The following is a 50,246-nucleotide window of genomic DNA, read 5'->3' as shown; positions in this document are numbered from 1 at the left end:
CTGATCCGTGCTGGTCTGGCCAGTGCCGACAGCCGCTTTACCTATGCATTGGGGCGTCTGGCCCTGTGGATAACCTCACCCGATGTGGACGTGCGCGCACAGCTGCACAGCGGCCAGTTCCGTAAACTGGCGTTGGCTAACCCGCGCCTGGCGCCTTACGGTACCGCTGCACAGCAGACGCTGGCAGCTCTGGCACTGACCGACAGCGTGGCGNNTCACAATGGCGCGCCCTTTGAGGTGTTTCTGTCGGCCGATCAGGCCAAGCCCGAAGCTCTTATCCGCGCCGGTTTTGCCAGTGCCGACAGCCGCTTTACTTATGCGTTAGGGCGTCTGGCCCTGTGGACAACTACCCCCGATGTGGACGTGCGCGCACNNATCGCCGCACGCTTTCAGCAGCACAGCGGCCATCGGCTGATAATGGCCTTTGGTTCATCCGGTAAATTCACCGCCCAGATTCACAATGGCGCGCCCTTTGAGGTCTTTCTGTCGGCCGATCAGGCTAAGCCCGAAGCGCTGATCCGTGCTGGTCTGGCCAGTNNCTGGCACTGACCGACAGCGTGGCGGCCCGGCAGGTGATGGGGGAAAACATCGCCCAGACCTGGCAGTTTGTTGCCAGCGGTAATGCCCAGCTTGGCTTTGTTGCGCTGTCGCAGGTGATGAGCGGCGGCCATATCAATAACGGCAGCGTCTGGATTGTACCCGACACTCTGTATCAGCCGATCCGTCAGGAGGCGGTGCTGCTGAAAAAAGGCGAGCCGAATCCGGCGGCCAGAGCATTTCTGGCTTTTCTGCAATCGGCGGAAGTAACGGAGCTGATCCGTGGTTATGGCTATCACCGGGAGTAACGCATGTTGTTAACCGCAGCAGACTGGCAGGCGGTCTGGCTGACGCTGAAGCTGGCGACACTGGTCACCATGTTGCTGTTGTTAATCGGCACGCCGCTGGCGTGGTGGCTGGCGCGTACCCGCTCTGTCTGGCGCGGCCCGGTATCGGCACTGGTGGCCTTGCCGCTGGTGCTGCCGCCGACCGTGCTGGGGTTTTATCTGTTGCTGGCGCTGGGACCAAACGGTCCGCTTGGCCAGCTGACGCAGACACTGGGGCTGGGGCTGCTGCCGTTCAGCTTCAGCGGACTGGTGCTGGCCTCGCTGCTGTATTCACTGCCCTTTGTGGTGCAGCCGGTGCAGAACGCCATAGAAGCCATGGGCGAGCGGCCGCTGGAAGTCGCCGCGACACTGGGCGCAGGACCCTGGGATCGCTTCTTTACTGTGGTTCTGCCGCAGGCCAAACCGGGTCTGCTTACTGCCGCAGTGCTTGGTTTTGCCCATACCGTCGGCGAGTTTGGCGTGGTTCTGATGATTGGTGGCAATATTCCCGGTGAAACGCGGGTGATCTCGGTACAGATTTACGATCATGTTGAAGCCCTGAGTTACGCTCAGGCGCACAGTCTGTCGCTGATGATGCTGTTGTTTTCGTTTGTGGTGCTGCTGCTGATGTACAGCCTGAACCGCCACAGCCGCCTGAATTTTTCCATGAGCCGCCCATGACCGATTTGCACCTGAATCTTGATCTTCGCCGTGGCGACTTTCGCCTGCAACTCAATACGGCACTGGCCGGGCAGGGCGTGACGGCGGTATTTGGCCCCTCCGGCTGTGGCAAAACCACGCTGCTGCGTTGCATTGCCGGACTGGAGCAGGGTGGCGAGATTCGTCTGGGAGAAGAACTCTGGAGCAGTGCGCGGCAAAGCCTGCCGGCGCATAAACGTCCGCTGGCACTGGTGTTTCAGGATGCCGGTCTGCTGCGTCATCTGAATGTGCAGGGCAATCTTGATTACGGGGTTAAGCGTGCGCGCAAACGAGGGCTGACACCATTACCCGCAGAGCAGGCCCGGCAGGTGCTGGAGTTGCTCGATCTGCTGCCACTGCTGCAGCGGCCGGTGCAGCGTTTGTCCGGCGGCGAGCAGCAGCGTGTGGCGCTGGCGCGGGCACTGCTGATTAATCCGCGGCTGTTATTACTCGATGAACCGCTGTCGGCACTGGACAGCGCACGTAAGCAGGAGGTGTTGCCCTATCTGCGCCGCCTGCATCAGGTCTATCAGGGGCCGATACTCTATGTCAGTCATGCGCTGGAAGAGGTGGTGCAACTGGCCGATCAGCTGCTGGTGCTGGAAAAGGGTACGCTGAAAGATCAGGGCAGGCTGGGCGATGTTCTGGCACGGCTCAGCCTGGGCGATGAAACCGGCGTGGTGCTCGAAGGTACCGTGGCTGCTCAGGAAACGGACGGGCTGGCGCGGCTGGCTCTGACTGCAAATGGAACAGCCGCTGGCAGCGCAGAGCTTTTACTGAGCGCGCCTGAGGCGCGTGTGGGTGATCACTTACGTGCGCGGGTGCTGGCGCGGGATGTGAGTATCAGCCTCAGCCGTGCGGACGACAGCAGTATCCTCAATATTCTGCCGGTCAGGGTTGAAAGCCTCAGCCAGAGTGGCGCCTCGGTACTGCTGAATCTGCGCTTGCCGGATGGTGAATTACTGCGTGCCCGGTTGACGCAGCGTTCGGTGACTCAGTTGGGTTTACAGGCGGGCATGTCCGTCTGGGCGCAGGTTAAGTCGGTCGCGCTGGCCGGTTAAATTGTGCTCCATAAAAAACGCCGCTGCGGGAAACCACAGCGGCGTTTTCAGTTAAATGACCCTGATTCAGTGAATCAGGCCAGAGGCTCGTCCACCCGTTGCAGGCGGTTATCGCCGCTCAGGGTGCGGTAGCTGCGGGCATGGTAAGTGTCGGCAGAACGCTTAAGGATCTGTGGCACGTAGTACCAGTCGGCCTGAACCTGTTCGCGGTTAGCGCTCAGCAGGATAAAACCGTGCTGGCGCAGTTCGGCAAACTTGATGTGCGGGCTGGCATCCATAATGGTCTGTGCTCCGGCTTCGGCAATCACCGGCGGGAAACCCGGGGAGGTGACCGATGGGCAGACAAATTCCACCGCCAGAGAGCCTTCACCGCTGTAGCGGTTGTAGTTGTTGCGGTCGTAAGGGTTGTCGCTCAGATCGGCAGCAAAAGAGCTGTGTACATCGCCGGTAAGAATCACCACGTTATCAATCTGCCCGTTGCGCAGCAGCGCCAGCAGACGGTCGCGGGTGGCGCTGTAGCCGTCCCAGCTGTCGAGCCAGAGAGACGCGCCGCCGCCAAAATGATCCGGCAGATTAATAAAGTAGCGCTGCGCCATCATCACCTGCTGACCTACGATCTTCCAGCGTGCGCTGCTGCTCTGTAATTGCTGATGCAGCCAGGCTTCCTGTTCAAAACCAAGCAGGGTGCGGTTTTCGTCTTTGGCTTCGCGCTGTTTATCGGTGCCGGATGGTGCTTCGTCACGGCCTTCAATACGGGTATCGAGCATCAGCAGGTCGAGCAGATCGCCGTAGCGCAGGTTACGGCTGATACTGCCGTTGCTGTTTTCGCGGATCGGCATCCACTCGAAATAGGCTTGCTTGGCGGCGGCTTTACGCTCGTTCCAGTCACCTTCGCCGGCGTTATGGTTTTCGGCGCCGTAGGCGTTGGAGTCGTTGGCAAATTCGTGGTCATCCCAGACGGTGATAAACGGATGACGCTGGTGGGCGGCTTTTAAATCTTCATCCAGTTTGTACATGGCGTGGCGGCGGCGGTAATCGGACAGGCTGACAATTTCATGAGCAGGAGCCAGCGCACGTTTTTCGCGCAGCAGCAGTTCGCCGTATTCGTCCTGAGCGTATTCGTAGATGTAGTCGCCGAGGTGGATGACGGCATCCAGATCGTTGCGGTTGGCCAATGCGCGGTACACGTTAAAGTAACCGTGCGGGTAGCTGGAGCAGGACACCACGGCAAAACGGGCGCTGTCGATATCGCCTTCCGGGGCGGTGCGGGTGCGGCCGATTTCGGAATCTTTGCCCAGGGCACTGAACTGGTAGAAATAGGTGGTGCCGGGCTGCAGGCCGTCGGCATCGACTTTAACTGTGTAGTCGCGGCTGGCGTCGGTGCGGAAGTCGCCGCTGCGTACCACCTGAGTCATGCCTTCATCCAGCGCGACTTTCCAGCTGACGGTCAGTGGCATATTCACTTCCGGCAGAAAGTGGGTCCAGAGGATGACGCGGTCGGCGCGTGGGTCGCCGCTGGCAACGCCGTAGTTAAAATGGCCGGGATCATTGGCTTCAATTGGCGTCGGGCTGCTCATCGCCATGCTCAGGCCGGACTGGCTCAGGGCTCCCATACCGGCAACGCCGGCGCCGGTGCGGGATAAAAATTTACGGCGGCTGATATCCATGTCGGACTCCTTTTTTATAGGTGGATCGGCATACAATCCACGCGACGGGTGAGTGTGGTGCGTGCTAAAGAATGCGCGAGTCTAGGCAGGCTCTGTGTCAGCGCGGTGACAGTTTTTTGAAACTTTGGTACTTACGTTTTACAACCTTGGCCCGATTGTTCGCATGGCTGGCGTAAGTGGTGTAAACAGTCCCTGGCGGTGCAATGCAGCGGTGCGATGTAGTTGTGCAACGCAGCGTTGTAATGTCATGGGGCAGAACGGAGAAAAGAACGTGGCATTAGAGCTGCTGGCTGAAGAGCAGGTTGAGATTTCCGGTTTTGGCGGCATCCGTGAACGGGTGCTGGTAATGGACCCGCGTCAGTTTGGTCATCATGTGCGCGAGGAATGCTGGCCCGGTTTTGGCGCCTGTGTTTATTTAGCCAATGCCTGGTTTTTACCCGGTGGTTCGACCGGACTGCACAGCCATGAGCAGATTGATATCGTCAGTGTGATGACCCGTGGTGAACTGCATCATCAGGGCAGTATCGGTGATGGTGAAGTTTTGCAGGCCGGACAGGTGCAGTTACAGCGCAGTGGCATCAAAGGTTTTCGTCATAACGAGCAGAATCCGGGCGCGGATTATCCGGCTATGGTTCAGATCTGGCTGGTGCCGCAGAGCCATGAAGGCGAGGCGTGTTATCAGGTTATTGAGCTCAATCCGTCCGGCCTGACCTGTGTGTACGGTGGCGAATTGTTTGCGGCTTCAACCCGGGTGGATGTGCTGCAACTGGCGGCAGGCGATGAGTGGACGCTTGACGATGATGCGCTGGGTTATGTATTCCGTGGCACGGCCATCAGTGCCGATGGGCAGCGTTTACAGCGCGGGGATTTGTTCAGGCTCAGCGGACAGTCACTGAGCCTGACGGCGGAAAGCGGTTTTGCGCTGGTGATGATCCGCGAGGCCTGATTGCGGAATTACCACTCAATACCGGCCTGAGCTTTAACGCCGGCTTTAAAGGCGTGTTTTTCCATTTTCATATCGGTGACGGTATCGGCCAGATCGCGCAGTGCCGTTGGTGCACCACGGCCGGTCAGAATCACATTCTGTTCTGGCGGACGGTTTTCCAGTGCAGTTTTTAATTCATCAAAATCCAGCAGGTCGTAGGCCAGCATATAGGTGATTTCATCCAGCATCACGGTGCGCAGCTCAGGATTGCTGAGCATGGCTTTGGCTTTTGGCCAGACCGCATCAAAGGCGCGCTGATCCTGTTCTTTATTCTGTGTTTCCCAGGTAAAACCTGAGCCCATCACTTCGTGGGTAAGACCCGGCAGGGTGGCAAGAATTTTGGCTTCGCCGCAGTCCCAGGTGCCTTTGATAAATTGCACCAGACCGGCTTTGTAGCCGTGGCCCAGCGTGCGGATAACGGTGCCGAAGCCGGAGCTGCTTTTTCCTTTACCATTTCCGGTGAGCACGATGATAACGCCACGTTCTTCCTGAGCGCGGGCGATGGCGGCATCGACCTTCTCTTTATGCTTCTGCATTTTCTGCTGGTGGCGATCGGTATTGGCTGTTTGCTCGCTGTTACTCATACTTTTTTGTGATTCCTGAAAGGTGGGATTTCCGCTGGCTAACGGGTGTTCACTCAGTCCTTAACTATACTGGATTACAACCATCGCCTGAACCGGGAATGCACAATGGATGAACGCAAGTTAAATCAGGATGTTACGGCCGATCCTGATCCGCAGGAAACCAAAGAATGGGTCGATGCCATTCATTCTGTTATCCGTGCCGAAGGGGTCGAACGCGCCCATTTTCTGATTGAGCGCATCGCCGAACGCGCCACCCGCGATGGTATGCCACTGCCTTACGCGCTGAATACGCCTTATCGCAATACCATCGCTCCGGAAAATGAAGCGCCGATGCCCGGCGATCTGTTTATGGAACGCCGCATCCGCTCGCTGGTGCGCTGGAATGCACTGGCCATGGTTTTGCGCGCCAACAAAGAGGGCGCCGGCGATTTAGGTGGCCATATCTCCAGTTTTGCTTCCAGTGCCACACTCTATGATGTGGCCTTTAACCATTTTTTCCGTGCGCCTAATGCCAACAGCGACGAATCACCACTGGGTGACCTGATTTATTATCAGGGCCATGTAGCGCCGGGCATTTATGCGCGTTCTTATCTGGAAGGCCGTTTTCAGGAGTCCGATCTGGAACGCTTCCGCCGTGAAGCGTTAGCGCCGGGTTTATCCTCTTATCCGCACCCGAAACTGATGCCGGATTACTGGCAGTTCCCGACCGTATCTATGGGGCTTGGGCCGTTGCAGGCGATATATCAGGCGCATTTTATGCGCTATATGTCCGCGCGCGGACTGGTTCCGCGTAAAGGCCGTAAGGTCTGGGCTTTCCTTGGTGATGGTGAGTGTGACGAACCGGAAACCCTGGGAGCTATTGGTCTGGCCGGACGGGAAAAATTAGAGAATTTAATCTTCGTTGTTAACTGCAACCTGCAGCGTCTCGATGGCCCGGTTCGCGGCAACGGTAAAATTATTCAGGAGCTGGAGAGTCAGTTTCGCGGTGCCGGCTGGAATGTCATTAAAGTGGTGTGGGGACGGCATTGGGACCCACTGCTGGCAAAAGACCGTAAAGGCCTGCTGCAGAAGCGCATGGATGAAACGGTCGACGGTGAATATCAGAATTACAAAGCCAAGGGGGGAAAATACACCCGCGAGCATTTCTTTGATAAATACCCGGAGCTTACGGAGTTAATTAAAGATTTATCCGATGACGATATTTTCCGCCTGAACCGTGGCGGTCATGATCCTTATAAGGTGTATGCCGCCTATCATGCGGCAGTCAATCATAAAGGACAGCCAACGGTTATTCTGGCTCACACCATTAAAGGCTACGGCATGGGAGCCGAAGCCGAAGGACAGAACCAGGCACATTCGGTCAAAAAACTCGATATTGAAAGCATTAAAGCCTTTCGTGATCGTTTTGATATTCCGGTGCGTGACGAAGATCTGCCGCATTTACCGTTTTACCGGCCACCGTCAGACAGTCCGGAGCTGACCTATATGCGTAAACAGCGGGAAAAGCTTGGCGGCTATTTACCGCAGCGTACAGAAAACTGGACGGCATTAACCGCTCCGGATCTGGAATTTTTTAAAGCCCAGACCGAAGGCACAGGTGAGCGTGAAATATCCACCACCATGGCTTTTGTGCGCATTATGTCGCAGCTGGTGAAAGATAAAATCATGGGTGACCGTGTGGTGCCCATCGTACCGGATGAAGCCCGTACCTTTGGTATGGAAGGTTTATTCCGCCAGTTAGGTATTTACTCATCCGAAGGCCAGTTATACGAGCCGGTCGATCAGGGTCAGGTAATGTATTACCGCGAGGATAAAAAGGGCCGTATTCTGGAGGAGGGCATTAACGAAGCCGGTGCCTTTGCGGCCTGGATGTCGGCGGGCAGTTCGTACAGTACCAATGGTCTGGCGATGATTCCGTTTTATATTTATTACTCGATGTTTGGCTTCCAGCGCATCGGCGATTTAGCCTGGGCCGCTGGCGATATGCAGTGCCAGGGATTTCTGATTGGCGCAACTTCGGGGCGGACAACCCTGAACGGCGAAGGTTTACAGCATCAGGATGGCCACAGCCATATTCTTGCATCCACCATTCCCAACTGTGTCAGCTACGATCCGACTTATGCTTATGAGCTGGCCGTGATTATTCAGGATGGCCTGAAACGCATGTATGAGAAGAAAGAGAAAGTCTTCTATTACATCACCAGTCTGAATGAAAACTACGTGCATCCGCCGATGCCGGAAGGTGTGGAGGAAGGCATTAAACGCGGGCTGTATCGCCTGAAAATGTCAGCAATTAAAGGCGCAAAAAACAAGAAACCGGCACGCATTCAGTTGCTGGGCAGCGGTTCTATTTTGCGTCAGGTGGAACAGGCCGCCTTGTGGCTGGAAGGTAAAGGCATTGCCGCCGATGTCTGGAGCGTAACGTCCTTTAATGAATTACGCCGCGATGGTCTGGCCTGTGAGCGCACAGCGTTATTGTCCGCGACTGAGCAGCCTCCGGTTTCCTGGGTTACCCGTCAGCTGGCAGACAGCGAAGGCCCAATCGTTGCCACAACCGACCATATGAAAACCTATGCCGAACAAATCCGTGCCTTTATTCCGGAAGGGCGGCGTTACCGCACACTGGGCACCGATGGTTTTGGCCGCAGCGACTCGCGTGAAAATTTACGCCGCTTCTTTGAGGTGGATTGGCAACACGTAGCCTGGGCTGCGGCAAGCGAACTGGTCAGGAGCGGTGCGTTAAAAGCCGCCGATCTCGAACAGTGGCGCAGCGAACTGAATATCGATGCCGCCAAACCTGACCCACTGTACAGCTGAGGATGGATGCATGACGACTTTAAAAATCCCGGATCTCGGTGGGGCCAGTCAGGTTGAAGTGATCGAAATTCTGGTCAGCCCCGGCGATACGGTCGACATGGAACAGGCATTAATTGTTCTGGAAACCGATAAAGCAACGATGGAAATTCCGGCCGAAGCCGCCGGCGTGATTAAAAGCCTGAGTGTTAAAGTGGGCGATAAGGTCAGCAGCGGTGATGTATTCGGCGAGCTGGATGGTGATGCCTCAGGTGCTGAGGAAAAAGTCACTGAAGAAAAAAACGCTGAAAGCGCTCCCGCTGTAGAACAGAAAACGACGGAAGCTTCGGTAAAAAATGCTGTAGAAAGTGCGCCAGCACAGAACGCTGAACCTGTTGATATTGTTATCCCGGATCTTGGTGGCTCTGAACAGGTGGAGGTGATTGAGGTTCAGGTCAGTGCCGGTGATGTTATTGATGCCGAACAAACCGTGCTGGTGCTGGAATCGGATAAAGCGTCGATGGAAATTCCGGCCGGTCAGGCGGGTTCTGTAATCAGTGTCGCCGTTAAAACCGGTGACAAAGTCAGTGCCGGTAATGTGATGCTTAAATTGCAGCCGGTGGCTGGTAGTGCAGTATCTGCGGAAAATAACGCTGCTGAATCTGCAGCGGCTGAAGTGGTACCGGCAGAAAAAACAGCAGTACAGGTAACAACGCCAAAAACAACGCCAACAACAACCGTTGCAACAGCGACAGCAATGACTCCTGCTGCCGAAGTGCATGCCGGCCCGGCGGTGCGTAAGCTGGCACGCGAATTTGGTGTCGATCTGGCGCAGGTCAGCGGCAGTGGGCCAAAACAGCGTATTACCAAAGACGATATCCAGCGTTATGTAAAACAACGGCTGAGCAGCGCACCAGCTCCGGTATCGGCTGGTAGCGGAATACCAGCAGTGCCCGTGGTGGACTTTGCCAGATTCGGTGCGGTCAGTGAAACACCACTGAACAATATTAAACGGGCAACGGCGCGGGCCATGACAACGGCCTGGCTGAATGTGCCACAAGTCACGCAATTTGATCAGGCCGATATCACCGGTCTGGAGCAATACCGTAAACAACAGAACGAACGCTATGCCCGCCAGGGAATAAAATTTTCAATCGTTCCTTTTGTGCTGAAAGCCATTGCCAAAGCGCTGGAGGATTTTCCGTCCTTTAATGCTTCTCTCAGTGCCGATGGTGAAAAGCTGATTCTGAAGCACTACGTTCATATCGGCGTGGCGGTTGATACACCGAAAGGATTACTGGTGCCTGTCATTCGTGACGTTAACCAGAAATCGGTTACACAAATCACACAAGAGCTTACCGATAAGGCCGAATTGGCCCGACTGGGTAAGCTACCATTAGCTGATATGCAGGGTGGCTGTTTCAGTCTGTCCAGTCTCGGTGGTATTGGTGGTACAGCGTTTACCCCTATTGTGAATCCACCGGAAGTTGCCATCCTTGGATTATCGAAAGCGTCAATGCAGCCGGTATGGGATGGTTCGGCTTTTGTGCCGCGTCTGATGCTGCCGTTATCACTGTCTTACGACCACCGGGTTATTGATGGTGCAGAGGCTGCCCGTTTCAGTCAGCGTCTGGTGATGTACCTGCAGGATTTACGTGATGTGCTGATGTAGCTGTACACATCCGGGCAGTGCCTGTAAGTCGGATGCATGTGTTTTAAGGCAATAAGTTGGGCAATAAAAGCCAATAAAGAGTACCCAGAGAACCGTCGGTTGAAAGGTCTGTCCTGCACCAAAGGTCTCCTGATAACAAGCATAAGTAAGGGTGTGAGGAGTCTATGCTGAAAGCGCTAATGTGGCCGGCAATCAAATTTATGGGGCAGCTGAGTTATGCTGCCAAATTCGGCCTGATCAGTTTTCTGTTTATGGTGCCGCTGGTGGTTCTGAGCGGTCAGGTGTTTCTGGCTGCCTTTGATTCCATGAAAAAAACAGAGCTGGAACTGAGTGGTTTGCAGACCACCCGGCATCTGTTCGAATTTGCCCACGAACTGGAGGCGTTCCGTGATCTGGCGGCGGTGGTTCCACACCAGAATAATGACGAACTCCGCACCCGCGCCGAACAGCGTATGAACGATATTCCACAGCAGATTCAGAAACTGCTGCAAAGCACCGACGATGAAGATTTACTGGCATTATTAAAAGGCTGGGAAAAGAAATATGCCCATCGCCTGAAAATGACCGGTGAGCATCGTCAGCCGACCTTCCGTGATCAGTATAAGTATTATCAGATTGTAATTGACGAGCTGTATCTGGTTATTCGTCAGTACACTCAGTCTTCCGGTATATCCCTGGATTCTGATGGCGACATTCAGCGTCTGGTGGGAATTCTGATGACCCTGCCGGAAACACATCTTGTCGGCGGTATGGGACATGCGGCCGGTGTCTATGCCTTTGTTGAGCAATATTTACAGTCAGCCACTTACGACCTGATGAACGTTGTTTACGATCAGCTGCTGGCGGCACAGCCTAATATGCAGCTGATGGTCAGCAGTGCTGAAGCGGTTGGCGATGCCGACCTGCTGACAGCAGCGCAGGGGGCTGTTAAAGCGCTTGATAATGTCCGTATTAAAATCGATGAAGAAATTATTGCAGCGGCCACCATTGAATCCAGCTGGCAGGACTTTGATCAGTTCTATCAGACTCAGCTGCAGGTGTTAAAAACGATTGAAGATAAAGTCTTTCCGTTAATCGGACGGAAATTGCAGGCACGCCTTGATGGTCAGCAAAAACGCATCGGTATTCTGGCTCTGGTTCTGCTGTCAGCACTGACCATTATTGTGTACCTGTATCTCGCCTTCTTTATGTCTATCCGTTACACCATTAAGCGCTTTTCCGGTACCGCCCGCGATATTGCCAATGGTGATCTGACCCATGAGATTAACTTTCATGGCCGTGACGAAATGGGGCAGTTACGCGATGCCTTTAATGAAATGATCGGCAATATCCGTAACACCCTGACCGCGGTAAAAGACAGTGCCGGTTCGGTCAGCGCTAACGTAAACGAAGTGGAAAGCATTGCTAACCGCAGCCGTCAGGCGGTGCAGATACAGCTTGAACAAACCAATCAGGTTTCGCAGATTATCAGCGACATGGCAGACCGTGCCGTGACCGTAACCCATCTGGCAGAAGAGGCAGAAGAAGCGGCGCACAGCGGTCATAAAAAATCCGATGAAGCCGGACAGGTTGTTACCCGGGTGATGGATCAGGTGCGCAGTCTGGCCGATGAAATGGCCAACTCCATGGAAGCGGTCAATCGTCTGGCAGAGAATTCCTCCAGCATCAGCAGTATTCTGGCGACCATTAAAGGCATTGCTGAACAAACCAATTTACTGGCACTGAATGCGGCTATTGAGGCAGCGCGTGCCGGTGAACAGGGCCGGGGCTTTGCCGTGGTTGCCGATGAAGTACGTACGCTGGCGAGCCGCACTCAGGGATCGGCACAGGAAATTGAAGGCCTGATCAGTGAAGTGCAGAAAAATATCGTTAGTGCGGTCGACACCATGGAAGTGAACCGCAAAATGGTGGAAAGCACAGTCTCTCACTCTGAACAGGTCAGCACCACACTGCATGAAATTCAGGTCAGCATGGGCGATATTCAGAAGAAGACGACGGATATTGTCGTGACCGCCAACGAGCAAAAACGCAGCGCAGCTGATCTCGAACATAACCTGGAAGCAATCCGTAACAGTGGCCAGCAGACGTCCAGCAACGCCGAAGGAACCGTGCAGGCCGTACGTCAGACTCAGGCCATTACTGATTCACTTGCGCAGCGGGTTGAACAATTTAAGGTCCGATAAATACCAGCGATATGTCATAAAAACGCCCACGATACAGTGGGCGTTTTTTATGGTGCGTCAGACTACGGTATCAGGAATTATCGTCGTTACGCTTATGCCGGCTTTGCCAGATAACCTCCTGACCATTATCGCGCCGCGCAAGAACCCGGGCGAGAATAAACAACAGATCAGATAAACGGTTGAGATAACGCAGTGCCAGCGGGCTGACAGTTTCAGTGCGGGCCATTTCAACCAGAGAGCGCTCAGCACGGCGACAAACGGTACGTGCCATATGCGCGCAGGCGGCGCAACGGTTGCCGCCGGGAAGAATAAAATCTTTCAGCGCTGGCAGGGTATCGTTCAGTGCTTCGAGATTATCTTCAATATCCTGCAGTAACTCTTCACTGAGGGCATAAAATCCCGGTACTGAAAGTTCACCGCCAAGGTCGAACAGATCATGCTGAATCTGATGCAGCAATGGCTGCAGGTCGTCATCAGCACTCAGTTCGGCGCGCAGTAATCCCATCCAGGAATTCAGCTCGTCCACATCACCGATGGCATGGATACGCTCGCTGCTTTTACTGACACGGGAACCGTCGCCCAGACCGGTTTCACCACCGTCGCCGGTTTTGGTTACGATTTTGGATAAACGGTTGCCCATATAATCACCATGTTAGTTGTTGTCGTACCCGGAGGCTCAGAAGTCACCGATATTCTGTTCAACGGTCAGAAACTCGATCTGAACCGGTTTTAATGCTGTTTCAACGGAACTTAATTGTATTTCGTTCAGAGGCTTCGGTGCTGAAAAATCAGCGGCCGCATCAATGCGGATAATCTTATTTGCGGAGCCGGGAAGGCCCAGCCACAGTACTTCGCCTTTGCTGGCCAGTGCTGAGATATTACCGGAAGCAAGATCATTGCTGACTAATGAGACAGAGTTGTCCGCATTCAGTGAGTAAAGCGTGTCAACCGAAGAACCTAAATCACCGTTCCAGCCTTCGTAGGTCGTGAAAAAAATCTTGCCGCTTTCCGTTGTAGTGATGCGATTAACGGCATATTCATCAGTCAGAACTTCTGTTGAAAAGTCATTCAGGTTAACGGCTTCAATACCACCGGAGAGCGGATAGTAAACGAGCGATCCAAGGTACATTGTATCGCCATAGACCACACCACTCTGGTGGTTGGCAAGACTGAGTTCAATCGCCTGTGTACCAGGGGTTACTGAATCCGTATCAATTTCTTCCCAGCTGGTGGCATCAAAAACAACTACTTTTTCGTTGCCGGATGACGCCCAGGACGTCAGGTTCTGCAGAGTGATATACACTCTGTTGTTATGGGTGAATACCATATCCATTTCAGGTACTTCATCATTTTCACCACTCACATGATGGCTGATATCCAGTTCACGGATAAGAAAATCCCCCGCGTTTTTTGCCGCAAGATTGACGACCCAGGCCTTAGCTTGACCGTAGCGTGTGATCACTGCGGTATCATCGGTAATGAAGCTGACATTATATGGATTGGCGGATGTTGTTTCACCGGCTGAGCGCATGGAGTAGCCTTCACCAGGGTAGTAACCGAGCTGCGGGTTGTCTATGTGATACTTCTGAATGGTATCGATGTCTTTACGGCCAATATGGTAGATGTATTCGCCTCTTGTTGCGATACCGTAATCGGTTTCTGTCTTTGAATTATAGTTGCTGGCAACATCGGTACTGCCATCGGTAAATTCAATCATGCTTTCACTTTTACCTTTTGATTGAACGACGGCAATATCGGTAAACGTGATTTCTTCAGATTTATTGTCTTTATCGTTACATCCGCTTAACAATAACGCGGAAGAAATGATAGCCGCTATTACGGGAGAATTAATTTTAGACATCAGATTTTTCACCATTGGTAGTGGGCACGCAGAAAGAACATGCGGCCAGGTTCAGGATAGTAAGGGTAGTCACGGGCGGAATTACTGGTTGCATCTGTTACGTTCATGCTGACCCGCCAGTTTTTTCTCTGGTAGCCTGCGGATGCATTCCAGCTGTTTTCAGCATCTTTTTCGAGTAAATTCGAATTGTTGTAATAACCATCACTCTGGCGGTAATTTCCGACAGAGAAATCCCAGTTGTTTTTTGTCCAGGATGCACTGAAATAGCCTGAGAACTGACTGTACCCGGCTGCCTGATTCCCTTCGTAATAGGGTATTGGGGTGTATTCGATGATTTTGTTTGATTGCAATGTAATGCTTGCTGAAAGCGATAACGCTGACCAGATATTCCAGCGAATGTCTTGTTCCAGCCCGGTATGGCGTGTTCGTCCAAGGTTGTCAAAATGAATAACGCCCCGGCTGTCGCTTTCGGAAATAATAGCGTCGCTGATATTGCGCAGATACAAACTGGTCGTCAGCGCTATCTTACTGTTCTGGAAGCGCAGGCCTGTTTCATAGTGCTCAGCCTGTTCGGGCAGCAGGGTTGGGTTTCCCATGCTGGTACCACGATCACCGAATAATTCGTTAGTGGTTGGCAGGCGCACCTGATGAGCAATATTGGCGTAGATAATAATGCCGGATGGCAGGCGCTGGTCGATGCCCATAGACCAGGTGTTAACATTATCCTGACGGTTATTTCCCAGTCTCTGAAGATCTTTGTCGGATAGACGTATATGGCTGAATTGCGCAGTTAACTCAAGGCTGTTCAGTGTGTATTGTAAACGACCGCCATTATCCAGCTGTTGTCGCTTATAAGTGGTTTCGCAACCGTTACCATTCAGACATTGCTGTTCTTTCTCGCTTTCATTCAGTAAGCGGAAATCTGTTGCTGTTTCTTCCAGTTGTAACCGGCTGGTAAAAACGGCATTGAAATTGTCGCCACACATATAGTGGTTAATCTGAAATTTCTGGCCATCGGTAATATAGCGATTCAGCTGTGCACCCAGACCGATATTAGAGTCACGATCATCATAAAGCTGATCCTGACGATAAATGTTGCCGGATATTTCTGTTTTTTGCTCTTTGCCCCATATTTTTTGCCAGTTTAATTGCAGGCTGTCGGAATCTGTTTTTAATTGCGCATGGTTGGCTGGAAAGTTGATGCGTGATGTTAATCCACGTTTTCCCCGGCCAGACTGAACAGCAATGTTAAGGTAGCTGTCTCCCAGAGCCTGTCGTCCTTTAATCAGCCACTGATATTGCTGACTTTCGTTGTTGTAACGTTTTTCATATCCCGGTTGTTGCGGGTTATCGACAGGTTGTGGTTCGAGATAGGTAAAATCATTATCTGCCTGCAGTAAATCACCACTGAGCAGCCACTGAGATTCTGCACTGCCAAAATTCTGGCTGAGCGTGTACTGCCGGGTTCCGTAGCTGCCACGGGTTGCGTGAGCTTCTCCCTGATTTATTATTTCTCCGGCAAGACTGCGACTGCGGATATGGATAATTCCGCCGACGGCCGACGATGATAGTTCTACCGGGGCAATGCTACGGTATATATCGACAGTTTCAGCCTGTGACAGTGATATTTTACTTAAATCAGCACCACCGCCGTTGAGTGAGTTAATCTGCAGGCCATCCCAGAATACCAGTACCTGCTGTCCGCTTGAACCGCGGATTACCGGGCTGGAATACTGACCGATACCACCGATGCTCTGAATGTCTATGCCACTTTGCTGCCCGAGCAGTTCAGGTAGCAGAATAAATTTACGGGTAAATTCTTCTCTTTCAATCCGTTGATGGTGGCCACTGAGGAAATCAGGAGAAAAGCCGGAATCGTTGTGCCCGTAAACAGCAACAGTGTTCAGTTCGGTCGTCGAAAAGGCGGGCATAGCAAAGCCACTGAGCAGGCAAGTCAGTGTCATCAGGGAATTCAATCTGCAGCGTTGTAATAAAGCAGTATTCAGAGTGCTCACCCGCAAACCCAAAACAGGGTTGCAGTGGCGGAGGTGCAAAAAGCAAAGTGCGCTGCAGTAAGGCAACGGTTTGCGATCACCCTCCGTCGCCCACCGCAACGTCAGTATCGTTATTCAGGCCGGTATCCGGGCTTACGACCTGAGTATTAACTCGCTGACAACACCTTCCCATGCAGAGCACAGTGGCATTTGTTATCAGTATGGTCGATCACCGTTGCGGGGGCAGCGCTGGATTGGCGGTAAGAACACACGACACCAGACTTCCCGTTTAACCCTCGTCAGTAAAAAGGCTGAGGGCACCTGAAAGCGCGAAGGGTATAGAGCCCTGTGCGATGGGTCAATAGCGCTGGCACAAAAGGCAGTGAATTATCCACATGGTTGGTTTGAAAATAATTCACTTAGGTTTTGAGGTAAGGCGGTTGCATAGCGGATTCAATCGCCGGCAGGCAGGGCAATCTCAAAGCAGGCGCCACCATGTTGTCTGCCAGGCCGGTAACGCAGCTGACCATGGTGATGACTGGTGATAATAAAATAGGAAACAAATAAGCCCAGGCCGGTGCCTTCACCGACGTCTTTGGTGGTGTAAAAAGGCTCGAAAATATGCGCAGCAATGGTTGAGGGTATGCCCGGTCCATTGTCTTCCAGCACAATTACCTGCTGCTGGTCGCGCTGTTCGATGCTGAGGTGAATATTGGGCTGCCACTGAGAATCGTCAGGCTGGTACTCGCTCAGCGCCTGGACCGAGTTTTTCAGTAAATTCAGCAGAACCTGTTCTATTTCACCGGGCAGACATTCGACCCAGGCCGGTGTTTCTGTTGGGGAGAACTGCAGCTGAATATGACGCAAACCAAAATCACCCCGGGCAATACTCAGGGTGTTGTTGATCAGTGCATTAAGGTCGGTACGCTGTTTCTGCTGCTTATCACTGCGCGAGAACTGCAGCATATTGGCAATAATATTGGCGGCACGTTCGCCGGCCTGCTGGATATTATCCATAAATTGCAGGATATCGCGTTGCTGCAGATAGAGCTCAAGATTGTCCAGTGGCAGGCCGGTTTCTGCTGCTACACGTTCATTGGCCGTCAGGCCGGGTTGCAGGCGCCGGCGGATATTCTGCAGGTTCTGCAGAATGGCTCCCAGAGGATTATTAATTTCATGCGCGATGCCGGTTGCCAGGCCGGCAACTGTCATCATCTTTTCGCTGTGTACCATGATTTCTTCCAGCTGCAGACGCTGTGATACGTCATCAATACGCAGCACCAGTTTGGCCTGCTGTTGTTCCGGCAGAGGATAGATCATGGTGTCGGTCATCAGTGGCTGCATAAAGCTGTTGATCGCCAGTCTTTCCAGTTTATGGACAGCACTGTTCTGTTCGGCGGCGTTCAGCAGATCGGCATGGGGAGCAAGCTCCGGAATCAGTTGCAACAGATGGCGGCCGGTTAATTGCTGGCGTTGCTTACCCAGCCAGTCTCCGGCTTGCTGATTGCACTGCACGATGCGCAGCTGGGCATCCAGAGTGAACAGGGCTGACGGCATGGCATTAATAATACCGTCGAGCAGGGTCTGGGTATTTTTAAGCTGGGTTTCGATACCGCGGCGGACCGAAATCTCCTGCGCCAGGTTTTCGTTAATCTGACGGGTTTCAGTCGACAGACGTGTCGCACGCAGACGGGCACTTTCGGCCTGCTGATGAGCATTACGTAAATTCAGGGTGCGTTGATCATACTGCCAGAGCAGATCATTCAGGGCATTGGTCAGCGGCTGTACATCGGGGTCATCGCTGCGGATGGTAATGGCTTCTTCTTTTTCGCCATCGCGGGTGGCACGGCGCACGCTGCTTAACAGTTGCAGGTAAGGGCGTTTCTGCCAGCGCCGGGTCAGGGCATAGAGTGCAAAAATCAGCAGGGCAGAAATACTGACCACAAACAGCGTGGTGGTTAATGTATCGAGGATAAAAAAGCCTGGCAGGGAACGGTCGCTGATCACCAGCAATTGCAGTTCCCCGCGCGGACTGCTGAGCCGGTACTGGTGCAGTTTGTCGATCAGCAGGCTGTCTTCGAGACGTGCCGACAATAGTGGCGAATTGCGATAACTGTGGCTCAGGCGTTCTCCGTGGTTGTTGTATAAAGCGGCTTCACGGATCTGAAAGTGGCGGGTAAAACGCTCCAGCATCGACTGCAGGGTCGGCAGGTCAGTGATGTTATGGGTCAGCTGAATCTGCAGGATATCGGCAAAGGCATCGCTGATTTCGGGGGCCAGTTGTTCACGTCCTACACGGTCAGCGGCGGCAATGTAGGCCAGTGTGGTGAGGATAATAATCAGCGCACAGACTGTCACAGTGGCGAGCATGGTTTTTTGCCGTGCTAATAACATGGTGACTGCAACCTCCTGTGCGGATACATCCTATTACTCCTGTTTCAGACCTGCAGCTGTTGCATCAGCCGGTCGGTCAGCGGTAAAGACAGGCCGAGATTGTGCGCCTGTTGCTGCAGGTAGCCACAAATATAGGGCAGCTCGGTTGTTCTGCCGGCCAGAATATCCTGCAGGGTCGAGGAGCGGTTAGCAGCGGTCGCCAGGGCGACCTGTTCTACCCGGCCGGTCAGATCCTGTGACAATGGCCAGTGCAGCTGCTGATACAGGTTATCCACTTCTGCTGCCAGTGCCTGTAACTGTGGCAGATAAAGCGGGTTGCTGACCAGCTCGCCGTTATGGCAACGCAGGATGGCCGTCAGCGGATTGATCACGGCGTTTACGGCAAGCTTTTCGCGCATTCTGTTGTGGATATCGCTGACGGCTTCGATGTCCGGCGGCAGTTGTGTGTCTTCGCTATCATTTCCGCACCAGCGTCCGGCAATGGTTTGTCCAGCTCCGGCATAGACCACTTCGCTGCCCTGAGCATTATTGGCTGTGCGCCGGTAGCCTCCGGCGGTGGAGATGCCGGCCCAGAGTCTGACCGGCAGCTGCTGCCGTGCCAGCCAGTCGGCGCATTGCTGCTGCTGCCCCATGCCATTCTGCAGTAACAGCAGGTTTTTCACCTGAGGCAGACGGCCAAGCCAGGGTTGCAGAGCGCTCAGGGTATCGGCGGCTTTGGTGGTGACTACCAGCCAGTCGAGGGCCTCTCCCTGCCAGCACGGCAGCGCCCATTGCAGCTGTTGTTCTCCCGCTTCGTTGTTGGGGAGATAAAGGTTGAGGGTTACTGCAGACGCCTTATCGCGCGGCAGGGCAAATACCCTGTGCTGGCGCCAGTGGCTGGCCATCAGTGTGCCAACTGCCCCTGTACCCAGCAGACCAATGCTGAGCGGGGATTGCCGGGATATGTTCTGAGCAGAAGGGGATGAAATCGTCATCGCGCGATTATAGGCAGGCCGGGCGCGGAAAGCAGCCTCAGCCTGCAGGGTTGGAGATTAATGCGGCGTGACGCTGGCGGCTTCGGTTTCGACGGCGTTCAGGTTATCAGGCCCGGCGCTGTTGTCCGCTGCCGCGGGATCAGCAGCTGAGTTATCGGCGCTTTCTGATCCTGATTCTGGCTCAGCTTCAGGTTCTTCAGCTACTGTGCCGGCTGCCGCTATGGCAGCCAGTCCCGGCGCCGAGGGAGACCACAGGCGGGCCAGTTTGTCACGGATATTGCGGGTATGGTCGGCGGGCAGGTTGCGTAACCAGAGCTGCAGCCGCACCTCGTCTTCGTCGACCAGTTTGGTCATGGCATCCAGATGCACGCCGCGCTCACGCAGCAGCCAGATAACCAAAGGCATCAGGTGATGAAAACGGCGACGGTTATGTTTGTCACAAAGCTCGGCGCTGGTCAGATTGAATTGCCGGGCGACCAGCTGGCAGGCATCGTCAAACAGGCGCTGCACATCAGTGCGCGAATAGGCTGACTGGGTTAAGGCTTCTTTCTTCAGATGCTGATCGACCCACTGATCGCGCGCCAGCGCCTGATACATTGGGTGGCTGCCGTGGCTGAGATCGAGTTTAGGGCTGAACGGTGCCTTCATTACGTCAATATAATGCTGGGCGCGGTTGCGGCGGCCATTTACCAGCAGATTGAGCATGGATTCGGTATCCAGCCAGGCCGGTGGAGTCGGTTCGCGATAGTAGCGGTCACTGCTCCAGGGCCAGAGGCTGGCATCGGCCACTTTACCCTTGTGCACCGGAGAGTGATGCAACTGCAGTATCAGTTCGGTCAGTGCGACACGTTCATCGACCAGCAGGACTACGCCCTGATCGGATAACACCTGACGGCGCTTGTGCCAGCAGCGTTCGTGCATGCTGTCGAAGGCGGCCTGGATATCGTCCATCACCTCGGTCCAGTCGCGCTGGCAGCGCAGCACAAACTGCATCTGACGCTCGTCCAGCACGTAGGCAAGCAGACGGGTTCCGGTCACTCTGGACAGAATTCTGAGGCCATATTCGTACTCGAATACCGAGTTGAAGATGGGCTGGTCTTTCGCTCCGGTCACTGCGAAGTAATACACTCCGGCGCCGTGCAGGGTCATTTTGGTTTGCATAGCAAAAATTTTAGCTGACTTTTGTATAGTCGCCAGTGACGACACACCGCCAGCACTGCGCTGCCGAGACTTTGGCTTTATCGGCGGCGGACGGTATACAATGCGGCACTTTCATTATTTCGGCAGTGCTGTTCCGGTTGTGTTGTTGCGCCGGCAGGCATACCGGACACAGATTTATTAGCGGCCGCTGTCAGGCCATAAGCAGGAGAATTTTTTATGCCTTCATTTGACGTCGTATCTGAAGTCGATAAACACGAAGCCCAGAACGCGGTTGATCAGGCCAACCGAGAGCTGAGCACCCGTTTCGATTTCCGTGGCGTAAGCGCCAGTTTCGAGCTGAAAGAACTGGTGGTCACCATGACCGCTGACCATGAGTTTCAGATTGATCAGATGAAATCCATGCTGACCGGTGCCATGACCAAACGTGGCATTAAAGTCACCTGTCTGGAGTTCGGTAAGCTCGAAGGTGCAGGCAAGCAGGTTAAAGTAAAAGCCACCATGCGCCAGGGTATCGACAGCGATCTGGCGCGTAAAATGGTGAAGATGGTTAAAGACAGCAAAATCAAAGTGCAGGCCTCTGTGCAGGGCGAAACCGTGCGCGTACAGGGCAAAGCCCGCGACGATCTGCAGGCCGTGATGGCCATGTTCCGCAGCGACGAAAGCATTGATATGCCATTGGCGTTCAAGAACTTTAAAGACTGATGATCATCCCTTATTTCCGCATTCCGCCGGAGGTAAAGCGCTGGCTGAAAGAGGCCTGGGACATTTACCGGCAAAAGCCGGTTCTGGTCATCGCCTTGCTGGGCTTCAGCGCCGGGATGCCCTATCTGCTGGTGTTTACCACGCTGACGGCCTGGCTGCGGGATGAAGGAATAGAACGTACGACTATTGGTTTTTTTGCCTGGGTCGGTATTACTTATTCGGTCAAAGTGTTCTGGGCGCCGGTGGTCGACCGCCTGCGTCTGCCGTTGTTGCAGCGGCTGGGGCAGCGCCGCAGCTGGATTTTACTCGGCCAGTGCGGCATCGCCGCCGGCCTGATGCTGATGAGCATCGCCCATCCGCAGAATTCCTTATTACTGATTGCCCTGGCCGCCTTGCTGGTGGCGTTTTCGGCAGCCACGCAGGACGTGGCACTGGATGCACTGCGCATTGAATCCGCTGCCGATGAACAACAGGGTGCGATGTCGGCCGCCTATGTCTTTGGCTATCGTCTGGCCTTACTGGTCACCGGCGCCGGAGCTTTGTATATCGCCGAATTTACCAACTGGCATATCACCTATCTGGTTATGGCGTTGCTGATGGTGGTCGGCATGCTGGCCATTCTCTGGGCCGATGAACCGCCGCATCAGAGTGATGCCGAGCGGATGCGTAACGAACTTCTGCTGGTCGATGACATCATGGGCCGGCCGATGCATCTGCAGCAGCGGCCGCGCTGGCAGCGCTGGTTGCTGAGTGCGGTGATCTGCCCGGTGCTGGAGTTCTTCCAGCGTAACGGCCGTTTTGCGCTGTTGATTCTGGGCTTTATTGCGCTGTACCGTCTCAGTGATATCACCATGGGCATTATGGCCAACCCCTTTTATCTGGATCTGGGTTACAGCAAGCCTGAGATCGCCAGCGTGGCCAAAGTGTTCGGCTTCTTTCTGACGATTTTCGGTTCGGTGCTGTGCGGTGTGCTGGTGGTGAAGTACGGTATTTTCCGGCCTTTGCTGCTGGGCGCGGTGATGGTGGCGGTTACCAATCTGCTGTTTGCCACACTGGCCATGGTCGGTGATCTGGGAACGCCGCCACTGCCTGCTCTGGCGCTGGTAATCAGTGCTGACAACCTCAGCGGTGGTATCGCCAGTACGGCCTTTATTGCGTATCTGTCGAGCCTGGCCAATAAAAACTACACCGCCACGCAATATGCGTTATTCAGTTCACTGATGACCTTGCCGGGCAAATTTATCTCCGGCTTTTCCGGCTGGGTGGTGGATGTGGCAGGTTACGCCGAGTTTTTCGTGCTGGCGGCGGCGCTGGGTCTGCCGGCGATTGTGCTGGTGCTGGTGCTGATGCGCCATCATAAACGCGAGCAGCAGAATCCTGACTCAATACCGGAAGCGCCCTGACGCTTCCGGCTCTCTTCATATCAGCTGTCTGAGCTGCTGTTAAACAGCGCGTACATCTCCGCTGCGGTCATGTTTTTGGTGTCGTTGGCGAAGGAGTAATAGTGCGGTTTCTCGTCAATAAACACCTGATGGTCGAAGGTCGCTTCCGGGCCGCTGTCGAATAAGCCCGCCGGCACAATATATTGCTGATTGTGCTTCAGTCGATAAAACAGATGGCTGCCGCATTCTTTGCAGAAACCGCGCTCAGCCCAGTCGGATGACTGGTACACGCCAATATGTTCCTGCCCCTGAAATTCAATATCCTGACCGCAGTCGACCGACATAAACGGGCCGCCGCCCCAGCGCCGGCAGGTAGCGCAATGGCAGGCGCCGATATGTTCACTGGGATTTCTGGCGCTGAAGGTCACGGCCTTGCACAGGCAATGGCCGTGGTGGGTATTGCTTTGAATGGTATCCGGGCTGGTCATGATGGCTTCCTCCTGAAACGGGTGTATGCCTCAGTTCTATCAGCCCGGCGCTGCCGCGACAAGGTCTACATAGAGTGAGCTGCTGTCCGCTTGCTTTCAGATGCGATTTTCCGGCCTTTGCTGGCAGCCTGTTCCAGCCACTGCTGGCGTTGTTTGGCGCTGGATTTGATCACCGGCCCGAACAGCGTGGTGGTGACCGGTTTGAAACCACAGAATCCCAGGGTGGCATGGTTCAGCTGATAAATGGCCGGGGCTTTCTGAAACCAGCGGAAATACCAGGGCGGGGTATCCAGCGTCAGAAAGACTTCGGCACTTTTGCCGCGCAGCAGCTTTTCCTGCAGGGTTTGCCCGGCTTCATAGCGGAAGGCAAAACCGGGCAGTAAGGTGCGGTCAAACAGGCCTTTCAGGCGGGCCGGAACACTGCCCCACCAGACGGGGGCGACCAGCAGCAGATGATCGCAATCACGCAATGCCTGCTGAAAGCTGAGCAGATCGGGCTCCAGCGGAGCTTCTTCAGCATAACCCTGGCTGAGGTTGGCATTAAACTGCATGTCGGCCAGATCAAAGCGCTGAATCTCAGCTCTCTCAGCCCCCTTGGCCGCCGCGTTCTGGTAAGCGTCAGCCAGCGCCCCGCACAGGCGGTTACGATCCGGGTGGCCGTTCAGGATCAGAATGTGTTGTGGCATAAACAGAAAACTCCGGTAGGTATGGTTGGGTTTTCAAGTATCGGGTCTGCCCCTAAGGGCAGAGTCAAGAGTGGGCCGGATTAAGCAGCAGAGTCATATTTTTTCTGCTGGCACCAGCGGACAATCGCTGATGCTGTGCAAACAATGGTCGAGCTGCTGCAGGCGTTGTTGCTGCCGCACCACTTCGGCTTCGACTTCGCCACGGAACTGCAGCAAAAACGTGCGCAGTGTGCTCCAGTCAGGCTGCTGATTCTGATAACGGATGGCGGCTCTCAGCCGTTGCAGCGGAATACCCAGAGCGCGGGCTTCGCGAATCAGCAGCAACAGATCGATATCGGCCGCCGAAAAGTGGCGGTAACGGCCGATCCGTTGCGGCCGGATCAGTCCCTGCTGTTCGTACAGGCGGATGGCTTTCTGGCTCAGCCCGGTCTGTTTTGATGCCGCGCCGATCAGCATGCCGCCGCTCCCAGCCAGGCGGCCCCGCGTACACCGCTGGAATCACCGTGCAGCGCCTGTTTCAGCGGCGTGCTGACGGTATCGGAGAATACATAGTCGGCCCAGAGTCTGGGGACTTCCTGATAAATGCCGGGCAGGTTGGAGACACCACCGCCCAGTACAATCACGTGCGGGTCGATCAGGTTGATGACACCGGCAAGGGCTTTGGCCAGACGGCGGTAGTAGCGTGCAAGCACCGCCTGCGCCTGCGGGTCCTGTTGTTCAGCCAGCGTGTTCCACTCCTGCGCGCTGAGGCTGAGGCCGGTTTCCTGTGCGGCCTGCTGACGCAGTCCGGGGCCGGATAGCAGGGTTTCGAGGCAACCTTTCTGGCCGCAGTAACAGTCAATTTCACTGTCAGAGGCTTCACGCCACAGCAGCGGGTTGTGCCCCCATTCGCCAGCGATGGCATTGGGGCCGCTGAGCAGGCGGCCGTTGATTACCCAGCCACCGCCGCAACCGGTGCCGATAATCACCGCAAACACCGAGGCAAAACCGGCGCCGCTGCCATCGCTGGCTTCGGACAGGGCAAAACAGTCGGCGTCGTTGGCCAGCACCAGTGGGCGTTGCAGCAGAGGGTGCAGTCGCTTTTGCAGATCGCCCTGTAAATCGCGGCCGATCAGGCAGGTGGTGTTGGCGTTCTTGATCAGTCCGCTGGCGGGGCTGACCGCTCCGGGAATACCGATACCCAGGGAAAAGTCATTGCAGTCGAGACGACTGGCCGCACTTTCCACCATGGCCGCGATATTGGCGACTATGGCGTCATAACTTTGTGCCGGAGTCGCGCTGCGCTCACGCAGCAGGCTGTTACCCTGCGGATCGAGAACAATGATTTCGGTTTTGGTGCCACCCAGGTCGATGCCGAATTGCAGCATGGTGAAGGCTCATCAGAAAGAAACTGGCGGCAGTGTAACAGTCTGCAGGCGCAGGCCAACAGACTGTCAGGAGGAAGAATTAAGAGAAGAATTAATCGTGCGCGTGACTGTAGCTTTTCAGCATCACACCGAGAATGTCGTCCTGCTGGCTGATGCGGCAACCGCTGCCATACAGGCTGGGGGTTATTTTATCGCACCAGACAACCTCAGCACTGCACTGTCCGGTACGGCGGGCATTCACATTAGGGGCGATATCCACCAGATCGAGCTGCAGCTGCGTGCCGGGCTGCAGTTGTTCATAAGTTGAAATCATCACCCCTTGCTCTGAGCAATCGACCAGCAGGCCGAGGTATTCCTTACTTTGCCGTTCGAATACACTGACGTTGCTTTTCAGAATCCAGCGTGGATGCATACGTTGTTCGTGGTCAGAGTTCGTACTCATTGATCTTTCTCTGGTAAGTTTCCATTTTTTTAGTGTAGACCCAAGGTTCGTAAACAACATGAACAGGCTTGAACTGATTCTGGGCGGCGCACGTTCGGGCAAAAGCCGTTACGGCGAGGCTCAGGCAGAGCAGCTGGCCGGTGAGGCCGCAGAAGTGGTGTATATTGCCACCGCACAGGCGCTGGACGGCGAAATGCAGCAACGCATTATCCATCATCGTGAGCAGCGCCCGGCGCACTGGCTGACGCTGGAAGAGCCTTTGCAGCTGGCAGCCGCGCTGCAGCGTGTGCGTAAAGAGCATCCGGCGGCGGTGATACTGGTCGACTGCCTGACCCTGTGGCTAACCAACTGCCTGCTCAGTGATCAGAACGATTACTGGGAACGGCAGAAAGCAGCGTTAATGGATGAGCTGCAACAGCTACAGCAGCCGCTGCTGCTGGTGTCCAACGAAGTGGGCTATGGCATTGTGCCGATGGGCGAGCTGAGCCGGCGCTTTGTTGATGAAGCCGGGCGGCTGCATCAGGACATTGCCCGGCTGGCGCATGATGTAACGCTGGTTGTTGCGGGTATTCCCATGGCGGTTAAGCGCAGTTAAGGTACCCCGCTTTTTTTCAGAATGTAATCAATAAGACAGGTGTTATGACCGTTGAATTCTGGTGGCAACAGGCCACCGCTCCTCTTTCTGCTGAAACCCAACAACAGGCGCTGGAGCGTCAGTCACAATTAACCAAGCCACCGGGTTCTCTGGGCCAGCTGGAAGACGTTGCCGTGGCTTTTGCCGCCTGGCAGGGGCAGGTTAAACCGCAGATTAATAACCCGCAGTGCGTGGTGTTTGCCGGTGATCATGGCGTGGTCGCGCAGGGTGTATCGGCGTTTCCGCAGGCGGTTACGGTTGAAATGCTGAAAAACTTTGTTGCCGGCGGTGCTGCGATTTCGGTACTGGCACGCTTCCATGAGATGGGACTGTCAGTGGTGAACTGTGGCACGGCGTTCCCGGCCGATCAGCTCAGCGGCGTGATTCCGCGCGCGGTGATGCCGGGCACCAACGATTTTTCACAGCAGGCCGCGATGAGCAACGCTCAGGCGCTGCAGGCTCTGCAGATTGGTGCCGAGCAGATCGACCGTCTGCATGGCGAAGACTGTGACCTGTTTATTGCCGGTGAAATGGGCATTGGTAACACCTCCGCAGCCAGCTGCCTGAGTGCGCTGTTACTCAAACAGGATGTGAATGCACTGGTTGGCCCGGGCACCGGTGTTCAAGGCGAAGCCCTCAGCCATAAACAACAGATTCTGGCGCAAAGCTGTGAGCGTGCCCGTGCGCTGGCGGATTCGCCACTGGCGGCACTGGAGCAGGTGGGCGGACTGGAAATTGCCGCCATGGCCGGTGCTTATCTGCGTGCTGCGCAGCTCGGTATACCGGTGCTGGTGGACGGGTTTATTGCCAGCTCTGCAGCGTTGCTGGCGGTGCAGCTGAATGCCGGCGCCCGTGACTGGATGCTGTTTGGCCACAGTTCGGCCGAACCGGGTCATCGCGCCTTACTGACTGCGCTGGATGGCAAGCCGCTGGTGCAGCTGGGCCTGCGTCTGGGCGAAGGTTCCGGTGCGGCGGTGGCGGTGGGGCTGGTGCAACAGGCGCTGGCGCTGCATAACCAGATGGCGACCTTTGCCGAAGCCGCGGTACAGTCCGGTAACTGAAATAAGGGAGCCGCTGATGAGCACCACCCGTATCGATCTTATCCGCCACGGCGAACCGGAAGGTGGCAACGTCTTCCGTGGCCGTACCGACCATGCCCTGACAGAGCTTGGCCGCTGGCAGTTTGCCGAACGGGTGCGCCGCTTTGACAGCAGTTGGACACGGATTATCAGCTCGCCGCTAAGCCGCTGCCATAGTGCGGCGGAACAACTGGCCAGTGCCCGTAATCTGCCGCTGTTGTGTGATGAGCGCTGGGCGGAGATTGATTACGGCGACTGGGAAAACCGCGATGTCAGCGAGGTGATGACTGAATATGCCGATGACTCGCGCCGTTTGTGGGCTGATCCGCTGAATTTCTGCGCCCCCAATGGCGAGCCGGTACCGCAATTGCAGCAACGGGTGGTGGCTGCCTGGCAGGAGCTGCTCAATGATCATCGTGGTGAACATCTGCTGCTGGTCAGCCACGGTGGTGTGATGCGGGTGCTGGCGCAGCAGCTGCTGAGCCTGGCGCCGGAAGCCATGAACCGGCTGGCCATTCCTTACGCCGGCTTGCTGCGTTTTAAAATTGATCACAGCGAATATCAGGGTAAAGAACAGGTCTGGGTCAGCCTCGAAGGTATGGACGGCTCGGTCTTACGTCCGGACGATCAGGAGGCTGTGTGAATCTGCACTGGTGGGCATTCTGGTATGCCATGGCGTTTTTAACCCGCCTGCCGACCCCGTATTTAAAACGTGTGGATGAGGCCGTAGCCGCCCGCTCGCTGGTGTTTTATCCATTGGTCGGGGCCCTGCTTGGACTGTGTCTGCTGGCCTTTACCGCCGCCTGCGTTTTTTATAATCCGCAGGTTTCGCTGCTGTTGCTGGCGGCGTTGTTGTTATTTATCTGGGTCGTATTCAGCGGTGCTCTGCATCTGGATGGTCTGGCCGACAGCGCCGACGCCTGGGTGGGTGGGCTGGGCAATAAAGAACGCACGCTGGCAATTATGAAAGATCCGCAAAGCGGGCCGATGGGTGTAACCGTTATTGCTGTTATCCTGCTGGTTAAATTTGCCGCCATTTATGCGCTGCTGGATAAAGCTCAGAGCGGCAGTGGCAGCTGGAATATCTGGCTGTTAATCGCCGGTTTTATGCTGGTGCCAATGCTGGCCCGTGGCGCGGTTCCTGGGTTGCTGGCAACCACCCCTTATGTGCGTAAAAAAGGACTGGCCAGTGCGCTGGTGGCGGGGGCAACGCCGTTAGTGGTCGGCATTACCGGAACGCTGCTGGCGTTGCTGGCCGGTGTGTTTTTACAGACCCAGGCGCTGTTTATTCTCGCCCTGTGGCTGACCATTCTGATGATGGCGCGTGCGGCTATGATAAAACGTCTGGGTGGCTGTACCGGCGATACTTTGGGCGCCACCATTGAAATTCAGGAAGCACTGCTGCTGGCGGCTATTGCGCTTTAACGTCGCCCTTTAACATCGTTTGCGCTGGCAGAAGGCAATGTTATTCTGCTGATTATTATAAAAACGAACTGTCCGGAATATTTTTGTGCGTAATCTATTAATCCCCTTTTTAGCGTTTTGTTTGCTGGGCTGTGGCCCGGAACTCGATGATACAGATGAGCCCGTTGGTACAACCTCGTCGATTTTTATTCAGAATAAAGCCTTTGCTACCCTGAACGGCTTTTATATTTCAGATGGTACTGGTTATGGCCCGAATCAGATTGAGGGTAAGTTAATTTCTACCGGCCAGAGCTATGAAATCAGCGGCATTGAATGTGGAAAAACCTACACACTGAAAGTTGTCCGTATTAATGCGGATGATGTTATTCAGAAAGATGTCCCTATCGATTGCGGTAATGATTATATATGGGGAGTGAAATGATGGTGCATAAGACATATTTGCCGGTAGCGTTATGTTTGCTGCTGTCAGCCGTTGCCTGTGCTGACGGGCAGGATGATATTGTTTACGGCAGCGACAGCGCTGTATCAGCCAATAGCGAACAGGCTGAAGACCCGCATAAAGACGAAGTGGATTCTCTGGCATTCGGAAATTATTACACGATGGATAAGTATTCCTCGGTACAGGAAATTATCCGTAAAGTCGGTGAGCCGGTGGGTTCTTCTGTTTATATCCCGCGTGAAACGCAAAAGTCTGCGCCTGCAGCTGTTACCGCTCAGTGAATGGCTTAACGAGAGTCAGGGTTATTAAGTTACTGGCGGCTGGCCAGTAACTTAATGCCCAGTGCAATCATGGCTCCGCCTAAAATACGGTCAATCCAATGACCGAAGCGTTTAAAACGCGCTGATACCGCCGGGCGGGACAGCATCATCACTACCGCAGAAAACCATGCCATCTGAATCAGCATGATCCATACGCCGTAAATCGCTAACTGATACAGCGGCATATCGGCCGATAAAACCAGCGTAAATAATGAAACAAAATACACCGGTGCTTTAGGATTCAGCGCATTGCATAAAAAACCGCTGCCAATACTGCGCGCGGCTGTTTTTGGTTTTGCCGCTATTGCTTCTGTGGGAGTATCGTCCATGCTGCCGGCTTTACTTTTCAGTCCCTGAATCCCCAGATATACCAGATAACAGCCACCGGCAATTTTCAGTATCAACAGTGCGAATACCGAGTTGGCAATCAGTGCTGCCAGGCCAACGGCCGAATACAGGATATGGACAGATAATCCCAGTGAAATACCCAGACTGCAAAGCAGCCCGGTTTTACGTCCGTGGCGCAGTGTTTGCTGACTGACCAATACAAAGTCAGGGCCGGGAGAGGCGGCCGCCAGCAGATGGATGGAAGTAATCAGTAATAAGCCCTGTAATAAATCCATAATTCCTCAATGAGAAACGTTTTGCCTGGTGATCAGCAGGAACTCGGATATTGAAAAGTAAACATGGGCCCGGCAGGCCAGAACGGGCCCGCTGTCTGTCAGCGCCAGGGTTTATGGGGCTGGCAGATGCCGGGCTGTCGATTAAAACACCAGTTAACTGCGCTGCGGTTCCGGTCTTTTTTGTCGGATCGCAGCTTTTACTGGTCGTACATGCTCTGAATCATTTCAATTGCCGGACGCAGTGTGGCACGCCAGATGCGTTCCAGCTCGGCATCAAACAGCGGGTCGTGTTTGCTCAGCGTTTCCATCAACGCGTCCATCCACAGGCTATAGTGTGCCGGATTAATGTTCATATTTTTGCGGCTGTGGCTTTCACCCAGCGCGCGGATTTTGCTGTCAGACATACCGCGCGCGTGCATCACCAGCCACATAATACCGCCACGTAATAAGCCACGCTGAGATTCCATGTTGGTGTTAATGAACATGGCCCGGATATCGGCGGACTTATTCATAAATGCGTTGTAAAAATCCTCATAAAAAACAGGGTTATTACAGCTGCGCCCATAGCTTTGAAAAACCTTATCGGCATCGCCCATGATTCTGTACCTTGTTGATAGCGCTATTATGGAGTGTGAAAAAGCGGCGCAGGGTACGGATTTTTGGCGCAAATTGCAAAGGCGCTTTAGTCTTAATGCTGTGACATTGTGTTACGCCACTGACGGGTTAAATGCCTGCAGAGCTGCATTAAATTTTTGCCAGTCGATATTCTGTTTTACGCTGAGAGCCAGACGATCGATTTGTTGTTCGCGGATAGCATTGAAATCAATGGTCTGACCATCGGACAATCCGGCCCAGTGCAAAATCTGCTGCAGGGCTTCCGGTGTATCAAATATACCGTGCCAGTAAGTGGCCATAATCTGGTTGTCATCGCTTAGCCAGCCGCAGCCAATATCCTGAATATCGTCGTTGCTGAGTGAAATTCCGGCATGAATTTCATAGCCCTGAGCCGCAACAACGGGCTGATCCGGCAAGCGCAATTCGCCGCTGACCAGACGCAGGGTTTTATCGGCTTTTAATTCGCTGATTAATGGCAGATACCCCAGACCCGCGCTGATGCCGGCTGTTCCTTCAATGCCATGCGGATCGCTGATGCTTTCTCCCAGCATCTGTAAGCCACCGCAGATTCCCAGCAGCTTGCCGCCATAACGCAGGTGACGCTGCAGATACTGTGGCCAGTTACCGGGCTGGGTTTGCAGCCAGTTAAGATCGGCACGGGTATTTTTAGAACCGGGCAAAATAACAAAATCCGCCGGCGGTGGTGTTTGTTCCGGGCCGACCAGAATTAAATTTACCTGCGGATGTACGCGCAATGCGTCGAAATCGGTGTGGTTGCTGGTGCGCGGGTAAACCGGCACCACCACATTAATGACTTTATTTTTATCCTGCTCTACCTGTTGCTGGCTGACGGCATCTTCGGCATCCAGGTATAAACCGTGCAGATAAGGCAGAACGCCTAATACCGGTTTACCGGTTTTTTCTTCCAGCCAGTCGAGGCCATCCTGCAGCAGGGCAATATCACCGCGGAAACGGTTAATCACAAAGCCAACCACGCGCGCGCGTTCGCTGTCACTGAGGCAGGCTAACGTTCCCAGCAAATGCGCAAAGACACCGCCGCGATCAATATCGGCAATCAGAATCACCGGACAATCGACGGCTTCGGCAAAACCCATATTGGCAATATCATTGGCGCGCAGATTAATTTCCGCGGGGCTGCCGGCACCTTCGACCAGCACCCATGAATAGTGTTGCTGCAGACGCTGGTACGAATCCAGTACCGCATTCATGGCGGTTTTTTTATAGGCGTGATAATCCTGCGCCGGCAGATTACCGACCGCTTTGCCCTGAATAATCACCTGGGCGCCGGTGTCGCTGTTGGGCTTAAGCAATACCGGATTCATATCAGTGGTGGGGGCCAGACGACAGGCCTGTGCCTGTAATGCCTGCGCGCGGCCAATCTCTCCGCCATCGGCCGTTACTGCGCTATTGAGTGCCATGTTCTGCGGTTTAAAAGGCGCGGTGTGGATATGTGCATCAGCCAGAATACGCCCCAGTGCGCAGACCAGCGTGCTCTTTCCGGCATCGGATGTGGTGCCCTGTACCATCAGGGTCTGGTGTGAGGGAAGCGTTGGCATAACAGCGGAGAAGTCGGACATCTGGTACACTTGGCGTCTGAAATTTACCGGCCATTGTATGACATGATTCCCCTGTTCAGTGGATTTTTTCCCGCCGGCGTTAGCCATCTTCCCCCGTTGTTGCTGTTGTTCTTTATGGGCGGGCTTATGCTGCTGGCATTGGCGTGTGATCGTCTTTTCGGCGAACCGTCGCGTTTTCATCCGCTGGTCGCGTTCGGCCGCTGGGCCGCCTGGCTGGAGTCGCGTTTTAATCGTCCTGAAAAAGTGACTGAGCCTGCTACTGCTGTACGCGGGCTGCTGGCACTCATTATTGTTTTGTTGCCTCTGCTGCCACTGGCCTTATTGTTTATCTGGCTGGCGCAGCAATCCCTGCTGTTATGGGTCGCTGCTCAGGTGCTGGTGTTGTATAGCTGTATTGGCTGGCAAAGTCTGCAGCAGCATGTACTGGCCGTAGCCAGTGCACTGGAACAGAACAATATTGCCTCTGCCCGGGAAAAACTCGGCTGGATTGTCAGCCGTGATACCGCGCAGTTATCGGCCGATGAAATTGCTCAGGCCGATATTGAAAGCCTGCTGGAAAATTCATCCGATGCCTTATTTGCCTCATTATTCTGGTTTGCTATTGGTGGTGCATTGCCTGCTCTTCTGCATCGCTGGGTAAATACGCTGGATGCGATGTGGGGCTACCGTAATCCGCGTTTTAATTACTTTGGCCGCGCGGCCGCACGACTGGATGATGTGCTGGCTTACTGGCCTGCGCGTATTACCGCCTGGTGTTTTATGCTCGCCGGGCCGAACAGAAAAGATGCCTGGCGCTGCTGGCGTACACAGGCAAAACACTGCGCCAGTCCGAATGGCGGCGCGGTAATGACCGCCGGTGCCGGCGCATTAAATATCCGCTTAAGCGAACGAGCCTGTTATCACGGCGAGTGGAAGAATAAGCCGCCGATGGGTTGCGGTATGGCCGCAACACCACAGCATATCGTACCGGCGGTGAAACTGGTTAAGCGCAGTCTGTCTCTGTTTTTCCTGTTCTGGCTGTTTGTCACTCTGCTGCTGAACGCCATTATTCAGATGGTTTTCGGGGGCTGAGATGCAATTAATTAACGTAGCCGAAACCGTTGTTCACGGTGCCGATCTGCAGCGCGCAATCAAACAATTTGGCGGTGAACCACAGCAGTGGTTGGATTTATCCAGTGCGGTCAGCCCTTACTGTTGGTGGTCTGAACGTGGGCAGGGGTTATCCTGCCCGGCGCAGTTTATTCACGATTTACCCGGTATTCAGCCTGACTTAAACCGTGCAGTCCGCACCTATTATGGCCATGACGGTTTGCTGGTTCCCGGCAGCCAGCGCGCCATTGCGGAATTACCCGGCTGTTTCAGTCGTGGCAATGTGTGGATTCTGGCCGGTACCTATGGTGAACATGCATTGTGCTGGAAAAAAGCCGGGCATTCTGTGTATGAAAAAACCGCAGACGATATTCGTCAGGCATTTAATGCGGCTACCGATAACGACCACAAATTACCTGATATGCTGGTGCTGGTTAATCCGGGAAACCCCGGTGGTGAACGCTTCAGTGCTGCTGAATTACACGGCTGGGCTGAACAGTTACAGCAACACCAACGCCAGGGGTGGTTGTTGTGTGACGAAGCCTTTATGGATTGTACGCCAGACGACAGCCTGTTAACCCGGACGCTGGCGGATAATATGCTGGTATTACGCTCGCTGGGGAAATTTTTTGGTCTGGCGGGGCTGCGTATTGGTGTGGTGTTTGCCGCGGCCGATGTGCTGCAGAATCTGGCCAACAGACTCGGCCCCTGGCCGGTGGCCGGGCACAGTCTGTGGCTGGCACAACAGGCGCTGAGTGATCATCAGTGGATTGCCCGGCAGCGTGTGCGTCTGAAAAAAAATCATGAATTAATGGCGCAGTGGCTGAACGGTTTATTTCTGGCAGGGGAAAGTGATTTATTTTTTACCCTGAAATTTTCCGATGCTGAACGGGTGCAGACTTTTTTAGCAGAACGCTATATATGGAGCCGCTGTTTTAAACAGCAGCAGTTAATCCGCCTGGGATTGATGGGCGACGATGCCTGTAAACAACAACAGCTACAGCAGGCGCTGAATGACCTGAGAGAATTCCTTTTATGATACTGAATACATTACGGATACCAACCGCATTGATCGTACTGTCTTTCTGCAGCTCTGTGCTGTTTGCTGCGGCAGAAAAAAATCCGGAAAGTCCGGTTGATATGGGCAGTAAGGCATTCAGTCTGACCGACGATGCCGGTACGGTGCATCATTTTTCACAACCGGCGCGGCGCATTGTCAGCCTGATTCCGCACAGCACCGAGCTGTTGTTTTCGGTGGGCGGCGGTGATGCCATCGTCGGAGCCGTGCAGTATTCCGATTACCCGGAAGCCGCAAAAAGTATTCCACGCGTTGGTGGCTATTCGGCCCTGAATATTGAAGCCATTGTGGCCCTTGAACCTGATCTGATTATCGCCTGGCCGGAAGGCAATCCGACCCGCGATTTGTCGCGCCTGAAGCAACTCGGCTATGAAATATTCGTCAGTGATCCGAATACCTACGAAACCATCGCCCGTAATCTGGAAAACTTTGCCACGGCGTCTGGTCATAAAGCAGAAGGCGAAAAGGTAGCGGCCGATTTCCGCCATCAGGTGGCGCAGCTACGGGCGCAGTATTCCGATAAAAAGCCATTAACGGTTTTTTATCAGGTCTGGCATCAGCCATTATTAACCCAGAATGGCGATACCTTTATTTCCCGTGCTATTGAACTCTGCGGTGGCCGTAACGTGTACGCCGATCTGGATATTAAAGCACCTCAGGTCAGTATCGAGTCGGTACTGGAAATGAATCCGGATGTGATTGTTGCCAGCGGCATGGGCGAAAGCCGCCCCGACTGGTTAGACGCCTGGGGGCAGTACCAGCATCTGACGGCGGTTAAAACCAGCAGTCTTTATCATATTCATCCGGATTTATTGCACCGGCCGACGCCGCGTTTTTTACTGGGTACCCGTCAGTTGTGCGAAGCCATGGAGCAAACGCGGAAAAAGCAGCAAACCATGGCTGATTAAGGCCGGGTATACATTATCAGTCTGTCTCGCGCCGCTGTCTGATCCTGATGCCGCAGATCAAGAGGCCGGCAACACTTTTCCGCTACACTGCGCTTAACGTTACTGGTGTGGTGTTCTGTCGGGCACAGCTTAGCTGACGATAAGCGGAGACTGATATGTTGGAAATCTTCACCCGTCTGGCCGACTGGTTGGTATTCGATTTAGCGGGCTTGTCGGCCCAAAGTAAGTGGGGCGATGCGCTGCACTTCTTTGTTGAAGACGTCAGTAAAATCTTTGCTCTGTTACTGCTGATGATTTATATCATCGCGCTGCTCAGAGCCTCGCTGAATGTTGAGCGGGTGCGCGATTATCTGGCGCGCAAACATACCGGGCTGGGCTTATTACTGGGCTCGGCCTTTGGTGCCATTACGCCGTTTTGCTCCTGCTCCAGCATTCCTGTTTTTCTCGGATTTACTTCTGCCGGTATTCCGGTGGGTATTACCATGGCATTTCTGCTGACGTCACCGCTGATTAATGAAGTGGCCGTACTGTTGCTGATGAGCCTGCTCGGCTGGAAATTCACGCTGCTGTATATCGTTACCGGCATGGCCGTCGGCGTAGCCGGTGGTCTGGTATTGCATTTGTTAAAAGCCGAACGCTGGCTGCAGCCTTTTGCCGCCCGTGCTTACAATCAGGCGCAACAGGCCGGTCATACCGGAACCGCGTTCACCGGCAGTATGACTCTGAAAGAACGTCATGAATTTGCCAAAGAAGAAATGACCGATATTTTTTCCCGCGTATGGAAGTGGGTCATCTTAGGCGTCGGTCTGGGCGCCGGGCTGCACGGTTTTGTGCCCGATCAGTGGGTGTCTGACACCCTGGGGCAGGGCGAGTGGTGGTCGGTGCCGGCTGCGGTACTGGCGGGTATTCCGCTGTATTCCAACGCCACCGGGGTGATTCCGGTGATGGAGAGTCTGATTACCAAAGGCCTGCCGGTGGGTACTACGCTGGCGTTTTGTATGAGCACGGTTGCCGCCAGTTTTCCCGAATTTATCCTGCTGAAACAGGTCATGAAAATCCGTCTTCTGGCGCTGATTTTTATCATGCTGCTGGTGGCTTTCACCCTGATTGGTTGGGTGTTGAATGCGCTCACTCCCTATCTGTAAAAAGTCATAGTCGTGGCTAAGGAGCAATAATGAAAGTGATTAAAGTGCTGGGCTCAGGATGCAGTAAATGCGAAAAAACTGCGCAATCAATCAGCGCTATCGCCGCAGAAAAACAAACAGAAATTGAATTAATTAAAGAAACCAGCCCGGAAGCCATGATGAATTATGGCGTTATGCGTACACCGGCGGTGGTGGATGAGCAGCTGGTACACAGCGGCTCGATTCCACACCGTGAGGATATTGAAAGCTGGCTGCAATAACACAGCCAGCCTTACGGGCCTGAGTGATTATTCTTCCAGCTGGGCGCGCAGCATCCAGGCGGTCTGCTCGTGAATGGCCAGCCGCTGGGTTAATAAATCAGCGGTCGGTTCGTCGGATGCTTCCTCCACCAGTTTAAACAGGCTGCGCGCTGTGCGGGCGGTGGCTTCGTGGCCATCGGCCAGAATGCGGATCATCTCTGTGGCCTTTGGCGGCACCTGTGGGGCATCCGGTAATGATGCCAGCTCGGCAAACTGTGCATAGGAACCCGGTGCAACATGGCCAAGCGAACGGATGCGTTCGGCAATCGGGTCGACGGCGTTCCACAGTTCGGTGTACTGGGTCATAAACATGGCGTGCAGGCTGTTGAACATCGGCCCGGTAATGTTCCAGTGAAAATTATGGGTGGTTAAGTACAGCGTATAGGTGTCGGCCAGTAAGCGGCCGAGTCCCTGGCTGATGGCTTCACGGTGTTCGGCACTGATGCCAATATTGACGGTGGTCATAAGCTGCTCCTGCGGTTGCTTTGATAAAAGTAGTCTTTTTGCCTCGCTCTTAACCGAGCGTGGTATCCAAAATCATCATTAAGGCAAAACCGGTCATTAATCCCAGTGTGGCGACGGTCTGGTGGCCGTTGCGGTGTGTTTCCGGAATCACTTCATGGGACACCACAAACAACATAGCACCAGCGGCCAGTCCAAGTCCGATCGGATAAGCGAGTAATAATCCGCCGCCCAGGCTTACGCCCAGTAATGCTCCGACCGGTTCCAGCAAACCGCTGCCCGCGGCAACCAATACCGCAAACAGTGGGCTGAAGCCGGCGGCGCGCAGCGTAAGCGCAACCGCCAGACCTTCGGGAATATCCTGCAGGGCGATGGCCGTCGCCAGTGGCAGACCCACGGTTAAATCACCCTGGGCAAAGCTGACACCTACGGCCATGCCTTCCGGCAGATTGTGCAGAGCAATGGCGAACACAAATAACCAGGCTCTGCCGCAACGTTCATGGCCCGGGCCGCAGGGGCCGGTTTTGTCGTGCTCATGGGGGGTAAATTCATCCAGCCCGAGCATCAGCGCCACGCCCATAAACATGCCGAACACCACAATGAGTCCGCCCTGTGTGGCGCTTTGCAATAACTCCGTACCGGCTTCAATGCCAGGTAACAGCAGCGAAAAAGCCGAAGCGGCGAGCATCATTCCGGCGGCAAAGCCGAGCATGGCATCTTCCGCAGCCTGCGGGATTCTTTTCAGCATTAAGGCGGGTAAAGCGCCCAGCGCGGTGGCGATAAAGCCGGCGCTGCCACCCAGCAAGGCATAACGGCCGAACAGGCTGCTGTCGGTGGTCAATACCTGAATCAGACTCTGCACCAGCAACACGCTGACCAGTGCCAGTGCCGCCGCCAGCGCTGCGGCGATATAAGGGTGCTCAATCGCATGCTGGCGGAAAATCGCCAGCCATTGGTTGTTGGAGCGTTGGCCGATGTCCATGAAAACCTCACTGAGCGGAATCTGCTGTTTGAATCCCCCCATTGTAGAGTGGCTGTTCATAGAAGCTATTTTATTAAAATGATACGTTCATAAGTTTTTAGCTATGAATCAGAGCGGCTGGCGCTGCACAGGTTGCTGCTGGCCACAAAGGCAGCGCCGGGCCACCGCTCTGATGTTGCTGCACCTGGCTCAGGGTTACGCTGCTCAGTTCCGGCAGCCATTGCCGAAGGTGCGTGAGGTGCGGGTCATACCGTTCCAGCTGTTTGTTGAGGTTAAAACAGCGCCCGCCGCGCGGGTCCTGACCGCAACCGGCGATATAGGCCCAGTTGCCCCAGTTACTGGCGACATCAGCATCGATCAGGTGTTGCTCAAAGAAGCGTGCACCAAGGCGCCAGTCGAGCTTCAGTTCATGCATAAAAAAGCTCGCCAGCCACTGACGCATACGGTTGGAGCTGTAGCCGGTGTGGATCAGCTCACGCAGGCCGGCATCAATCACCGGATAGCCGGTGCGCGCTTCACACCAGGCCTGCCAACGTGTGTCAGCGAACGGCTGAGGTGCGGGGTTACGGAACAGCGCAGATCCTTTGAGGCGCAGCGTCCAGTGAAAATACTCGCGCCACAGCAGTTCTTTTTTCAGCCAGCTACTGTGTTCGCTTGCGCCATGCAGACTCTCCCAGCGCACAATATCGGCCCATACCTTACGCACCGATAATGCACCCCAGGCCAGCCAGGGGCTGAGCTGGCTGGCAAAGCGGCTGCCTGCATAAGGATTGTCAGTCTGACTGAGCGGCGCCGTGCAGAGCTGGTTGCGTGTATCACGGTAGTGACGAATGGCATTTTCCCGCCCCAGATAGGCTGCCAGATGGCGTAATCCGGCGTCTTCGCCGCCATGAAAGGTTGTTGCCGGAACGCGCCCGGCCCAGGACGGCACCTGATGCAGCTGATGATCCGGCCACTGTATGGCGGCTTTGAGCGGTGCTTCGAGGGGATCGGCACTGAGCATGGTGGGCGGCAGCGGCGCGGCTATAGCGCCGGGTAAGCCGTGCTTATCGAGCCAGCGGCTGAAGGCGCTATAGCTGTCGGGCCAGTTTTCTGTGTTGAGCAATTCCGCCAGATGTTGCTGGCTAAACAGCGTCTGGGTTTCGTAGGTGCTTACCGGTGCGAAAGCGGCAATGGCATTCAGCCAGTGTTCTTCTTCCGGCGCCTGGGCGACGCTGGTGTGCAGGTGAAACGGCTGTTGGGCATACCAGTCACGCAGCAGGCTGACCGGGTCACCGCCGAGCAGGCTGAGGCGGATATTCTGCTGATACAGACTGCGCTGCACATCAATCAGGCAGGCGCGCAGGAAACGGGCCCTGGCCAGTCCCAGTCGGGTCAGGCCCGGATATTCTGCCGTCGGCTGCTGCCAGTGTTGCGGCAAAATAAACACCACCGCCATACCCGGGCATTCGCCCTGAGCGGCCAGATGCTGAAAAACAGGATGGTCGTGCAGGCGCAGATCGTTGCGCAGCCACACCAGATTGATGGGGCGGGACGTCATCAGAGTTCATCCTCCACGGACGCGGCGGCGCATATATTGGCCGGTGTTTTTTGTGCCCTGTGTTTGCAACCTTTGCTGCAGTACTTCACGTCGTCCCAGCTGCGCGCCCATTTACGCCGCCAGCAGAACGGCCGGCCACAGAGGGCACAGGTTTTGACCGGCAGGTTATGGGGATTACGGAAACCACTCAGCAGGCCCATGGTTACAGAGTCTCCAGATGGATCAGACAGTGCTCCGCCCGGGCCAGAATCGCCTGCTGTTTGGCTGGCGCCATACGGTCGTAACTGCGGTACATCATGGCCATGCGTGGATTGGCGGCGAATTGCCCGCGGTGGCGGATTAAAAAGTGCCAGTACAGGCTGTTGAACGGGCAGCTGTCGGGCTGCTCGCTGGTTTTCACGTTGTAGCGGCAGTGGCCGCAGTAGTCTGACTGGCGGGCAATGTAACTGCCGGAGGCGCAGTAGGGTTTGCTGCCCAAGAGACCACCGTCGGCGTGCATCATCATGCCCAGCGTATTCGGTAATTCCACCCAGTCGTAGGCGTCGGCGTACACGGCCAGATACCAGTCGCAAATCTCCTGCGGGCGGATTCCGGCCAGCAGGGCGAAATTGCCCGTCACCATTAAGCGCTGAATGTGGTGCGCGTAGGCGTTAGCGAAGGTGGTGCGGAAGCACTCACTCATGCAGTGCATCTGCGTTTTTCCAGTCCAGTAAAACCAGGGCAGCGCACGCTCGTTGTGCTGGCTGTTACGCCCGGCGTACTCCGGCATAAAGGCCCAGTAAATACCGCGCACGTATTCGCGCCAGCCGATGATCTGGCGGATAAAGCCTTCCACCGCCGCCAGCGGCGCCTGACCATGGTAATAAGCGGCTTCGGCGGCTTTGCACACTTCCAGCGGGGTCAGCAGGCCGCAGTTGAGGTAGGGCGACAGCAGGCTGTGAAACATAAAATCAGCGCGTTCGCCCAGGCTGTTGTGGCTGACCATGGCGTCCTGATAACGGCCGAAGTGCGCCAGGCGGTGCTGAATAAAGTGCTGCAGTGCAGTGAGTGCCTGCTTCCTCGTAGTCGCCCAGCGGAAGGGCTGCAGCTGGCCGGGGTGGCGGTTGTCTGGCCCGGCGAAGCGCGTGCTTACCAGCGCCAGCACCTCGGCATCAATGGCATCGCGGCTAAAGCTGAGCGGCGCTGGTACCGGTACTTCGCCCTTATAAGCTGCGCGGTTATCGGCATCGAAATTCCATTGCCCGCCGACGGGCTTGTCACCGTCCATCAGCAGACCGGTTTTGCGCCGCATATCGCGGTAAAAGTATTCCATACGCAGCTGTTTGCGGCCGGCAGCCCAGTGCGCGAAGTCGGCGGGCGGGCAGATAAAACGGTCGTCTTCAAATACGCTTACCGGGACGCCAAGCGTTGCTGACCACTGATTATCCATCGCTGTTTGCAGGCGATATTCTCCGCAGCGTGTCAGCATCAGGCCGCTGCAGTGCTGTTCCTGCAGGGTTCGGCGAACAACATCGAGCAGGCTGTGGTCATTATCCGGTGCATCCAGCGGACGGTAGATTACGGTCCAGCCGGCACGGCGCAGCTCCTCGGCAAAATGGCGTATAGCCGAGAACAGCAGGGCAATTTTCTGCACATGGTGGGCAACGTAGGTGGCTTCTTCAGCGACCTCGGCCATTAACAGCACGTCCCGCTGCGGATTCAGTGCGCGCAGACTGGCCAGTGATGAGCTCAGCTGATCGGCGAGGATAAGACCCAGATATTTCATTAGTTATACAAGAATCTGTTTATGTACAATTAGTGTATAGCTTTTTATGTGTATTGCCAGTGAAGACTCATCCGCTGCAGGTTATTTTTTGTTGGTCATCAGGGGCGCTGCAGCAGCTCAGCTATGCTTATCGGGCAGCGGCATATCGGGGGTTTATATGCTCAACACTCGTATTCAGCATGGCGAATTTGTACTCAGTACCAACGGTAATATTCTGGTTGCCCGTTTGTCCGGCAGCTGGAATGAAGAAGCGGCCAGAGCCTTTGACCGTCACTTCCGCGAACATGCCGCCGGGCTGGCCTCTGCGCCCTGGGGCCATATGGTTTTACTCGATGACTGGCAGTTAGGCGTGCCGGAAATGGGGCCGGTGATTGAGGCGCTGGTGCACTGGTGTATTGATAATGGTCTGCGGCGCGCAGCTCATGTGTACCAACCATCGCTACTGAAAAAACTGCAGCTTGAGGATTTGGTCACCGGCTCTGAGCAAGGTTTTCAGCGCCGGGCATTCAGCAGTGTTGATGTGGCTCTGGCCTGGCTGAAAGAAGAAGGGTTTGAACTGAATGATGAACTGGACCCACTGCTAGGAGCCGACAGCCATCAGGGCAGATCATAACTCTGGCGGATAGCACGGATCACTTCCGGGTTCTCACGCATAAAGCGGTCGAAGCGTTCAATCAGGCGGGGATGACGGATACTGGAAAGGTGGTAAGCATAACGGTAGGGGGCAATGTCTTTCAGCATGGTCAGTTGCAGCGGTTGTGTGCGTCTGGCGGCCGCTTCCTGTGCTACCCGGACGTTGAAGTAGATACCGTCGATGCGACCGGATTCGAGCATTTTCAGCAGCTGCTCCATCCCCGTGACTTCGGTCAGGGCGATATCTCCGCGACTCAGGGCAGAGCTGATGCCCGGTGTGGTAAATCCCATAATGGTGCCGACATTGCGCACCGGTCCCTGGTGATCGTTGAGTATCATTACGGCTTCACTGACCTGGAATACCGGCTGACTGTAGTGAATGGTGAGGCCGGCTTTCAGGTTTTCTGACCACTGCGGATTATCGGGAAATTTGAAGTCGAGCTGGTTATGAGTGAACTGCAGAAACAGGCGTGGCACCGGTAACGGGTGATAGTCGGCTAACAGGTGCGCATCGGCGAGAAAAGCATCCAGCAGATCACGTGCCATGCCGCTGTAGCGCTCATCCTGCATATGGTAATAGGGAGCGTAGTCGGTGGTTTCTACGCCGATCAGCAGGGTGTCGGGTGCTGCATTTGCCGATACCGGCGCGAACGCCTGATCGCCTGCCAGTGGCCCGGCGGTAGCGGTCAGTGTCAGGCAGCTCAGTATGAGCAGGCACAGATGCAAAACAGTATTCATATATTGGTTATTTGTTAGCCAATGTATCAGAATATTAGCAGAAATATGTGTCCGGACTCATAACTGAGCATGACTTTAATCCGTCAATCGCCACCGTCTGTACTTACGGACTTTCCTCGCCCTGTGTGGCCTTCTATGATGCTGGCCTTTTTCCTGCCGGATACCCTTGCATGAGCCTGATGCCCGACCCGACTTCACAACGCCACTGGCACCTGTTCTGCCGGGTGATCGATAACTTTGGCGATATTGGCGTGTGCTGGCGTCTGGCGCGGCAACTGCACCAGCAACATGGTCAGCAGGTAACGCTTTGGGTGGATGACCTGAGCAGTTTCCGCGCGTTATGCCCGGCGCTGGATTGCTCTCTGGCAGAGCAGCAACAGCAGGGGATTGTGATCCGGCACTGGGCTGAAGATTTTCCACTGCTCAGCCCGCAGCAGACCGGTGATGTGGTGATTGAAGCCTTTGCCTGTGAGTTGCCGCAAAGCTATATCGCAGCCATGCAGCAGCGTGAGCGCACGGCCTGCTGGATCAATCTGGAATATCTGAGCGCCGAAGACTGGGTGCCCGGTTTTCACCTCAGTCAGTCGCCGGTGCACGGGCTGAGCAAAACCTTCTTCTTTCCCGGTTTTGTTCAGGGCACCGGCGGCCTGTTGTGCGAACCGGAACTGGCACTATTGCCACAGCAGATGGCCGAAGGTGCGGCACGTCAGGCGTTTCTGAGCAGCTTTGGTCTGGCTCCGGCTCTGGCAGATTGTGCGCTGCAGATCAGCCTGTTTGCCTACGAAAATCCGGCCCTGGCCGGTTTGCTGGATGCGCTGCAGGCCTGGCCGCAGACAGTACACCTGCTGGTTCCGGCAGGACGGGTATCGGCGGGGCTGGATGACTGGCTGGGTGAAACGACGCAGGCCGGGCACACCTATCAGCGCGGCAGGCTGAGTATTTCGCTGCTGCCGTTTATGTCACAGCCACAATACGACCAGCTGCTGGCCATGTGTGATCTGAATCTTGTGCGCGGAGAGGAATCCTTTGTCCGTGCGCAGATGCTGGGCAAGCCTATGTTGTGGCATATCTACCGCCAGGAAGAAGATGCGCATCTGGATAAACTGGAGGCTTTTCTTGGCCTGTATTGTGACCGCAATAACCTGTCAGACCGCGTGCTGACGGAGCCTCTGGTGGGGGCATTCCGGCACTGGAATCAGGCACCGGAGAGTGCGTCGACAGCAGGCGCTGAGGCGCATGAACACTGGCACGGGCTGCTGCAACAGCTGCCAGCATGGCAGACCCATGCTGTTGCCTGGCAACAGCGGCTACAGGCGCTTGGCGACCTTGCATCAAATCTCGTGCATTACGCCACGGATCGGGTATAGTGCAGCGCATTTTTAACGACTGATATCCGGTAATTCTCTATGAAAACTGCTAACGAATTTCGTGCCGGTCAGGTACTGAGCCTGAACGGTCAGGCATGGGTTGTCCTGAAAGCTGAATTCAACAAATCCGGCCGTAACGCCGCTGTTGTAAAAATGAAACTGAAGAACCTGCTGACCGGTGCGTCGCAGGAGCCGGTTTTCAAGGCTGATGACAAGCTGGAACCCATCATTCTGGAACGCAGCCAGGTAACCTACTCTTACTTCGCAGATCCGCTGTACGTGTTTATGGACGAAGAGTACAACCAGATCGAAGTGGAAAAAGAAAACCTGGGAGACACCTTGAACTTTATGACCGACGGTATGACCGACGTATGTGAAGCGGTTTTCTACGAAGGCAAAGCCATCAGCATCGAACTGCCTACCACCATCGTCCGTACTGTGTCTTACACCGAGCCTGCGGTTCGTGGTGATACTTCCGGTAAGGTGATGAAAATGGCCACTCTGGAAAACGGTTATGAACTGCAGGTTGCTGCGTTCGTTGAAATCGGTGATGCCATCGAAATCGACACCCGTACCGGTGAATTCAAAGGCCGTGCAAAAAACTGATTGGTTTTTTGCGTGCATAAAAAAAGCTGCTCCGGCAGCTTTTTTTATGTCTGTCTGAAAAGGACGGGTGTTGTTTTTCAGCTCATATAATAGGTGCGGATCGTCAGTTTTCCGAAGGCATGGTCACACATTTTTTCGTGTACCCGCATATCGGCCGGCAGGTTCTGATAGGCCGCTTCGGTCAGCAGAATTTCCCAGGCAGCAGCGGTGTCTTCTCCCAGCTTGCTGGCTTCATTAACCGGGTCGCCGAAAATTTCGCGGTCATGAAAATTAAGCAACTCACCAAAGGCAATACCTGCGGCAATTTCAATATCGTGATGCTGCGGAAATTGCTGATTATCCTGCTTCAGACGCTGACGGATTTCGCGCAATGCATTCAGGGCAGAAGCGCTGTCGGCAAATAATACAAAGGCATCGTCAGCCACGTATTTAATCAGCGTACCATTAAACTGTGTGGTAACGGTTTCAACGATATCCTGCATACGCTGAATTAATGTCAGGTAATAAACAATGCCTTTTTCTTTGGTAATGGCCGAGAAGCGGCTCATATCGGTAATTAATACCGCCGCGGTTGTGCCATAGGCCTGCCATACCGCCTGTGCCGATTCCGGGCAGCCATGGCTTAAGTGATGTTGCTGCAGCAATTCTGCCAGCGGTGAGTGATCATTAACCCGCATCGTGAGTTCCTGATTTTTAGTCCCTTGCCTGATGTTAATCCGTCATGTTATTGCCGGATTCCGTGAGCGATAACAGCGCGTATGTTATTACATCAGCAGGCGTCTGTCCCCGGCGTTCTTTTTACCGGGAGGATATGTCTGTATGGGAGCGGATTTCCGTTGAGTAACCGATGATCGGCATTGGCGGGCATTAATGCACGCAGGTGATCCTGTGTACATTAATGCCGGATTTTCAGCTCAGACGAAAGCTTTGAATCATGGTTTTTAATTTGTCGGCGATATTTGCCAGCTCCGACGATTTACTGCCGGTCGATTGGGCGGCTTCGCGGGTATAGACTGCAATTTCCTTGGCTTCCTGCAGGTGTTGATTAATTCCACTGATAACGGTGCTCTGCTCTTCACTGGCGGCTGCAATTTCAGAGTTCAGATCGTTAACGGTGTTCAGGCTGCCGAATAATCCCAGAGTCTGTTCGTTGGCTTTGGCGAAGGATACGGCCATGGATGCGCTGGCCTCGGTGCTGTTGGTCATGGCCTCAATTGAACGACTGGCGCTTTGTTTCAGGTTTTCAATCAGCCCCTGGATTTCTCCGGTACTGCTCTGGGTTTTACTGGCCAGGTTGCGCACTTCGTCGGCGACCACAGCAAACCCACGGCCCTGTTCTCCGGCCCGTGCCGCTTCGATGGCTGCATTAAGCGCCAGCAAATTGGTTTGTTCGGCGATGCCACGGATTGTCTGCAGAATGCCGTAGATACCGTCGACCTGAGCACTCAAGTTGCCTACGTCGCGATAATGCCGGTCAGATCATTAAACTGGCCATTCAGGGCGCGGATATCGTTGCTCAGGATTTTACCATCACGATCAACGTCGGAAACCTGATTGTGCGCTTCCTGCACATTCCGGGCGATGTCGCTGGAAGCCGTGATCAGTTCATTGGTGGCGGAGGTAACATTCACCATAATGCAGCTCAGATTTGCTGCTTGGGTTAAATTACCGTCGGCATTTTTCTTCAGCACCGAAGTGCTGTTATTCTGTCCGTCGGATACCTCATTAATCCCTTTACTGTGGGTTCAATGCGATTTATAAAATGGTTCAGGCCATTTCCCAGCGCGCTGAGTTCGTTCATATCCCGTGCCTGCAGGCGATAGGAGAGCGGGGTAGCGGGATCGGCGATGCGGATAACACCTTCAGCCAGATTATTCAGACCGGCGGTAATGCGTTTAACGCTGGTCAGCGCAACGAAAACCAGAACCGGAATCGCGATTTCGGCTTTTTCATAAAAAATTGTCTCCAATTCGCGGCTGATGAGCGTGCGCAAAGCGTCTTCATCCGGAACCGCTGGCATAGCGACGATCTGCGGCTGAGGCTGTCGACCAGGTAATCGCGTTGGGCAAGCATGTCGATGACCGCTTTCGTGATGGTCACAAACAGCGTCGGCTGGGCCGGAAGGGCAGAAGCAATGATCCGTTTTCGTTGGGCGCTCATATCAGCTGTCCGTTGGATAGGTAGTAATACTGATAATCCTAGTAGCAACTTCCGTAGATGCCCGGTTTACGGATAAACCGCGCTGCAGGCTTGCCACATTGGCAGCTTTGGTCCTGAGTGGGACCGGAAACAATTGACCATTACACTGGTTGCACCCCTAAAAAGTCGATGGCGTTGATGTATGATCTTGCGCGCTTTCATCGACTTCATTTTAGGTCGTAATTGGAATATGTAACTTCGGATATATCGTATTTTCTGTAAAAATCGATGCTATTTGTTAAACCCTAATTGGTTAGATATATATTCTACGCGATCTGAAACCTTACCTTTCACAACCGTGTAAGCAATGTCACGCTGGTTAAGTTCTTTCTCGTACCACTCCTGTTGACGTTGGCGGAACGCCGGATCTTGCCGCGTACCATCCTGAACAAAGTCAAAATCTGCGGCACACAGAAATACGTGGTCATAGTGTCGGGTGGCTAGCACTTCTAACGCTGGATCTACGCGGTCAAACAAAACCTGGGAATATAGAGCTGTGGTGAGTGGGCTGGTATCGCATACGAGCCATTTATTGGCTTTTTGTGCGAGAGCCTGTTCACGAGCGACCTGAGTTTGTCCGATATGGAGCATATCTTCGAATATAAGTTTGCCATTGCGCTCATCCCAGCACTCCCGACCATATTCTGGTGCCCATTGTGTCGCTAACTCCGAAGCCAGTGCTTCTGCCAACGTCGTTTTACCCGTGGACTCGCCACCAAGCAGCAGAATTCGTTCTACAAAATCGGCGTAGACTTCAGGTGCCATAAAGTGCCTCAAACTGTGCGGGCCAGCGCGTAGCTGTGTCCCGGATACGGGAATCTTCTGTCGATAGCGATCGACACTTTGGTGTACCGTCTCTGGAGCTTGAGGATCTGTTTGGCGAAAGTACTTCGTGAGTTCGGCTGCAAACCCATCTCCGTAATCTTCACTGGTGAATACTGCGTCTATGTGAGTATTAAACAGGTGCTGACATAGCCAGCCGCAGAAGTAGCGGTGGTCGTTGTCAGGGGCATCGTTGTCAGGGATATCCGGCGGGTTGTCTATACCCTGGCTAGTGGCGGCGCGTTTTAATTCGCTTTGATCCAGAACCAATATTGGCAGTTTTGGGAAGCGTTGGCGCAGCCAGGATTCGCGACGGGAGCGATTGCATTCCGGCAGCTCGGGTTCACTGTACGAAATCAGATAAAGATTTTCACATTCCGCCTGAGCCTGAGTGATCAGAAATTCGTGACCTAAGTGCAAAGGACTGAATTTTCCGACCACCAGACCGTTGATAAAGCGTTGCTGGTTAAGCTGGGGCATTGGCTGATGTCGTTGCGTCTATATCTTTTGTGAACAGTGAGCGCCAGTAGAAGAATGCGATGATGGCATTCACCCAATAGCAAGCGTACAGGAAAGACGTGAGATACAGCTCGCGACTAGCGAAAAGGGGCACTGCAATGGTGTTGACCAGAAGCCAGAACCACCAGGCTTCGAGGCGGCGCTGCATCAGTAACCATTGTGCAATAACGCTGAATGTCAGGACAAGTGAATCCAGAAGTGGTGCATAGGCATCAGTGAAACGGTGGAGTATTAGTGCGTATAACGAGGCGACAAGCAGACCAAGCGGTGCAATTAGTGCAACATGGCGCAGACCTGCACGGGTGACTGGCCTTGCCTGACCATTATTTCCGCGTCGCCAATGCATCCAGCCATAAGCACTGGTGGCAACAAAAAATATCTGCAGCGTTACATCGGCATAAAGCTGAGCCTGAAAGAACAGTAGCCCAAACAATACACAACCAATAATGCCGGTCCACCATGTGTGTACGCTGTTACGCCCAGCCAGCAGAATAGAAATGGTGGTTATCAGATTGCAGGCGATTTCCAGCGCACTCATTGCAGTGTTCCTTCTTTAAGGTTGCTTGTGTATTGCATAATTTTGTCTTCGCTCCCAATGGACTTTACCGAAATCGGCTGGTTTCCAAAGACAGACGCTAAAGCGTCAAGGCTGGCGGTTGAGTAATGCATAGAGACCGGTGCTAGGGATAAACAAAGTGAGCCGTCCGCGTCCTGATGCAATCCGAACTGAGCCAATGGCAGTGATTTTAATGCGTGAGTGATGTCGATATTGTTGACCCAATCTCCGCTTTGCGTAAGGAATCTCACCGGACTACGTCCGCTAAGACCTGTAAGCAAAGGGCCTTCTGGCGAGTAGGCGAGTGAAGCGTAATCGCCAGTACGATAACGCAGTAGTGGCAGGCAGAAGTTAAATCCACCGGTCAGTGTAATTTCGCCGCGTTGACCCGGGGGGACGGGTTTACCTTCAGTATCTAGAATTTCGACATACAATTCCGGCTGGAGTAAGAGATGTCCATTGAGATTTGCATCAAATACTGCGACTGGACCAGATTCATTCAGCGAATAAATGTCGAGCACGGGGGCGCTGAAATGGGATTCAAATTCATTCTTCAGGCCTTGCGATAACATCATTCCAACGGAAATGAGCGCCTTCGGACGGGTACTTAATGGCAAAGTTTTCAGCGCGCTCAGGGACAATGGATCACCCGTATATATTTCGGCGTTCAGTGCATCAAGATAGGCTTCACGGTCAGAAGGGCTAGTCCAGTCGTCTGGGTGCAGATTGATCTTTGCCAGGCCCGACTCGCCCAATTGTGGAGTGACAGAAATATACGTGAAGCAACGACGTTGATGACCAACCAGAACAACCCCTACTTGTTCAGGTCCTTCGCTTAGTTCAATTC

Annotated in this window: 53 protein-coding genes and 1 riboswitch (1 of these 54 only partly in view); of the genes, 24 read left to right on the top strand and 29 right to left on the bottom strand. The window is 54.3% G+C overall.

From position 1 onward, the window contains the following. The 4 genes from B3P58_RS08315 to modC form a co-directional block, all read left to right on the top strand. A partial coding sequence (locus tag B3P58_RS08315) for a substrate-binding domain-containing protein (RefSeq protein ID WP_286716944.1) occupies positions 1 to 549 on the top strand: 549 nt, incomplete at its 5' end. 8 nt (positions 550 to 557) lie between these two features. Beyond that, complete coding sequence (modA, locus tag B3P58_RS08310; protein WP_286716942.1) at positions 558 to 845, top strand: molybdate ABC transporter substrate-binding protein; 288 nt, start codon at positions 558 to 560, stop codon at positions 843 to 845. A 3-nt stretch (positions 846 to 848) separates the two neighbouring features. Beyond that, positions 849 to 1,544 carry a molybdate ABC transporter permease subunit gene (modB, locus tag B3P58_RS08305; protein WP_145466238.1) on the top strand — a complete coding sequence of 232 codons (696 nt, stop codon included), beginning with the start codon at positions 849 to 851 and terminating at the stop codon, positions 1,542 to 1,544. Continuing rightward, the gene (gene modC / locus B3P58_RS08300; protein WP_286716938.1) at positions 1,541 to 2,623 is read left to right on the top strand and encodes a molybdenum ABC transporter ATP-binding protein; all 1,083 of its coding nucleotides are present in this window, start codon (positions 1,541 to 1,543) and stop codon (positions 2,621 to 2,623) included. Before modB ends, modC begins: the two co-directional genes overlap by 4 nt. A 74-nt stretch (positions 2,624 to 2,697) precedes the next feature. On the opposite strand, the gene B3P58_RS08295 is transcribed toward modC, so the two are convergent. Then, positions 2,698 to 4,290, bottom strand: a complete 1,593-nt coding sequence (locus B3P58_RS08295) for an alkaline phosphatase D family protein (RefSeq protein WP_286716935.1) — start codon at positions 4,288 to 4,290, stop codon at positions 2,698 to 2,700. A gap of 271 nt (positions 4,291 to 4,561) precedes the next feature. Here B3P58_RS08295 and B3P58_RS08290 point away from each other — a divergent pair, with 271 nt between their 5' ends. Further along, positions 4,562 to 5,236, top strand: a complete 675-nt coding sequence (locus B3P58_RS08290; protein ID WP_286716933.1) for a pirin family protein — start codon at positions 4,562 to 4,564, stop codon at positions 5,234 to 5,236. Between the two features lie 8 nt (positions 5,237 to 5,244). Here B3P58_RS08290 and cobO read toward each other — a convergent pair whose 3' ends face one another. Continuing rightward, positions 5,245 to 5,859, bottom strand: a complete 615-nt coding sequence (gene cobO, locus B3P58_RS08285) for a cob(I)yrinic acid a,c-diamide adenosyltransferase (protein ID WP_145466230.1) — start codon at positions 5,857 to 5,859, stop codon at positions 5,245 to 5,247. Between the two features lie 105 nt (positions 5,860 to 5,964). Here cobO and aceE point away from each other — a divergent pair, with 105 nt between their 5' ends. From aceE to B3P58_RS08270, 3 genes are all read left to right on the top strand, one after another. Continuing rightward, positions 5,965 to 8,676, top strand: coding sequence for a pyruvate dehydrogenase (acetyl-transferring), homodimeric type (gene aceE, locus B3P58_RS08280; protein ID WP_286716931.1), 2,712 nt, complete (start codon positions 5,965 to 5,967; stop codon positions 8,674 to 8,676). Positions 8,677 to 8,686: 10 nt separating this feature from the next. Then, positions 8,687 to 10,324 carry a dihydrolipoyllysine-residue acetyltransferase gene (gene aceF, locus B3P58_RS08275; protein WP_286716929.1) on the top strand — a complete coding sequence of 546 codons (1,638 nt, stop codon included), beginning with the start codon at positions 8,687 to 8,689 and terminating at the stop codon, positions 10,322 to 10,324. Positions 10,325 to 10,488: 164 nt separating this feature from the next. After that, positions 10,489 to 12,507: a methyl-accepting chemotaxis protein gene (locus B3P58_RS08270; protein WP_286716928.1), complete on the top strand. Its 2,019-nt coding sequence runs from the start codon at positions 10,489 to 10,491 to the stop codon at positions 12,505 to 12,507. 70 nt (positions 12,508 to 12,577) lie between these two features. On the opposite strand, the gene B3P58_RS08265 is transcribed toward B3P58_RS08270, so the two are convergent. The 6 genes from B3P58_RS08265 to B3P58_RS08240 all read right to left on the bottom strand — a co-directional run bounded on the left by B3P58_RS08265 (position 12,578) and on the right by B3P58_RS08240 (position 20,891). Beyond that, positions 12,578 to 13,147, bottom strand: coding sequence for a cob(I)yrinic acid a,c-diamide adenosyltransferase (locus B3P58_RS08265; protein WP_286716927.1), 570 nt, complete (start codon positions 13,145 to 13,147; stop codon positions 12,578 to 12,580). Positions 13,148 to 13,183: 36 nt separating this feature from the next. Beyond that, complete coding sequence (locus tag B3P58_RS08260; RefSeq protein ID WP_286716925.1) at positions 13,184 to 14,383, bottom strand: hypothetical protein; 1,200 nt, start codon at positions 14,381 to 14,383, stop codon at positions 13,184 to 13,186. After that, positions 14,377 to 16,332 (bottom strand): TonB-dependent receptor, encoded by a 1,956-nt coding sequence (locus B3P58_RS08255; protein WP_286716924.1) that lies wholly within the window; start codon positions 16,330 to 16,332, stop codon positions 14,377 to 14,379. Before B3P58_RS08255 ends, B3P58_RS08260 begins: the two co-directional genes overlap by 7 nt. A 151-nt stretch (positions 16,333 to 16,483) precedes the next feature. Further along, a riboswitch (cobalamin riboswitch) is annotated at positions 16,484 to 16,703 on the bottom strand. Positions 16,704 to 16,815: 112 nt separating this feature from the next. Then, positions 16,816 to 18,756, bottom strand: a complete 1,941-nt coding sequence (locus B3P58_RS08250) for a two-component system sensor histidine kinase NtrB (RefSeq protein ID WP_230331270.1) — start codon at positions 18,754 to 18,756, stop codon at positions 16,816 to 16,818. 44 nt (positions 18,757 to 18,800) lie between these two features. Next, positions 18,801 to 19,730: a ketopantoate reductase family protein gene (locus B3P58_RS08245; RefSeq protein WP_145466214.1), complete on the bottom strand. Its 930-nt coding sequence runs from the start codon at positions 19,728 to 19,730 to the stop codon at positions 18,801 to 18,803. Positions 19,731 to 19,787: 57 nt separating this feature from the next. Then, complete coding sequence (locus B3P58_RS08240; RefSeq protein WP_286716920.1) at positions 19,788 to 20,891, bottom strand: hypothetical protein; 1,104 nt, start codon at positions 20,889 to 20,891, stop codon at positions 19,788 to 19,790. A gap of 216 nt (positions 20,892 to 21,107) precedes the next feature. Between B3P58_RS08240 and B3P58_RS08235 the strand changes: the two genes are divergently transcribed. Together B3P58_RS08235 and B3P58_RS08230 are read left to right on the top strand one after the other, a co-directional pair. Next, positions 21,108 to 21,593 (top strand): YajQ family cyclic di-GMP-binding protein, encoded by a 486-nt coding sequence (locus B3P58_RS08235; RefSeq protein ID WP_225693200.1) that lies wholly within the window; start codon positions 21,108 to 21,110, stop codon positions 21,591 to 21,593. Then, positions 21,593 to 22,996 (top strand): AmpG family muropeptide MFS transporter, encoded by a 1,404-nt coding sequence (locus B3P58_RS08230; protein WP_286716917.1) that lies wholly within the window; start codon positions 21,593 to 21,595, stop codon positions 22,994 to 22,996. Before B3P58_RS08235 ends, B3P58_RS08230 begins: the two co-directional genes overlap by 1 nt. Positions 22,997 to 23,016: 20 nt before the next feature. Here the strand turns inward: B3P58_RS08230 and B3P58_RS08225 are convergent, their stop codons facing one another. The 5 genes from B3P58_RS08225 to B3P58_RS08205 form a co-directional block, all read right to left on the bottom strand. Then, the gene (locus tag B3P58_RS08225) at positions 23,017 to 23,463 is read right to left on the bottom strand and encodes a GFA family protein (protein ID WP_286716915.1); all 447 of its coding nucleotides are present in this window, start codon (positions 23,461 to 23,463) and stop codon (positions 23,017 to 23,019) included. A gap of 65 nt (positions 23,464 to 23,528) precedes the next feature. Continuing rightward, complete coding sequence (locus tag B3P58_RS08220; protein ID WP_286716914.1) at positions 23,529 to 24,149, bottom strand: NAD(P)H-dependent oxidoreductase; 621 nt, start codon at positions 24,147 to 24,149, stop codon at positions 23,529 to 23,531. 93 nt (positions 24,150 to 24,242) lie between these two features. Further along, positions 24,243 to 24,605, bottom strand: a complete 363-nt coding sequence (locus tag B3P58_RS08215; protein ID WP_286716912.1) for a MerR family transcriptional regulator — start codon at positions 24,603 to 24,605, stop codon at positions 24,243 to 24,245. Further along, positions 24,599 to 25,516 carry an ROK family protein gene (locus B3P58_RS08210; protein ID WP_286716909.1) on the bottom strand — a complete coding sequence of 306 codons (918 nt, stop codon included), beginning with the start codon at positions 25,514 to 25,516 and terminating at the stop codon, positions 24,599 to 24,601. Before B3P58_RS08210 ends, B3P58_RS08215 begins: the two co-directional genes overlap by 7 nt. Before the next feature lie 91 nt (positions 25,517 to 25,607). Next, the gene (locus B3P58_RS08205; protein ID WP_186435744.1) at positions 25,608 to 25,958 is read right to left on the bottom strand and encodes a PilZ domain-containing protein; all 351 of its coding nucleotides are present in this window, start codon (positions 25,956 to 25,958) and stop codon (positions 25,608 to 25,610) included. A 58-nt stretch (positions 25,959 to 26,016) separates the two neighbouring features. On the opposite strand from B3P58_RS08205, the gene cobU reads away from it, so the two are divergent. The 6 genes from cobU (at position 26,017) to B3P58_RS08175 (ending at position 29,816) form a co-directional block, all read left to right on the top strand. Further along, positions 26,017 to 26,553: a bifunctional adenosylcobinamide kinase/adenosylcobinamide-phosphate guanylyltransferase gene (cobU, locus tag B3P58_RS08200; protein WP_225693208.1), complete on the top strand. Its 537-nt coding sequence runs from the start codon at positions 26,017 to 26,019 to the stop codon at positions 26,551 to 26,553. Between the two features lie 44 nt (positions 26,554 to 26,597). Continuing rightward, positions 26,598 to 27,653 carry a nicotinate-nucleotide--dimethylbenzimidazole phosphoribosyltransferase gene (gene cobT / locus B3P58_RS08195; protein WP_286716904.1) on the top strand — a complete coding sequence of 352 codons (1,056 nt, stop codon included), beginning with the start codon at positions 26,598 to 26,600 and terminating at the stop codon, positions 27,651 to 27,653. A gap of 16 nt (positions 27,654 to 27,669) precedes the next feature. Continuing rightward, the gene (locus B3P58_RS08190; protein WP_286716902.1) at positions 27,670 to 28,314 is read left to right on the top strand and encodes a histidine phosphatase family protein; all 645 of its coding nucleotides are present in this window, start codon (positions 27,670 to 27,672) and stop codon (positions 28,312 to 28,314) included. Continuing rightward, positions 28,311 to 29,096: an adenosylcobinamide-GDP ribazoletransferase gene (gene cobS, locus B3P58_RS08185; RefSeq protein WP_225693212.1), complete on the top strand. Its 786-nt coding sequence runs from the start codon at positions 28,311 to 28,313 to the stop codon at positions 29,094 to 29,096. Before B3P58_RS08190 ends, cobS begins: the two co-directional genes overlap by 4 nt. Positions 29,097 to 29,181: 85 nt before the next feature. After that, the gene (locus tag B3P58_RS08180; RefSeq protein WP_286716899.1) at positions 29,182 to 29,517 is read left to right on the top strand and encodes a hypothetical protein; all 336 of its coding nucleotides are present in this window, start codon (positions 29,182 to 29,184) and stop codon (positions 29,515 to 29,517) included. Then, a complete protein-coding gene (locus B3P58_RS08175; RefSeq protein ID WP_286716897.1) occupies positions 29,517 to 29,816 on the top strand; it encodes a hypothetical protein in 300 nt (99 codons plus the stop codon). The genes B3P58_RS08180 and B3P58_RS08175 overlap by 1 nt, the downstream gene beginning before the upstream one ends. Positions 29,817 to 29,845: 29 nt before the next feature. Here the strand turns inward: B3P58_RS08175 and B3P58_RS08170 are convergent, their stop codons facing one another. From B3P58_RS08170 to B3P58_RS08160, 3 genes are all read right to left on the bottom strand, one after another. Further along, positions 29,846 to 30,478, bottom strand: coding sequence for a LysE family translocator (locus tag B3P58_RS08170; RefSeq protein ID WP_286716895.1), 633 nt, complete (start codon positions 30,476 to 30,478; stop codon positions 29,846 to 29,848). A gap of 197 nt (positions 30,479 to 30,675) precedes the next feature. Then, positions 30,676 to 31,074: a globin gene (locus B3P58_RS08165; RefSeq protein ID WP_145466185.1), complete on the bottom strand. Its 399-nt coding sequence runs from the start codon at positions 31,072 to 31,074 to the stop codon at positions 30,676 to 30,678. 111 nt (positions 31,075 to 31,185) lie between these two features. Beyond that, positions 31,186 to 32,691, bottom strand: a complete 1,506-nt coding sequence (locus tag B3P58_RS08160; protein ID WP_286716894.1) for a cobyric acid synthase — start codon at positions 32,689 to 32,691, stop codon at positions 31,186 to 31,188. 9 nt (positions 32,692 to 32,700) lie between these two features. On the opposite strand from B3P58_RS08160, the gene cbiB reads away from it, so the two are divergent. The 5 genes from cbiB to B3P58_RS08135 all read left to right on the top strand — a co-directional run bounded on the left by cbiB (position 32,701) and on the right by B3P58_RS08135 (position 37,171). After that, the gene (cbiB, locus tag B3P58_RS08155; protein ID WP_286716892.1) at positions 32,701 to 33,762 is read left to right on the top strand and encodes an adenosylcobinamide-phosphate synthase CbiB; all 1,062 of its coding nucleotides are present in this window, start codon (positions 32,701 to 32,703) and stop codon (positions 33,760 to 33,762) included. 1 nt (position 33,763) lies between these two features. Then, the gene (locus B3P58_RS08150; protein ID WP_286716891.1) at positions 33,764 to 34,819 is read left to right on the top strand and encodes an aminotransferase class I/II-fold pyridoxal phosphate-dependent enzyme; all 1,056 of its coding nucleotides are present in this window, start codon (positions 33,764 to 33,766) and stop codon (positions 34,817 to 34,819) included. Then, complete coding sequence (locus B3P58_RS08145; protein WP_286716889.1) at positions 34,816 to 35,766, top strand: cobalamin-binding protein; 951 nt, start codon at positions 34,816 to 34,818, stop codon at positions 35,764 to 35,766. The genes B3P58_RS08150 and B3P58_RS08145 overlap by 4 nt, the downstream gene beginning before the upstream one ends. Before the next feature lie 155 nt (positions 35,767 to 35,921). Next, complete coding sequence (locus B3P58_RS08140) at positions 35,922 to 36,911, top strand: permease (protein ID WP_286716887.1); 990 nt, start codon at positions 35,922 to 35,924, stop codon at positions 36,909 to 36,911. A 29-nt stretch (positions 36,912 to 36,940) separates the two neighbouring features. Continuing rightward, a complete protein-coding gene (locus tag B3P58_RS08135) occupies positions 36,941 to 37,171 on the top strand; it encodes a thioredoxin family protein (RefSeq protein ID WP_286716886.1) in 231 nt (76 codons plus the stop codon). A 27-nt stretch (positions 37,172 to 37,198) separates the two neighbouring features. On the opposite strand, the gene B3P58_RS08130 is transcribed toward B3P58_RS08135, so the two are convergent. Genes B3P58_RS08130 through B3P58_RS08110 form a run of 5 tightly spaced genes read right to left on the bottom strand, consistent with a single transcriptional unit; the run spans position 37,199 to position 41,959 of the window. Beyond that, on the bottom strand, positions 37,199 to 37,675 hold the full coding sequence (locus B3P58_RS08130) for a Dps family protein (protein WP_286716884.1): 477 nt from the start codon (positions 37,673 to 37,675) through the stop codon (positions 37,199 to 37,201). A gap of 49 nt (positions 37,676 to 37,724) precedes the next feature. After that, positions 37,725 to 38,714, bottom strand: a complete 990-nt coding sequence (locus B3P58_RS08125) for a ZIP family metal transporter (RefSeq protein ID WP_286716883.1) — start codon at positions 38,712 to 38,714, stop codon at positions 37,725 to 37,727. Positions 38,715 to 38,751: 37 nt separating this feature from the next. Continuing rightward, positions 38,752 to 40,194 (bottom strand): FAD-binding domain-containing protein, encoded by a 1,443-nt coding sequence (locus B3P58_RS08120; RefSeq protein WP_286716882.1) that lies wholly within the window; start codon positions 40,192 to 40,194, stop codon positions 38,752 to 38,754. Further along, a complete protein-coding gene (locus B3P58_RS08115) occupies positions 40,194 to 40,394 on the bottom strand; it encodes a DUF2256 domain-containing protein (RefSeq protein ID WP_286716881.1) in 201 nt (66 codons plus the stop codon). Before B3P58_RS08115 ends, B3P58_RS08120 begins: the two co-directional genes overlap by 1 nt. 2 nt (positions 40,395 to 40,396) lie before the next feature. After that, positions 40,397 to 41,959: a cryptochrome/photolyase family protein gene (locus tag B3P58_RS08110; RefSeq protein WP_286716880.1), complete on the bottom strand. Its 1,563-nt coding sequence runs from the start codon at positions 41,957 to 41,959 to the stop codon at positions 40,397 to 40,399. A gap of 157 nt (positions 41,960 to 42,116) precedes the next feature. On the opposite strand from B3P58_RS08110, the gene B3P58_RS08105 reads away from it, so the two are divergent. Further along, positions 42,117 to 42,572 carry a hypothetical protein gene (locus B3P58_RS08105; protein WP_286716879.1) on the top strand — a complete coding sequence of 152 codons (456 nt, stop codon included), beginning with the start codon at positions 42,117 to 42,119 and terminating at the stop codon, positions 42,570 to 42,572. Here B3P58_RS08105 and B3P58_RS08100 read toward each other — a convergent pair. Beyond that, complete coding sequence (locus B3P58_RS08100; protein ID WP_286716878.1) at positions 42,557 to 43,330, bottom strand: transporter substrate-binding domain-containing protein; 774 nt, start codon at positions 43,328 to 43,330, stop codon at positions 42,557 to 42,559. The genes B3P58_RS08105 and B3P58_RS08100 overlap by 16 nt on opposite strands. A 170-nt stretch (positions 43,331 to 43,500) precedes the next feature. Between B3P58_RS08100 and earP the strand changes: the two genes are divergently transcribed. Both earP and efp read left to right on the top strand, forming a co-directional pair. Continuing rightward, positions 43,501 to 44,697, top strand: a complete 1,197-nt coding sequence (earP, locus tag B3P58_RS08095; protein ID WP_286716876.1) for an elongation factor P maturation arginine rhamnosyltransferase EarP — start codon at positions 43,501 to 43,503, stop codon at positions 44,695 to 44,697. A 39-nt stretch (positions 44,698 to 44,736) separates the two neighbouring features. Continuing rightward, a complete protein-coding gene (gene efp, locus B3P58_RS08090) occupies positions 44,737 to 45,303 on the top strand; it encodes an elongation factor P (RefSeq protein ID WP_145466170.1) in 567 nt (188 codons plus the stop codon). A gap of 77 nt (positions 45,304 to 45,380) precedes the next feature. Here efp and B3P58_RS08085 read toward each other — a convergent pair whose 3' ends face one another. From B3P58_RS08085 to B3P58_RS08055, 7 genes are all read right to left on the bottom strand, one after another. Continuing rightward, positions 45,381 to 45,980 carry an adenylate/guanylate cyclase domain-containing protein gene (locus B3P58_RS08085; protein WP_286716874.1) on the bottom strand — a complete coding sequence of 200 codons (600 nt, stop codon included), beginning with the start codon at positions 45,978 to 45,980 and terminating at the stop codon, positions 45,381 to 45,383. Positions 45,981 to 46,212: 232 nt separating this feature from the next. Then, entirely contained in the window at positions 46,213 to 46,752 is a 540-nt protein-coding gene (locus B3P58_RS08080) for a methyl-accepting chemotaxis protein (RefSeq protein ID WP_286716873.1), read from the bottom strand. Positions 46,753 to 46,757: 5 nt separating this feature from the next. Then, the gene (locus B3P58_RS08075; RefSeq protein WP_286716872.1) at positions 46,758 to 46,937 is read right to left on the bottom strand and encodes a hypothetical protein; all 180 of its coding nucleotides are present in this window, start codon (positions 46,935 to 46,937) and stop codon (positions 46,758 to 46,760) included. A gap of 50 nt (positions 46,938 to 46,987) precedes the next feature. Continuing rightward, positions 46,988 to 47,323 (bottom strand): hypothetical protein, encoded by a 336-nt coding sequence (locus tag B3P58_RS08070; RefSeq protein WP_286716870.1) that lies wholly within the window; start codon positions 47,321 to 47,323, stop codon positions 46,988 to 46,990. Between the two features lie 410 nt (positions 47,324 to 47,733). Further along, positions 47,734 to 48,804 carry an AAA family ATPase gene (locus tag B3P58_RS08065; protein WP_145466164.1) on the bottom strand — a complete coding sequence of 357 codons (1,071 nt, stop codon included), beginning with the start codon at positions 48,802 to 48,804 and terminating at the stop codon, positions 47,734 to 47,736. Then, complete coding sequence (gene pnuC / locus B3P58_RS08060) at positions 48,791 to 49,381, bottom strand: nicotinamide riboside transporter PnuC (RefSeq protein ID WP_145466162.1); 591 nt, start codon at positions 49,379 to 49,381, stop codon at positions 48,791 to 48,793. The genes B3P58_RS08065 and pnuC overlap by 14 nt, the downstream gene beginning before the upstream one ends. Then, positions 49,378 to 50,246, bottom strand: the 3' portion of a protein-coding gene (locus tag B3P58_RS08055; RefSeq protein WP_286716868.1) for an AMP-binding protein. 478 nt of this gene lie beyond the right edge of the window; only the last 869 of its 1,347 coding nucleotides appear in the window; the start codon falls outside the window, past its right edge — the gene reads right to left on this strand; its stop codon occupies positions 49,378 to 49,380. Before B3P58_RS08055 ends, pnuC begins: the two co-directional genes overlap by 4 nt.

This window comes from Thalassolituus sp. UBA2009 (genome assembly GCF_002335285.1).
GTDB lineage: Bacteria > Pseudomonadota > Gammaproteobacteria > Pseudomonadales > Oceanobacteraceae > Venatoribacter > Venatoribacter alkanivorans.
Note: the sequence above shows the minus strand (reverse complement) of the source record. Positions and strands in the feature narration are given on the sequence as shown.

What these genes read in the sequence shown, in the direction of transcription:
- modB (WP_145466238.1), top strand. Translation starts at nt 849, where the DNA reads ATGTTGTTAACCGCAGCAGACTGGCAGGCGGTCTGGCTGACGCTGAAG.
- modC (WP_286716938.1), top strand. Translation starts at nt 1,541, where the DNA reads ATGACCGATTTGCACCTGAATCTTGATCTTCGCCGTGGCGACTTTCGC.
- B3P58_RS08295 (WP_286716935.1), bottom strand. Translation starts at nt 4,290, where the DNA reads ATGGATATCAGCCGCCGTAAATTTTTATCCCGCACCGGCGCCGGCGTT.
- cobO (WP_145466230.1), bottom strand. Translation starts at nt 5,859, where the DNA reads ATGAGTAACAGCGAGCAAACAGCCAATACCGATCGCCACCAGCAGAAA.
- aceE (WP_286716931.1), top strand. Translation starts at nt 5,965, where the DNA reads ATGGATGAACGCAAGTTAAATCAGGATGTTACGGCCGATCCTGATCCG.
- aceF (WP_286716929.1), top strand. Translation starts at nt 8,687, where the DNA reads ATGACGACTTTAAAAATCCCGGATCTCGGTGGGGCCAGTCAGGTTGAA.
- B3P58_RS08270 (WP_286716928.1), top strand. Translation starts at nt 10,489, where the DNA reads ATGCTGAAAGCGCTAATGTGGCCGGCAATCAAATTTATGGGGCAGCTG.
- B3P58_RS08265 (WP_286716927.1), bottom strand. Translation starts at nt 13,147, where the DNA reads ATGGGCAACCGTTTATCCAAAATCGTAACCAAAACCGGCGACGGTGGT.
- B3P58_RS08260 (WP_286716925.1), bottom strand. Translation starts at nt 14,383, where the DNA reads ATGGTGAAAAATCTGATGTCTAAAATTAATTCTCCCGTAATAGCGGCT.
- B3P58_RS08255 (WP_286716924.1), bottom strand. Translation starts at nt 16,332, where the DNA reads ATGACACTGACTTGCCTGCTCAGTGGCTTTGCTATGCCCGCCTTTTCG.
- B3P58_RS08250 (WP_230331270.1), bottom strand. Translation starts at nt 18,756, where the DNA reads ATGTTATTAGCACGGCAAAAAACCATGCTCGCCACTGTGACAGTCTGT.
- B3P58_RS08245 (WP_145466214.1), bottom strand. Translation starts at nt 19,730, where the DNA reads ATGACGATTTCATCCCCTTCTGCTCAGAACATATCCCGGCAATCCCCG.
- B3P58_RS08240 (WP_286716920.1), bottom strand. Translation starts at nt 20,891, where the DNA reads ATGCAAACCAAAATGACCCTGCACGGCGCCGGAGTGTATTACTTCGCA.
- B3P58_RS08235 (WP_225693200.1), top strand. Translation starts at nt 21,108, where the DNA reads ATGCCTTCATTTGACGTCGTATCTGAAGTCGATAAACACGAAGCCCAG.
- B3P58_RS08230 (WP_286716917.1), top strand. Translation starts at nt 21,593, where the DNA reads ATGATCATCCCTTATTTCCGCATTCCGCCGGAGGTAAAGCGCTGGCTG.
- B3P58_RS08225 (WP_286716915.1), bottom strand. Translation starts at nt 23,463, where the DNA reads ATGACCAGCCCGGATACCATTCAAAGCAATACCCACCACGGCCATTGC.
- B3P58_RS08220 (WP_286716914.1), bottom strand. Translation starts at nt 24,149, where the DNA reads ATGCCACAACACATTCTGATCCTGAACGGCCACCCGGATCGTAACCGC.
- B3P58_RS08215 (WP_286716912.1), bottom strand. Translation starts at nt 24,605, where the DNA reads ATGCTGATCGGCGCGGCATCAAAACAGACCGGGCTGAGCCAGAAAGCC.
- B3P58_RS08210 (WP_286716909.1), bottom strand. Translation starts at nt 25,516, where the DNA reads ATGCTGCAATTCGGCATCGACCTGGGTGGCACCAAAACCGAAATCATT.
- B3P58_RS08205 (WP_186435744.1), bottom strand. Translation starts at nt 25,958, where the DNA reads ATGAGTACGAACTCTGACCACGAACAACGTATGCATCCACGCTGGATT.
- cobU (WP_225693208.1), top strand. Translation starts at nt 26,017, where the DNA reads ATGAACAGGCTTGAACTGATTCTGGGCGGCGCACGTTCGGGCAAAAGC.
- cobT (WP_286716904.1), top strand. Translation starts at nt 26,598, where the DNA reads ATGACCGTTGAATTCTGGTGGCAACAGGCCACCGCTCCTCTTTCTGCT.
- B3P58_RS08190 (WP_286716902.1), top strand. Translation starts at nt 27,670, where the DNA reads ATGAGCACCACCCGTATCGATCTTATCCGCCACGGCGAACCGGAAGGT.
- B3P58_RS08175 (WP_286716897.1), top strand. Translation starts at nt 29,517, where the DNA reads ATGGTGCATAAGACATATTTGCCGGTAGCGTTATGTTTGCTGCTGTCA.
- B3P58_RS08170 (WP_286716895.1), bottom strand. Translation starts at nt 30,478, where the DNA reads ATGGATTTATTACAGGGCTTATTACTGATTACTTCCATCCATCTGCTG.
- B3P58_RS08165 (WP_145466185.1), bottom strand. Translation starts at nt 31,074, where the DNA reads ATGGGCGATGCCGATAAGGTTTTTCAAAGCTATGGGCGCAGCTGTAAT.
- B3P58_RS08160 (WP_286716894.1), bottom strand. Translation starts at nt 32,691, where the DNA reads ATGTCCGACTTCTCCGCTGTTATGCCAACGCTTCCCTCACACCAGACC.
- B3P58_RS08150 (WP_286716891.1), top strand. Translation starts at nt 33,764, where the DNA reads ATGCAATTAATTAACGTAGCCGAAACCGTTGTTCACGGTGCCGATCTG.
- B3P58_RS08145 (WP_286716889.1), top strand. Translation starts at nt 34,816, where the DNA reads ATGATACTGAATACATTACGGATACCAACCGCATTGATCGTACTGTCT.
- B3P58_RS08140 (WP_286716887.1), top strand. Translation starts at nt 35,922, where the DNA reads ATGTTGGAAATCTTCACCCGTCTGGCCGACTGGTTGGTATTCGATTTA.
- B3P58_RS08135 (WP_286716886.1), top strand. Translation starts at nt 36,941, where the DNA reads ATGAAAGTGATTAAAGTGCTGGGCTCAGGATGCAGTAAATGCGAAAAA.
- B3P58_RS08130 (WP_286716884.1), bottom strand. Translation starts at nt 37,675, where the DNA reads ATGACCACCGTCAATATTGGCATCAGTGCCGAACACCGTGAAGCCATC.
- B3P58_RS08125 (WP_286716883.1), bottom strand. Translation starts at nt 38,714, where the DNA reads ATGAACAGCCACTCTACAATGGGGGGATTCAAACAGCAGATTCCGCTC.
- B3P58_RS08120 (WP_286716882.1), bottom strand. Translation starts at nt 40,194, where the DNA reads ATGACGTCCCGCCCCATCAATCTGGTGTGGCTGCGCAACGATCTGCGC.
- B3P58_RS08115 (WP_286716881.1), bottom strand. Translation starts at nt 40,394, where the DNA reads ATGGGCCTGCTGAGTGGTTTCCGTAATCCCCATAACCTGCCGGTCAAA.
- B3P58_RS08110 (WP_286716880.1), bottom strand. Translation starts at nt 41,959, where the DNA reads ATGAAATATCTGGGTCTTATCCTCGCCGATCAGCTGAGCTCATCACTG.
- B3P58_RS08105 (WP_286716879.1), top strand. Translation starts at nt 42,117, where the DNA reads ATGCTCAACACTCGTATTCAGCATGGCGAATTTGTACTCAGTACCAAC.
- B3P58_RS08100 (WP_286716878.1), bottom strand. Translation starts at nt 43,330, where the DNA reads ATGAATACTGTTTTGCATCTGTGCCTGCTCATACTGAGCTGCCTGACA.
- earP (WP_286716876.1), top strand. Translation starts at nt 43,501, where the DNA reads ATGAGCCTGATGCCCGACCCGACTTCACAACGCCACTGGCACCTGTTC.
- efp (WP_145466170.1), top strand. Translation starts at nt 44,737, where the DNA reads ATGAAAACTGCTAACGAATTTCGTGCCGGTCAGGTACTGAGCCTGAAC.
- B3P58_RS08085 (WP_286716874.1), bottom strand. Translation starts at nt 45,980, where the DNA reads ATGCGGGTTAATGATCACTCACCGCTGGCAGAATTGCTGCAGCAACAT.
- B3P58_RS08075 (WP_286716872.1), bottom strand. Translation starts at nt 46,937, where the DNA reads ATGGTGAATGTTACCTCCGCCACCAATGAACTGATCACGGCTTCCAGC.
- B3P58_RS08070 (WP_286716870.1), bottom strand. Translation starts at nt 47,323, where the DNA reads ATGCCAGCGGTTCCGGATGAAGACGCTTTGCGCACGCTCATCAGCCGC.
- B3P58_RS08065 (WP_145466164.1), bottom strand. Translation starts at nt 48,804, where the DNA reads ATGCCCCAGCTTAACCAGCAACGCTTTATCAACGGTCTGGTGGTCGGA.
- pnuC (WP_145466162.1), bottom strand. Translation starts at nt 49,381, where the DNA reads ATGAGTGCGCTGGAAATCGCCTGCAATCTGATAACCACCATTTCTATT.